Source organism: Rhodoplanes sp., from assembly GCF_013377085.1.
GTDB lineage: Bacteria > Pseudomonadota > Alphaproteobacteria > Rhizobiales > Xanthobacteraceae > Rhodoplanes.
In genome coordinates, this window is sequence record NZ_JACAAX010000001.1 from 396,897 (window position 1) to 440,827 (window position 43,931).

The following is a 43,931-nucleotide window of genomic DNA, read 5'->3' on the forward strand; positions in this document are numbered from 1 at the left end:
CGTGATGGGAATTTCCGACTCCATCGTGGTGCTCGACGCCGGCGTGCCGATCGCCACCGGCAAGCCGTCTGACATCCGCCGCGACCCCAAGGTCATCAAGGCCTATCTGGGCGGCGAGGCGCGTGTCGCGCGCGGTCGCGCCGTGCCCTGGGATGGGCCGGCCGATGCGGTCCTCACCGTCATCCGGCTCACCGCCGGCTACGGCGCCGCGCCCGTTCTGGACAATGTCGATCTCGACGTGCGGCCGGGCGAGACCGTGGCGCTGATCGGCGCCAACGGGGCCGGCAAGTCGACCACCATGCGGGCGCTCGCCGGGCTGCTGCGGCCGGTCGACGGCGAGGTCGTGTTCGACGACGCCCGCATCGAGCATCTCGACGCCCACAGCATCGCCGCCGCCGGCCTGGTGCTGGTGCCCGAGGGCCGCCAGGTCTTCCCCGACCTCTCGGTGCGCGACAATGTCATGCTCGGCGCCTATACGCGCCGCGACGGCGACCTCGAGGCCGAAGCCGAGCGCCTGCTCGACCGCTTCCCGCGCCTGCGCGAGCGCATCGACGGCCCGGCCGGGCTGTTGTCGGGCGGCGAGCAGCAGATGCTGGCGATCGTCCGCGGCCTGATGGCGCGACCCCGTACCTTGCTGCTCGACGAGCCCTCGCTCGGGCTGGCGCCGGCCGTCATCGACGGGCTGTTCGACGTGCTGGCCGGCCTGCGCGACGACGGCGTCACCATCCTGCTGGTCGACCAGATGGCGCAGCTCGCCCTCGACGTCGCGGACCGCGCCTATGTGCTCGAGTCCGGCCGCGTGGTGCGCGCCGACACCGCCGCGGCGCTGCGCGGCGACCCCGCCATCGAGGCCGCCTATCTGGGCCGCGCGGCGGAGTGATGCTGATGCACCTGCTGCACGGCCTCTCCCGGCCTCATGGTGAGGAGCGCTCGAAGAGCGCGTCTCGAACCATGGGGCCGCCCCGGGGCCGCCCACGCCCTTCGAGACGCGGCCTTCGGCCGCTCCTCAGGACGAGGGCGGATCAGCGGCCGTTCGGCGCGCAAATCTAACTCAACGGAATTCTAAATGTCCCTCGATCTCGTGTTCCGTGACGTGCGCCTGGTCGGCCGCGACGACCCGTGCGACATCGGCGTCGCCGGCGGCCGTATCGTCGCCCTCGCGCCGCGCCTCGACGTCGGTGTGCCGGTGGAGGATCTCGGCGGCCGGCTGGCGGTGCCGGGCTTCGTCGAGACCCACATCCATCTCGACAAGTCGTGCATCCTCGACCGCTGCACCAGCCAGCACGGCACCTTGCAGGAGGCGATCGCCCAGGTCGCCGCCGCCAAGAGGGTGTTCACCCAGCAGGACGTCCATGTCCGCGCCGCCCGCACGCTGGAGAAGGCGATCGGGCAGGGCACGACCCGCATGCGCACCCATGTGGAGGTCGACCCCCGCATCGCGTTGCGCAGCTTCGAGGCGATCCGCCGGCTGAAGCGCGACTACGCCTTCGCGATCGATCTCGACATCTGCGTCTTCCCGCAGGAGGGGCTGTTGAACGACCCCGGCGCCGAGGAGCTTCTGGTCGCCGCCTGCGAGGCCGGGGCCGACGCGGTCGGCGGCTGCCCCTACACCGACACGGACCCGCACGGCCAGATCGCCCGCATCTTCGCCATCGCCCAAAAATTCGACCTCGACGTCGACTTCCATCTCGACTTCGACCTCGACCCGTCCTGGACCCATCTCGACGAGGTGTGCCGGGCGACCGACCGGGCCGGCTGGGGCGGCCGCGTCGCCATCGGCCATGTGACGAAGCTCTCGGCCATGCCGGAGCAGGCGCGCGCGGCGGCGACCCGCCGGCTCGCCGATGCGGGCGTGGCGCTGACCGTGCTGCCGGCGACCGATCTGTTTCTGATGGGCCGCGGCCACGATCACGATGTTCCGCGCGGCGTCACCCCGGCACATCGGCTCGCCGCCGCCGGCGTGACCTGCTCGATCGCCACCAACAATGTCCTCAACCCGTTCACGCCGTTCGGCGATTGCTCGCTGGTGCGGATCGCCAATCTGTACGCCAACGTGGCCCAGCTCGGCCGCCCGGCCGACCTGTTGGGCTGCCTCGACATGGTCACAGCGTCGCCGGCGAAGCTGCTGAACCTGAAGGATTACGGCATCGCGATCGGCAACCCCGCCGATCTGGTTGTGCTGGATGCTTGCGATCCCGCTTCAGCAATCGCCGAAATCGCCGTGCCGCTCGCCGGTTGGAAGCGGGGCCGCAAGACGTTTTCGCGCTCCCCCGTGGTGATCCATCGCGAGGCGGTGGCGGCGTCGGGTTGAACCGCCTCTCCCGGCTTGCATCGCCGCGGGCGAACGCCGATACCTTGATGCTCCTGCCGGGTCGAAGGTCGCGCGACTTCATCATGCTGGCTCTCGGATTCCTGCTGTTCGTCGCGGCCAGCCTCGCCGTAATGGCGGCGGTGACCTGGGTGTTCGCGCGGGTCGTCGAGGCCAAAAACCCGCCCGTCAGCCCGCCCGTCGGCCGCTTCGTCGATGTCGGGCCGACTCGCCTCCATCTGGTCGATCTGGCGCCGCAGACGCCGCCGATCGGCGAGGCTCCGGCCGTGCTGCTGCTGCACGGCGCCAATGTCCAGCTCGCCGACATGCGCCTGTCGCTCGGCGACCGGCTGGCGCGGCGGCTGCGCGTCATCGTGCCGGACCGGCCCGGCCAGGGTTTTTCGGGCGAGGGCGGGCCGGTGGTCTCCGATCCGGGTCATCAGGTGGCGCTGATCCGCACCGCCGTCGAGGCGCTGGGCGCCAAGAAGCTGATCGTGGTCGGCCATTCGCTCGGCGGGCTGATCGCGCTGCGCTACGTGCTCGACGAGCTGCCGTCGGTCGCCGGCCTGGTGCTGATCAACCCGACCACCCACCCCCGGCCGGGCGGCCTGCCGTGGTACCAGAAGGCCGCCGAGGTGGTGTTCGGGCCGCTGATGATCTGGACCGTGCTGCTGCCGGCCTCGCTGCCGATGCTCGACCGTCTGTCGGCTCGGCTGTTCCGCCCCGAGACGCCGCCGCCCGGCTGGGCCGCCCGCACCGGCCTGGCGCTCGGCCTGACGCCGCGACGCTTCCATGCCAGCATGCGCGAGTACTCGGATCTGCGCGACCACCTCACCGCTATCGCGCCGCGCTATCCCGACATCACGGTGCCGACCGTGATCGTGCTGGGCGAGGCCGATCCGGTGGTGCCGCCCGCCATTCACGGCGAGGTTTTGGCCAAGGTGCTGCCGCACGGCCGGGTGGTGCGTCTCCCCGGCGCCGGCCACATGGCCCACCACCTCCACGGCGAGGCGATCGCGGCCGAGATCGAGCGGCTCGCCGGCCTGGGCCCCGCCTGACCGGCTCGACCAGACCGGCCCCGTCTGGGCCGGATTCCGCTTCTGTGCCGGCGATCCCGGTCGCCCTTGCAAAGCCGGTGGCGATCATGCATTTAGGGGCCGTGGCGCTCGGGTATCGGGCGGCCGCACCCGCTTCCCGGAGGAGTGTAGCTCAATTGGTTAGAGCACCGGTCTCCAAAACCGGGGGTTGGGGGTTCGAGTCCCTCCACTCCTGCCAGTCGTGAGCGCGGCTCCGCTGGCTCTTCGGCGCGGGTGGGTGGTTGTCGAGGCTGCTGACGGGCTCGTCTCGAGCCGTCGGGCTGCGCTTCGCTCCCTGATCTCCCGCACTCGGATCGTCTGATCTCGGGTCTTTCGATCTCCCACCGACGCACGTTTCGACCGACTCCACCCTCGTGGTGAGGAGCGCTCCGCCGCGCGCTCGCGCGCGAGGGGCGCGTCTCGAACAGTCAGATCGACTCGGTCGATCTGACTCCGAAAATGTCGGCGCCGAGCAGGCTCGTCGTCGGAGGCCGTCCGCGCCCCGAGGGTGGAGTCGTGCCGACAGCGGAGGTCTCCGACCGCTCCCTCCGTCGTGGCCCCCGGGCCGGTGCGCGAGCAATTCGGTGTGGCGCGACCGTCGCCTTCCGTGTTCGTCGTGTTTCGATCAATATTCGATGACATTGAACGATGTCTTCGTTGGTCGGAATTCAGTCATGAATAGCAACACGGCGTCAAATGTTTCTGATGTTAAAGAATTGTTTCTGTCTGCGCTTGAATATTTCGATCGGAAACAATACGAGAATGCAGAAATATTACTTCGTGAGGCAGACCGGATTTGTCCCGGCAACACATCGATCCTGACCAATCTCGCCATCACGCTGTTCCAGCGTGGCAATCGGACCGACGCCGTGGCGGTCGCGACCGCCGCCGCGCGGGCCGACGCCGTCAACCGGGATGCCCTGGCGCTGATCCATCGCTGCCGGCTCGACGCTAAGGAGTTCGACGCCGCTGCCGCGGCCGCCGCGGCGCTGGTGGCGCTCGCGCCGGCCTCGGCCGAGGCGCATGTGCTTCACGGGCAGGCGCTCGCCGGAGCGGGCCGTCTGGCCGAGGCGCTGGCGAGCTTCGACGCCGCGATCGTGCACGACGCGCGCTACGCCGGGGCCTGGATCGGCCGCGGCGCCGTCCTGTGCCGGACCGGGCGACCGGCCGACGGCCTGCAGGCGTTCGATCGGGCGCTCGCGGTGGCGCCCGGCGCGTCCGCCGCGCTGGTCGGGCGCGGCAATGCCCTGGTCGATCTGGACCGTCCCGCCGAGGCCCTGGCAGCGTTCGACCGGGTGCTCCGTGCCGACCCGGCCGACGGCTCGGCTCTGGTCGGGCGCGCCAATGCCCTGGCCGGGCTCGGGCGTCGCGGCGAGGCTCTGGCGACCTACGAGCGGGCGCTCGCGGCCGCACCGGATCTCGTCGACGCCCTGATCGGCCAGGGCCTGGTGCTGCGCGACCTCGACCGCCCCGACGATGCCGAGGTCGGCTTGGCGCAGGCGCTCGCCCGCGATCCGGGCCGGATCGACGCGTGGCTCGGGCGTGCGCTCGCCCTCTGCGACCTGCACCGGCAGGCCGAGGCAGTGACCTGCCTCGAGCGGGCCGTCGCCATCGATCCCGGCCGCGCCGATGCGCAGTTCGTCCTGGCGGTCGTCCGCCTGCAGCGCGGGGACCTCGCCGCCGGCTGGGCCGGCTACGAGTGGCGCTGGTCGTTCGGGCAGGCGCGCCGCGACGGGGTCACGCCGATCCCGCCGCCGACCGTCCGGGACCCGGCCGCGCTCCGCGGCCGGAGCGTGCTTCTCGTGGCCGAGCAGGGGCTGGGCGACACGCTGCAGTTCTTCCGCTACGCCCCGCTGCTGGCCGCTGCCGGCGCGCACGTCACCGTGGCCGTCCACCCGCCACTGGCGCCGCTGCTCGCGGCCGCCGACCCGTCCGTCACGGTGACGGCGCAGGGGCCGGCCCTGCCGCCTGCGGACCACCGGCTGGCGCTGCTCAGCCTGCCGCTCGTCTTCGGCACCACGCTCGACCGGGTTCCAGCCGCCGTGCCTTATGTGCGCAGCGACCCGTCCCGGGTCGCGGCCTGGCGGGCCCGGCTCGGCCCGCCGGACCGGCTGCGGGTGGCCGTCGCCTGGAGCGGCAATCCGGCCAACGCCGACGACCGGCGCCGCAGCATCCCGTTGCATGACCTCGCGCCGCTGCTCGACCGCGACGTCGCCTGGCTCGCGGTCCAGAAGGACCTCCGCCCGGCCGATGCGGAGGTCGCGGCGGCCCGTCCCGGGCTCCGCCTGCTCGGCCCGGAGCTGCGCGACTTCGCCGACACGGCGGCCGTCCTCGACCTGGTCGATCTGGTCGTCGCGGTGGACACCGGCGTCGTCCACCTGGCCGGGGCGATGGGGCGGCCCGTGTGGGTCCTGCTGCCGTTCAACCCGGACTGGCGCTGGCTTCTCGATCGTGCCGACTCGCCCTGGTATCCGACCGCCCGTCTGTTCCGCCAGTCGGCGCGGGGCGACTGGACCGGCGTGATCCGCGACGTCGGCGCCGCGCTGGACCGGCTCGCCACGGCCCGGCGCGCAGCGCGGTTCGGCCCTTGCTTGGAGCCGCAAACAAAACTAGAAGGTTGATCATCGAGTTGGGCCGGCTCGGTCCACGCCGGGGTTGTCGGCGCGTCGGCTCGATCTTAAGTGTCTGAACGGTTTTTGGTTCGGGCAAGTTTCCACACCGCCGCGGCGGCGCGGCCAATGGCGCGCCACGGGTGCGGGACGGGAGCGGCTCGCCCCTGCGAGACCGCGATGGCGAGGACCGACGGCGGCGCTCCGGCCGTCGCTCGCGCGGCTGATTTCACGAATTCGGAACGATCGGAAGAAGCGATGGCGAAGGTAAGCCCGTTCAAGTTCTTGCAGGAGGTTCGCTCGGAGACCGAGAAGGTCACCTGGCCGAGCCGGCGCGAGACCGCGATCACCACCGTGATGGTGTTCGTGATGTCGGCCGTCGCTGCCGTGTTCTTCCTGCTGGCCGACCAGCTCATCCGCTTCGGAGTGACGCTCGTGCTCGGGATCGGACGCTAGAGGGCGCGGATCGGATGACGGACATGAGCAAGCGCTGGTACATCGTTCACGCCTACTCGAATTTCGAGAACAAGGTCGCCGAATCGATTCGCGAGCAGGCGCGGCAGCGACACCTCGAGCACCTGTTCGACGAGATCCTGGTGCCCAAGGAAAAGGTCACCGAGGTGCGGCGCGGCCGCAAGGTCGACTCCGAGCGCAAGTTCTTCCCCGGCTACGTGCTGGTGAAGATGGAGCTCACCGACGAGGCCTTCCACCTCATCAAGAACACCCCGAAGGTCACCGGCTTCCTCGGCACCGACAACAAGCCGATGCCGATCTCCGAGGCCGAGGCGGGCCGCATCCTGCATCAGGTGCAGGAGGGCATCGACCGGCCGAAGGCGACCGTCTCGTTCGAGATCGGCGAGCAGGTGCGGGTCTCCGACGGCCCCTTCGCCTCGTTCAACGGCACCGTGGAAGAGGTCGACGACGCCCGCTCGCGCATCAAGGTGGCGGTGTCGATCTTCGGCCGCGCCACCCCGGTCGAGCTGGAGTTCACCCAGGTCGAGAAGACCTGAGGGCTAGGGTTTTCGACCTAATCGCTTTTTCGTAATGGCCGGGCTTGCCCGGCCATTGTCGTATGGAGTCGCCGGGCCGCCTCCGGTTCGTCCGTTGGGCAGAGCATTCGCACACGCCTCGGCGTCATCGCCGGGCTTGACCCGACGATCCATCATCTTCGAAACAATAGGCTTTTTCGAAGTGGATGGATGCGCGGGTCGAGCCCGCGCATGACGCGTGCATGCGTGGCGGGTGATGTGTTCGTGCCATCGGGGTCCGCGGAGCATCCGGCGGCTCCCCTCAGTCTTCCGCCCCCGGTCCTCGCCCCTTGCCTCCCGCCCCCTCCTGCTATACGTAGCCGCAATGTCGTCGTCGGCCGTAGCCGACGGCGGTGTCCATACGTGGGAGGAGGGACGGTTCGCCGACCGCCCTTGATCCGCACCACGAACCCTGCGAGCCGGCGGCGCCGGCGCGAAGGACTTTGCCATGGCGAAGAAAATCACAGGATACCTGAAGCTTCAGGTGCCGGCGGGAGCGGCCAATCCGTCTCCGCCGATCGGGCCCGCGCTCGGTCAGCGCGGCCTCAATATCATGGAGTTCTGCAAGGCGTTCAACGCCCAGAGCCAGCAGCTCGAGAAGGGATCGCCGATCCCGGTCGTCATCACCATCTATGCCGACCGCTCCTTCACGTTCGAGATGCGCACTCCGCCGGTGTCCTACTTCCTCAAGAAGGCGGCCGGCATCCAGAGCGGCGCCAAGGCCACGGGCCGCGACCATGTCGGGGTCGTCACCCAGGCCCAGGTGCGCGAGATCGCCGAGAAGAAGCTGAAAGACTTCAACACCGACAACATCGAGTCGGCGATGCGCATGGTCGAGGGTTCCGCCCGCTCCATGGGCCTGGACGTGAAGGGTTGATCGTCATGGCTGATCATGGAAAGCGCGTGCTGGCCTCTCGCGAAGGCATCGACCGCAACAAGCTCTACACGCTTCCCGAGGCCGTGAAGCTGATCAAGGAGCGGGCCAAGGCGAAGTTCGACGAGACCATCGAGATCGCGATGAATCTCGGCGTCGACCCGCGGCACGCCGACCAGATGGTGCGCGGCGTCGTCACGCTGCCGAACGGAACCGGCCGCACCCAGCGCGTCGCCGTGTTCGCCCGCGGCGCCAAGGCCGACGAGGCGAGGGCGGCGGGTGCCGACGTCGTCGGGGCCGAGGATCTGGTCGAGCAGGTGCAGGGCGGCAACATCGACTTCGACCGCTGCATCGCGACGCCCGACCTGATGCCGCTGGTCGGCCGTCTCGGCAAGGTGCTGGGCCCGCGCGGCATGATGCCGAACCCGAAGGTCGGCACCGTCACCATGGACGTCACGGCGGCCGTCAACGGCGCCAAGGGCGGCTCGGTGGAGTTCCGCGTCGAGAAGGCCGGCATCGTCCATGCCGGCGTCGGCAAGGCGTCGTTCGAGGCCGACAAGCTGGTCGAGAACATCAAGGCCTTCGCCGATGCGGTGTCGCGGGCGAAGCCGGCCGGCGCCAAGGGCACCTTCATCAACCGGATCGCCATCTCGTCGACGATGGGCCCGGGCGTGAAGGTGGAGCCCGGCACCGTGCTGTCGGCGGCCCAGTCCGCCCAGCATTGATCTACGTGTGACGTGACATCGAACGGCCGGGGCCTGCGCCCCGGCCGTTCTGATTCGAGGGGCGTTCAACGAATCGTGTTGCGCTGCCGCGGCGCAACGTCGTGGACGGCAGGGCGGCCGGCCGCCGAGAGCATTGGCCGACGGCCGAGAACCGGCTACAAATCGCGTGACATGACCGAACTCGTTCACCGGAAACGCGCGCCGACGCCAGGGTCGGACCGTCCGGAGACGCGGAGGTGCTCGGCGTGACCGCGAGCCGACTGCTCAAGCTGCTTCTGGTTCTCCTGCTGCTTCCGCTCTCTGCCGCGGCGAGCGCGCAGGAGCGCATCACCAAGGGCTTCATCCTGCGCGTCCCGATGCCGCCGCCGGGCCCGTTTCCGGGCCAGGATGGAGCGGTGCGGCCGGCCCTGATCGAGCAGGGCCTGTCGATCACCCGACAGGGCGGCCCGATGGACAAGCCAGGCCGGGCCGGCCTGCTGCTGGAATGCCGCAAGGGCGCGCTCGAGCTGCTCGCCCTCGATCTCGACTGGCCGCCCGACTCCAAGCCGATGGGCGAGGTCGACGTCACGGTCCAGCTCGATCAGGTGACGAGCCCGGAGCGCTGGCGCATTCTCGGCAACGCCTATGCGCCGCCCGATCCGGCGGCGCTGCTCGCGCGGTTCCTGTCGGCCCGCACCTTCGCGCTGCAGGTCCAGACTCCGGCCGGCGAGCGCGAGCTGAGCTTCGACCTGCACGGTTTCGCCGAAGCGGCCGGCAGCATCCGGGCCGCCTGTCAGTTCTGAGGAATGCCGATCACCCTGCGAAGGCGGTGCGCAGCGCGCGGCTGAGCGCGAAGGCGTAGTTGTGGAGATTGACGTCGGTCAGCGCCGGGATCTCCGACAGCATCTCCGTGCAGGTCTCGAGCCTGATGGCGTCGGGCATGGGCGGGCGCTCGCGGATCTCCTCCGACACCGCGCCGAGCACCACGGGCGGGCATGTCAGGCCGCCGAGCACGACCCGGCTGACGCCGCGCTCCGGATCATGCACCACGGCCGCGATGGCGTCGGCGGATTCGCTGACCGTCCTGGTGACCTTGTAATAGCCCCAGCGGGCCTGCTTCGAGGATCGCGGGATCTCGATCGCGGTGGCGATCTCGGCCGGCTGCAGCGCGGTCGTGAAGGCGTCGGGATAGAAGCGGGTCATCGGGATGCGCCGCTCGCCCTCGGGCGACAGGCACGTGATGATCGCGTCGAGCGCGATCAGCGCGGTCGGCCAGTCGGCGCAGGGGTCGGCCCAGCAGGCGCTGCCGCCCAGCGTGCCGCGGTTGCGGACGCCGCGATGGGCTATGCCGTGCGCCACATAAGGCAGCATGCCGACGACGGGATCGGGCACCAGCCCGTCCTCGATCATCGCATGGGTGACCATGGCGCCGATCGTGACACGGTCTCGCCGCGCCTCGATGGCGCGCAGATCGATGGCCTGACCGAGATCGACCAGAACGTGCGGCTGCGACGTGCGCAGGCTCATCTGCGGAATCAGCGACTGGCCGCCGGCCAGCACCACGCCGCGCTCGCCGCACTGGGCCAGCACGTTGACGGCTTCCTCGGCGTAGAGCACGCGGACATAGTCGAACTGGGCGGTGTCCATGCGGAAATCCGGCGACAGCTCGTTCATCGGGGAGCCCGGTCACGTCCGCGGCCGAGGCGCGCCGCCGCCTGTCGACGTCGGCCGGGGTCCGGCCGCACGCGGCGGTGCGATCCGGCAGGATCAGCCCGCATCCCCGGATAACGGTTGTGACGACCCGGCGCATCGACCCGCGGCTGTGCCGCGGGCGTCGGGCGGACCGAAACACGGGTCAAAACGATCAAGCGGTCGAACACGATCCCTAACCGTCGTCGTCGTCGTTGCAACCGGCACCGCGTCCCGACCACGCGCTGCCCTCCACGGCAGGTCTCATAGGCCGCAGCTTTTGTCAATTTGGCAGAACACTTTCATCGTGCGGAAAGGTGGACACGCCGCCTGGGGCGGAGGATCGACCCCGGGCGAATTGGTCGATGGCCGAGCGGAACGCCGCTCGGCACGACCTGAGGCTGCTCCGCCACACGCCGGCGTTTGCGGACTACTTCTCGGGGTCGTCGTTGGTCGACGGGCCGGTGCCGACGAAATACAGGATCGTGCCCTCGCCCTTGGTGATGCCGAAGTGGCGCAGCCGCGCCGGCTCGGTGAAGAAGCTGCCGGCCGGCCGCTCCTCCAGCTTGCTCTCGTCGAACTTGTCGCCGTAGCCATGATAGAACACGCCCTGCAGCACGATCGCGTAGCGGTCGTCCGGGTGCGAGTGCGCCTTGTTGATCGAGTTGGGCGGCCAGCGCACGAGCTGAATATACGTTCCTGGCTTGCTGCGGTCGCCGATCATGGTGGCGAACTCGCGGCCGCTGCCGTCAGGCGCCTTCTTCCACTCCATCTTGTCCAGCGCGATGCCGTAAGGGAGCATCGGCTTTTGCGGCGCTGCCGGCTCCTGCGCCCGCGCCGAGGGCGCCAGCAGGGGCGGGGCGAGCAGCGACGACGCCAGCACGGTCGAGGTGACGAGCAGCCCGAGGGCGAGCACGCGTGTGGTCAAGGCATCCTCCCAAGAATTTCGATTTTTTAGTGAGAGGCAGCGTCTCGTTCCGTCGGGCGGAAGTCAAGGCGGGAAAGGCGGATGGCGCCGGCTCTGTGCCGAACGGGCACGGTCCGAAAAATAATCCCCGGTCTGGAATACAGTCCTATACCGGGTCCGTCTCGCTTGTCGAGGGACGTCGACCGGTGACGTCGGGCGGCGGAGCGAGCCGGTTTTTCCGCACGACGCCGTCGCGCGGAAAGAACCGGTCGCCGGAACTCCCGGGAAATCCGGCCGGCGGATGCGGCGCCTGCGGGTCCGGCCTCGTCAGTCGGACCCCTGGGGGCTTTTGGGGCTCCGCCCTCCGGGCAAGACGACCCGGGCGCGAGGAGCATCGCAGGAGAGATCCGTCACCCCGGTCGGGCCGGACCCCAAGCGCGGCCCGAATGCCCAAAATCGCCGCGGCGGAGCGCCGGGAGGCGGGCGTATCGACGCTTCGATGCGCCCTGCGCTCCCGAAGCGCAGATGTTCAGGTGTGGCGCCTCCCGGCGCTCCGCCTCCCTCGGTCTTTCTTCGGAAAGGCCAGGGCTCAGGTGATGGGCACACCCCGGGCGCGAAAAGCGCGTCGCGGGACGGTGAGGGGTTTTGTCGTGAACGATCGTTCCATTCGCGGCGTCACGCGCGGGCTCGACCCGCGCGTCCATCCTCTTCGCAAGATCGCTTTTCACGAGATGGATGGCCGGGTCGCGGCGCTGCGCGCCGGCCCGGCCATGACGTGGGGCGTCACGCCGCGCCCGGGACGCGAGGTCGTGTCCGGCTAAGGCGGCGGCCCCCGGCCGAACATGTCGCTGGCCTCCGGCTTGCCGAACCGGGCCCGGATCGCCTTCTCGATCGGGCCGCCGGCCAGCAGCACGAAGAACAAGAGCGGCAGCGCGATAGCGATGACGGTCCAGGCGGCGACCGCGCAGACGATGCCGAGGCTGGCGGTGAGCCAGGTGCAGGCCGCCGTGGTGAGCCCGCGCACCCGCGCCTCGCCGGAGCCGCGCACGATCACGCCGGCGCCCAGAAAGCCGATGCCGGTCAGGATGCCCTGGACGACGCGGCTGACCGCGTTGAGGGCGTCGCTCGGCGCGATGGTGGGGTCGAGCACGGCCGTCACGGCGAGCGACGAGCCGAGCCCGACCAGGCCGAGCGTGCGCATGCCGGTCGGCTTGCCGTGCAGGTCGCGGTTGAGCCCGAGCGCCATGCCGATGACCGTGGCCGTGCTCAGCCGGATCGCGATGTCGGTCCAGTCCATCATGGCGGCGGTATCCTGGCAAAACACGGCATTGCTTGTGTGGCCACCCTCCCCTGGGTATCGCGGCTTTGCCGCGACGGGAGGGTCGGGCGTCCGCGTAGCGGACGACCGGGGTGGGGTGAAGCCCCAAAGATCGGCTTCGCCGATCACCCCCTCCCGGCGAGCTTCGCTCGCCGACCTCCCCCCTCCAGGGGGAGGTGAAGAGGTGAGCCGCCGTATTGCATCACTCTCACCCCGCGATGTGCCCGCGAAGATCGAGATGGCGCAGCGCGCGGTCGATCCACTGCTTGGTCAGCTTCTCCTGGGTGCCGTTCTGCGACAGGCGGCTGCGCAGATTGGCGAAGTCGACATGGTCGAGCTCCTGGTCCTGGTTGGCGCAGGAGAACACGATGGTCTCGGTGCCGGTCGTCGGGTCCTTGTGGACCTGCAGGCACTGGGCACAGATCTCCTTCATCATGCATTGCATCGGCGAGTTGATCGAGCCGATCGCCTTGTGACCGGGCTTGAGATGGGCGGCCAGCATGCCGTGGCGGGCACGGGCGACGGCGGACATCATGCCGTCGGATCCGATGGCGATGACGCGGTCGACCTCCTTGAGGTCGATCGGCCGATCGCCGAGCGCGCCGGTGGCATAGGCTTCGAGCGCCGCCACCATGTTGCCGACATAGGCCTTGTCCTGCGGCCGCTCGGGCGCAAAGCCCGGCGCCTCGTCGCAGCACCACACGATGGCGTCGGCGGCACGCTCGATCTCGGCGACCTTGTAGCGGTCGCGCCGCTGCTTGTAGCCGGCAAAGTACAGGACCTTGCCGCCGCGCTCGCGCGCCGCCTCGCCGATCGAGAACAGCACGGCGTTGCCCAGCCCGCCGCCGATCAGGAGCACGGTCTCGCCCGGCTCGATCTCGGTCGGCGCGCCGGTCGGTCCCATCAGGATCACGGGCTCGCCGGGCCGCAGCGTGGCGCACAGATCGGACGAGCCGCCCATCTCCAGCACGATGGTGGCGAGCAGGCCCTGCTCGCGGTCGACCCAGGCGCCGGTCAGCGCCAAGCCTTCCATGGCGAGGCAGGTGCCGTCCACATGCGTCGCGTAGCTCTCGTAGTTCTGCAGGCGGTAGAACTGGCCGGGCTGGAAGGCGCTCGCCGCCATCGGGGCGCGCACCACCACCTCGACGATGGTCGGGGTGAGGCGGTTGACCTGATGGATCACGGGCCGAAGCTCCTGGTCGAGCTTGTCGAACAGATAGGCGCGGCGCATCGGCGCCGTGTCGACCTTGGAGAGCAGCCGGCTGACCACCGGATAGCCCTGCTTGGCGCTCGCCATCGCCTTCACCACATTGCCGGCGAAGGAGGGATGCAGGTCGCCGAAGAAGCTGACGGCGCGGCCGTCGGCCCGCACGCTGGTCAGCACATGGGCGGTCGCCGGCTTGGCGATGCGCTCCGGCGTCACCGTCTCGCCGTCCTCGCTCTTCGCCCGGTAGTACTTGCCGTCGAGCACCATGGCGGGGTCCTCGCGGGCCAGCGTGGTGTTCGGCTGGGTGCCGGCCGCCACCACGATGGTGCGGGCCGGCAGCGTCACCTCGGCCGCGCCGGGCCCCTCGCCCTGGCGGGCGAGCTTGAGCGCCTTGGCCATGCCGTAGCTGTCCAACACGACCTCGGTCGGGGAAAGCCTCTCGGCGAACCGGATGCCTTCCTCCATCGCCTTGGCGATCTCCTCGTGGTTGAGCGTGTAGCTCGGCGCCTCGACCATACGGCGGCGATACGCCACCGTGACGCCGCCCCAGCGCTTCACCAGAGCGGCGAGGTTCGGCGGCCGGCCTTCGCGGGCCGCGGCCTCGCGCTCGGCGCGGATTTGCCGCGCATGGTCGATGAACTCGTCGGCGGTCGCCGCCTCGGCCTCGCTCCACAGGGCACGCACCTGCGCGGCGCTGCGCTCGACCGCCAGCGCCTCGTAGCGGGCCAGGAACTTCTCCACCTGCAGCGGATAGTAGGCGAGCGCCTCGGTCGCGGTGTCGATCGCCGTCAGGCCGCCGCCGATGACGATCACGGGCAGGCGGATCTGCAGGTTGGCGATGCTGTCGGGCTTGGCCGCGCCGGTGAGCTGCAGCGCCATCAGGAAGTCGGAGGCCTGGCGCACGCCGGTGGCGAGCCCGTTGAGCATCGGCACCACGGTCGGCTTGCCGGCGCCGGTGCACAGCGCGACGTGATCGAAGCCGAGATGGAAGGCGTCCTCGAGCCCGAGCGTGCCGCCGAAGCGCACGCCGCCATACATCTTGAACTGGCTTCGCCGCTCCAGCAGCAGCCGGATGAGCTTCAAGTAGTTCTTGTTCCAGCGCACCGTGATGCCGTACTCGGCGACGCCGCCGAAGCCGGCCATCACGCGGGTGCCGAGATTCTCCTCCAGCTCCGCGATGTCGCGGATCGGCCGGAAGGGCACGCGGGCGCCGTTCGCATCGACGCCGGACAGCTCGGGCGCCAGCGGCTCGACCTTCAAGCCGTCGACCGCGACGATGCCGTGGCCGTCGTTCATCAGGTGATGCGCGAGCGTGAAGCCGGCGGGCCCGAGGCCGACCACCAGCACGGTGCGGCCGGAGTCGGGACGGGGCAGGGGACGGCGCAGGTTCAGCGGGTTCCAGCGGGTCAGCAGCGAGTAGATCTCGAAGCCCCAGGGCAGATCCAGCACGTCCTTGAGGGTGCGGGTCTCGATCTGCGGGATGTCGACCGGGTCCTGCTTCTGATAGATGCACGACTTCATGCAGTCGTTGCAGATACGGTGGCCGGTCGCGGCGCACATCGGGTTGTCGATGGTGGCGATCGCCAGCGCACCGACCGTGTGGCCGCCCGCCTTGACGAGATTCATCTCGGAGATTTTTTCCTCGAGCGGGCAGCCGGCCAGCGCCACGCCGAACTCGTTGCGGCGGAAGCTGCCGGTCTTCTCCTTGAGGCCGCGGGCGCAACTGTCCTTGCCCTGGTTGTGGCACCAGATGCAGTAGTTGGCGTGATCGAGCGCGCCGGTCAGATCGGTGCCGCAGTCGGTGAGGGCGAAGCCCTCGCGGAAGCGGCGATGATGGTCCGGCAGCTTGTACATGGTGACGCCGTCGACCACCTCGGTCTCGACCGGCACCAGTCGCATCGGGTCTATCTTGCCGGGTGCCTTGAACAGCACACCGTCATGGTGACGGTGCTGGCCCGCCTCCGTATGGATCGCCCAGGCGGCGTAGCGGGCGGCGAGATCCAGGACCTCGGCATGCTCGGCTTCGGTCTCGAAGATCGGCGCGATGAAGGTGGCGAAGCGCAGCTCGTCGAACGGACCGCCCAGCACCTCCTCGAGGGCGCGGCGCAGTGCGTCGCCGTCGAACGCCGCGGCGGCGGCCGCACCGAATTTCTTGGCGGCGCGGCGCTGCACGAACAGGCGCTTGACCGTGTAGAGCGGGGCGAGCGCGTCGTGGCGCGCCTGCAGGGCACGCATTTCGGTGCCGATCCCGAACAGCGCGGCGACGACATCCTCGAGATGCGGCGCGAGCGCGATCAGGAGCTCGGACTCGTCCTTCGGCGCGACGGCGTCGGGCGTCGTGCGCGCCGTCACCAGGCGGTCGTGCAGGGCGACGTCGGTCTCGGCCAGATGGGCCACGAAGGCGGCATCGAGCCGGGCGAGCCCGTCGCGGCCATACAGGTCCGCGAAGTCGAGGTCGTAGGCGAGGCGAAGCGGCGCGTCGGCGGGGGGCGCAACAGGATCGGTCAACGAAGCCATGTCGGAATGCTGTCCTCGGGGCCGCCCGGCGCGGCCATGTCGGGTCTGGAGGTTTCGGGCTGGGCGCCTATAGCACGAATCGGCGCCGTGGGCGTGCGGCGATGCGGGCCCTGCGTTGGCTCGTTCGGCGCCTCCGACGGTGCCGGACCGGGCCTTCGGCCGGCGGGAGCACGGTTTTTTACTACCCCCGTGATAGGACTAATGGCGTCGCGGGAGAATTAGGTGTCTAAAGTTCGCACCGAGCGGGCGCAACGACGCGCCTGCATCTGGTCCCGGCCGCGGCGCCTGCCGCCGTTTCGGCGCTTCCGAGGACGTGTCCGGGTGATGTATGCGATGAGGACCGTGTGCGGCCGGAGGCCAGCGCCGGAACATGCCTTGCATGTCCCGGGTGGGCCGACGTGTCGCCCGGCCGGGCCAAATCAGGTCGTCCCATGAGCGAATCCGAATTATCCTTCGATGTGCCGGCGCTGGTCTCGCTATCGCGCCAGATCGAGCAGCATCTCGAGCGCCTGATCGTGCAGGGCACGCTCAAGAGCGGGCAGAAGCTGTCGGAGCCCGACATCGCCAAGCGGTTCCGGACCAGCCGGTCGCCGGTCCGCGAGGCGCTGCGGCGGCTCGAGCAGCTCGGGCTGGTGGTCATCGAGCCGCGGCGTGGCGCCTCGGTGAAGGCGCCGAACGAGCGCGACATCGCCGACATGCTGGCGATCCGCGAGGCGCTGGAAGGCATGGCGGCGCGGTTGGCGGCCGAGCGTGCCGACGACGAGGACATCACGCGGCTGCGGGCCTGCGCGGTCGATCCGGGGAACGAGGACGACGAGGACGATCCCGATCTGGCGCTGGTGGATTTCCACGAGGCCGTGATCCTGGCGGCCAGGAACCCCGCCCTGCAGGCGATGCTGCGCGGTTCGCTCAATCTGTTCCGCATGGTGCGGTCGATCCCGGCCGACCATCACGCCCGCAAGGCGCTCGCCGCCGGCGAGCACATGGCGATCCTCGAGGCGATCGCGGCGCGCGATCCCGATGCCGCCGAGGCGGCGGCCCGCAAGCACATCCGCACCATGCGGGACCAGCTTCTGGGGGCCGACGGGATCGCGCTGGCGATCACGCCACCGCCGGCCGGCGCACGGCCGGCTGCTGCGATGGAGGGCGAGGAGCTGCTGCGCCGCAGCCCCACAGCCCGGCGGGTCTTGCAACAGATCTCCGCCGCCGAGATCGGCCGCGACGATTGAGGCGGTCGTCAGGACCGCCGACGTGTGATCACCGAGACTGATCGAGACCGGCGTCAGCCACTGGCCAGACGATCCTCGATGTCGTTGGCGACCTCCTCGCACACGGCGGCGAGCTCGATCAGCTCCTTCTTGACGAAGTCGTCGGCCGCCTTATCGGCGAGCTCGCGATATTTCACCGCCTGATCGCGGAGGTAGTCCTCGATCACGTCCATGCGACGCTCTCCGTCCGGTCGGACCACGGAACGGCGGTCTTCGGTCGATCCGGTCTCACCTCGGCCGAAAACCGCTGGTTCGCGGTCCGAGCACGCCCGTCCGCGCACCACGATGGTATCATCCGAAGTGTGAGCCGCGCTTGATGCCTGTCAAGGCACCGCGGTGCAGGATTGCGCCGCACCCGTCCCGGCGACGCTTTGCGCCGGCCTCGCCGGGACTCCCGGCGACGCCGCTGCGGCTCAGCGCCGGGTGAGATCGACGAGCGTCTGGCCGAGGCGCTCGCGCACCGCCTCGGCCTCCTCGGGCGTCCAGCGGCGAAAGCCTTCGCCCGTCTTCATGCCGAGCTTGCCCTCGGCGACCTTCTGCCGGAGGAGCTCGTTCACCTCGGGGGCGCGGTCGAGATGGGGCACCAGGGTCTCCTGGATGTCGAGCGTCAGATCGAGCCCGACCAGGTCGCTCTGCTCGAGCGGCCCGAGCACGGCGAGCCGCGCCCCGAAACCGTCCTTGACCACCGTGTCGATCGTCTCGGCGTCGGCGACGCCGGCGGCGAGCAGCGCGATCGCCTCGCGCTTGAGGGCGTGCTGCAGGCGATTGCCGATGAAACCCGGAATGTCGCGCCGGACATGCACGGGCCGCTTCCCGGCGCGACGCAGCACCTCCATGGTGCGGGTGACCGTCTCGGCGCTGGTCCATTCGGTCTGGACCACCTCGACGAGCGGCACCAGATGCGGCGGATTCCAGAAATGGGTGCCGATCACCCGGTCCCGGTGCAGGAGATGGCGGCCGATCTCGGTGCTCGGGATCGCCGACGAGTTGCTGGCCAGGATGGTGTCGGGCCGCACGATCGCCTCGAGCTCGGCGAACAGCTTGCGCTTGAGCGCGAGCTTTTCCGGCGCGGCCTCGACGACCAGGTCGCTGCCGGCCGCGGCCGTTTCGAGCTGGTCGTGGACCGCGATGCGCTCGATCACGCCGCTGTCGTGCTCGAGCAGGTCGGCGATCAGGCCGAGCCGCATCGGCAGCGAGCGGCGGATCGCCTCGTCCGGGTCGAACACGCGAACCGGGTGCCCGGCGGCGGCGAACAGATAGGCGATGCCGTGGCCCATCAGGCCGCCGCCCACGACTGCGATGGTGGAAGTGGTCACGTCGACTCCATGCCTTGTCGGCCGTCGCCGGCGCATGGCGTCTGGCGCGGCGGAGCGGTCACGCGGGCGGCTGGTTCGCCGCTGGTTCTGACATGCTGGCGCACCACGGTGCGCGGCCCGTCACGGCGCCCCTGCGCGTCACCGCGCGCGGCGGGGCGGCTTGCAGAACGACCGGTGCAGGGCGGCGATGATCTCGCGCACCTCCGGCCGGGCCAGGGAATAGTAGACGTTCTTGCCGTCGCGGCGCGTCTCGACGAGGTCGTCGGCGCGCAGGCGGGCGAGCTGCTGCGACACGGCCGGCTGGCGAAGCTTGACGGTCTGCTCGATCTCGCTGACCGACTTCTCGCCCTCGGTCAGCATGCACAGGATGACGAGCCGGGCTTCGTGCGACAGCGCCTTCAGGAATTCGCTCGCCTCTCGCGCATTGGCGCGCATGGTGCCGAAATCGACACCGGTGCTCGATGAGGATGCGCGCGGCCGGCGGGCGACGGGGGTCTGAAGGTTCATGCGTGGTCCTGTCTCGGGTAACGTGCCGGGCCGCCGGTCGAAGTCGTCCGGCCGAAACCGTCCGGCCGAAGTCATCCGCCCGAAGCGTCCCGCGCGCCGAAGCGGCGGTCGCCGCGGTTTTGCAGCGCAACAGTCGAGTCAGATAACACGACGAGCCGCATTTGTCAGCGCACGCCGATCTGGTGCGGGCCGGACATGCGAACGACGGCGCGGCCGCACGACGCTTTTGGCGAATTGCGCCCCGCGCAGCACATGGCGCTCGGCGATTCGAAGCCTCCGCGGTCAGTCGTTCCGGCCGCCCGGCGGCGCCACCTTGTCATGCCGCCCGATCTGTCGCGACCGTCGATGCGGCTCTGTCCAAAGCTCCGCCGTGCCCTGCTTGCCGCCGGTGTCGCGGTTCTTGGGATCGTCCTTCGGATCGTTGGTCACGACCCCATCCCTGCGAGCTGGCCCTGCGAGCCGGCTTGTCTCGCCGAACGAAATGGCTTTGCTCGGCGCCCCGCACAGGGGCGCCGAGGACCGGATGTGGGGCGGCGCTATTCGGGCGTTTTCACCCGCACCTTGGTGGCGACCGGACCCGTGTCGCCGACGCCCTCGACATAGTAGAGCTCGTCACCGCGGCCGAGCGCATCGAAATCGCCGGCCAGCACGCTGTTGCGGTGGAAGTAGAGCAGGCTGCCCTCGGACGTGACCAGATAGCCGAAGTCCTGCTCGGGCTGCACCTCGGCGACCTGACCGAGCCGCTGGTTCTGAATATCGCTGTAGATGGCCTTGGTCTTGCCCTGGCGCTGCTCCTTGAGGCCGACGAGCTGCCGCTCGGCGATGCGGAAGGCCTCGTTGATGGCCTTCTGCAGGTCGGGCCGCTGATACTTGCGTTGCAGGTGCTCGGGCTCGTGGCTGACCACCAGATCGGCACGTCCCGGAATTCCGATCTCGATGCGCACCACGGGCGGGATCGAGGTCCCGTTCGATTTGGCACGCTGGTCGACCCGCACCCGGCACGAGGTGATGCGATCGAACAGCCGCTCGAGCTCCGAGACACGGCCGCGGATCACGGTCTCCGCCCAATCCGAGGAGTCGATGTTGTGGAAAGCGATCTCGACAGGAACTTGCATTTGTCACCTGACGACCGGTGAGAATGAACGGGAGGGCGAGTCACAATGCTCCTATGTAGGTATGCCGGAGCGGGATTTCCAGGACGGGAGGCCCGTCGAGACGGTGCCGCGCCGCCCGGGAGGTGACGCGTCCAGATCCATGGTGACGCGAGTGGACTTGATTTTCCACTAAGAACGACAATCCAGTCGCGTCCGATACCAGAATCCCTTGCCGTCCTTCTCGATCGTGCCGCACCCGACACCGCTGCGGTGGGCGAGCCGCCGCGGCGACCGTCTGATCAGACGGAAGGGGTCGACGCTCGCGGCTGCCGACAGTCGCGCCGACGATCTGCCGCAAGAGCGACGTCGACGAGGCCGTGGTGGCGGCCTTCGAGACCGGCGTGCGGGGCGTGCTCCCGGCCGCCGTGAAGACCTGCCGCTCGTCCGCGCGGCGCGAGCAGGTCGCCGTCCAGGTGCCGGCGAATGTCGCGGTGTGACGCCGGCGGCAGGCGCGGCCAACCGGCGCGGTCACCGTGAAGCGGTGGCACACGACGCCTCGCCCGCAAACCGGGAGGGGATCGCTGGTCGTCCATGGGTGCAGGGTCGCTGCCTTGCAGCGGCCGCTCGAAAGGACAGGCTATTGGTCAGGCTTGCGCGCGGTCGGCGATGATGCTGATGCGCTCGGCCGGGATCAGCCCGAACAGCTTCCTGGCAATCGCGCCCTTGACGCGATGAACCGGCAGCGTGCCGTCTGTGCGCCAGACCGTGACCTTGGGTGTGAGGCGGCCATCGCGGCCGTTCCAGCTCACCAGATACTCGGAAATGAGACCCTTCTTCTTGATCGTCTCGAGAAAGCGGACGATCTCGTCGTGTCCGTGTAGCTGATGCTCTCGTACGAACATGGAGGTCTCGCTCGCCATCGGGGCTTTTCAACTTGAGCACACCACAGTTTCGCAGGCGCGGAAAGTCATTTTCGCATTCGCGAAGTTTTTCCAAAAGTCGCCAGAGCTGCACTGCCGACGATCGAAGCGAGGCGTCGGCAATGGCTGGCAGCCGGGGCTTTCGACGCGTCCGAGATCGACGCCCGATCGCCCGCGCGGTTCGATTGCAGCGCAACAAAGTCGGGTCGCCGGGTGCATCCCGGCGCCCCGACGCGTGAAACGGGAACGCAACTGCAAAGAGCCCCGGTGCGTCAGACCACGGTCCGTTCGGACCATGGAGTCGCTTCGGGTGCGGCATGGCTCTCGCCGTGCTCATGGTCGTGCTCGTGCTCCGTCTCGGCGGTCGCCGATGCCGGGAGTTGCAGGACCGTCGCCACCTGGCCCTCGCACAGACGGGTCAGCAGGACGACCTGTCCGCTCGGGAGCTCGAGGGCATCATGATGCTCGTAGGGGTTGTCCATGTTGATCTGGCGGAAGCGGGCGACCCGCTCGCGCAGCTTGCGGCTGGGGAAGAAGCCGAGGGCGTGATCGCATTCGACGTCCTGCTCGAAGGCGAGCTCGGTCCCGGGCAGGATGCACACCGCCACGTTCGGCACGCCCACCTCGGCGAATCCGCGGGTGATCGAGTTGTTGAACTTGGTGGTCACCAACTGATCGCCCACCTTGGCGGCACGCGTCGCGACGTGTTGCAGGCTGTAGTCGCACATCGATGAGCACTCCTTGTCGAGAGTGGGGCGGGGCGGCTCAGCGGTGCGCACCCCGCATTGTCGGGCGTGGCGGACGCTCGGCGTCGATGGTCGCCGTCGACCGGCGCGGCCGGCTGGCTCGCCGGTGGTCCGGCAGAGCCTTCTGCAAACGAAAGTGCGGGTATCGGGCGGCGTTCCCAGCGGAAAAAAATATCGCTGGCTTGCCGTGGGTTAATGAAGGTGGGTTTTATTATCTTCTACAACGTGCTCCGGCTGCGGCTCTCGTTTTCGTGATGTCCCGTGATCGTCTCGTGCGGCCTTTGTCTTCAATTCACCGAGCCATCTCGCGGTTCCACCATACCGCAACTTATTGGGTCGAGGACTGACCTTCGGCATCTCTTCGGCCTCGCGACGAATTCATGTCTCGACATCGAGCGCGCCTTGATTTGCCCGCGATGAGCCGAAATGCTCGGTCGGGTCGGAGGCGCGTCGCCGCGCCGGCCCAGGGCTGCCGCCGGGATCGCCCCGGAACGGTCCCTCCGGCCCGCTCGGTGCCTCCGCTGTCCGTGGGTAAGGCACGACCGCGATGTCCCCTGGCGCCGGCGCCCCGCGCATGGTCGACCGCAAGCCGCATGACCTGCTCTGGCGGCGGTTGTCGAGCTTTGCGCCGCTGTCCGACCAGGAGCGCTCGATCGTCCGCCAGACCTGTGCGGCGCCCGGCGAGGTGCGGGCCGGCACCGAGCTCTATGTCGAGGGTGAGCGGCTGGCGAAGCCCGGCGCCCTGCTGGCCGGCTGGGCCTGCCGGCTGCGCCTGCTGGCCGATGGCCGCCGCCAGATCTTCGACTTCCTGCTGCCCGGCGATCTGTTCGGCCATCCGACCGGGGCGGAGCCGCTCGCCACCACGTCGGCCGTGACCTTGACGGCGGTGTCGATCGCCTCGACCGGCTGCCTGTTCGAGATGGTGCGCGAGCCGGATCGGTTTCCCGGTCTCGCCCGCGCCTGGGCGGCCGCACAGGCCCGCCAGGAAGCCTGCCTGCTCAATCATGTGGTTCGGCTCGGCCGCCAGACCGCCTATGAGCGCATCGCCCATCTCCTGGTCGAGCTCGGCCACCGGCTCGACGAGATCGGCTTTTCGCTCGGCTCCTTCGTGCCGATGCCGCTCACCCAGGAGGTGATGGCCGACGCGCTGGGACTGAGCGTCGTCCACGTCAACCGCACCCTCCAGCAGCTCCGGCGCGAGCGCCTGATCGAGATGAAGGCCGCCTCGCTGCGGCTGATCGAGCCGGATGTCCTCGCCGCGGTCGCGGATTTTCGCCTGCCCCGGGGCGCCCCCTCGGCCGGTTGAGGCGGCAAGTCATGCACGCGGGTCGCGCCCCCGCCGCCCGGGCGGCTTGTCTGGACCTCGCTCGCCACCGGCCAAGATGCGCTTGCCCGCTCGCGGCGAGGCCCCTACGATCCGCGCCAAATTTCAACGGGCTGATAAATTTCCAAGGAGGATAGTGCCCATGCGTTCCGACAACCATTTCCGGCCGAGCCGGCGTCATGTCCTGGGCGGTGCTGCGGCCGCCGGGGCGATGCTGGCGGCCCCCGCCGTGGTGCGGGCCCAGGCCAAGGCCCTGAAGGTCGCCGTCGTGCTGCCGCGCTCGGGCCTGTTCGCGGCCGCCGGGCAGTCCTGCTACCGCGGCGCCGTGGTGACCCCGAAGGTGCTGGCCGATCTCGGTTATTCTGTCGAGCTGGTCCATGTCGACTTCGAATCCAATGTCGACGTGGCGCGGACCCAGACCGAGCGGGCGATCGCCGAAGGGGCGCAATGCGTGGTCGGCGCCTTCGAGTCGGGCGCGACGCTGGCGATGGCGCAAGTCTGCGAGCAGCGCCAGGTGCCGCTGATCATCAACATCGCCTCGGTGCCCCAGCTCACCGAGCAGGGCTACAAGTACCTGGTCCGCAACTTCCTGACCAATGCCCAGCTCGTCGGCAACGGGCTGCGGCTGGTGAAGGACCTGATGGCCGCGACCAGCGTTCCGTTCAAGAACGCCGTGTTCGTGCACGCCAACGACACTTTCGGCACGGCGCAGCGCGCCGCCATGGACCGGCTGTTCCCGGCCGCCGAGATGCCGTTTCCGCTGCTCGAATCGATCGCCTACGATCCCAAGGCCCAGGACCTCGCCGTCGAGGTCACCAAGATCCGCGCGCTGGCGCCCGAGCTGGTGCTGGTCACCACCCGCTCGTCCGACGCCATCAAGCTGGTGCGCGACATGGTGCGGCAACGCTTCGAGCCGAAGGCGATCATCTCGCCCGGCTCGCCCGGCCTCTACGACGAGGAGTTCTACCAGGCGCTCGGCCCGCTCGCCGACTTCCACCTCTACAACCTGCCCTGGGCGAATGCGAAGTCGCCGGTGACCCAGGCGCTCGCCGCGGCCTACAAGACGGCGCACCCGACCAACCGGTTCGAGGTCGACTGCTTCAATGCCGGCTTCACGTTCGAGGCCATCATGGTCGGGGCCGACGCCTTCAAGCGCGCCGGCACGGCGGACGGGCCCACGCTGATGGCGGCCGTGAAGACGACCAACATCGCCGAGCACGTGTTGACGGGCGGCCCGATCAAGTTCGACGAGAAGGGCCAGAACAACAACATCCAGGCCGCCGTGGTGCAGAACCGCAACCGCACCCCGACCGTCGTGCTGCCGCCGGACGTCGCCGTCGCCGCCCCGGTGCTGCCGATGCCGCCCTGGCAAGGACGGTCCTGACCGCGCGGTCCTGCCTCGGCCGGCTCGCCCGCGCTCCGGAGCGGGTGCGGGCGCCGCGCCCGCGGCTCGCCTCTCCCCTCGCGGAGAGGTGGAGGGCTCCCGGGACGTGTTCCGCGCGTTCCGCGCAGCCACGCCGGCCGCGAACGGAGGTTGCGTGGGGTCGCCGTCCTGGGGTAACTCCGTCGCAACCCGGCACCTGCCCATGGCGGCGGCCTCCGGCCGCCCGCCGAGGGAAGGTGCGTTCACATGTTCACCCCGATGCTGTCGATCTGGCTCAACGTCGTCGTCCAGGGCGTGCTGACCGGCCTTCTCTACGGCCTGATGGCGCTCGGCCTGTCGGCCATTTTCGGGGTGGTGCGGCTGGTCAACTTCGCCCATGGCGAGTTCGCCGTGGTGGCCATGTATGCCGCCTTCGTGCTGTTCCGCGCCTTTGGGCTCGACCCGCTGATCGCGATGGTGCCGATCGCCGCGGTGTTCTTCGTGGTCGGCTTTGCGCTCCAGCGCATGCTCATCAACTCCTTCGTCGGCCGTCCCGACCATGAGCAGTTCATCCTGCTGGTCGGGCTCGCGATCGTGCTGGTCAACGCCGTGCTGATCGTGTTCGGGCCGGACGCCCAGCCGGCCAATCTGCCCTATGCGTTCGACAGCTACGAGGTCGGCCCGCTGATCATCGACAAGGTGCGGGTGTTCGCCGCCGTGGCGGCGCTGGCGGTCTGCGCCGTGCTGTTCGGCTTCTTTCGCTTCACCAGCACCGGCACGGCGATCCGGGCCTGCGCCGACAACCTGATCGGCGCCGCCGTGGTCGGGCTCGACGTCCGTCGGCTCTACGCCGTCACGTTCGGCATCGGGCTGGCCTGCGTCGGCGCCGCCGGCTCCCTGATGGTGACGATCGCCGACGCGGTGCCGAGCCTCGGGCCGGCCTACACGCTGCTCGCCTTCACGATCGTGATCATCGGCGGCCTCGGCTCGATGGCGGGGGCCCTGGTCGCGGGCCTCTTGATCGGCGTCTCCGAGGCGCTCGCCGGCTTCCTCATCGCACCGTCGATGAAGAGCATGTTCTCGTTCGCCCTGCTGGTCGCCGTGCTGGTGCTGCGGCCGCAGGGCCTGCTCGGAAAGAAGCCGGCATGATCTCGCTGTGGGGCGACATGAACCGGCGCGGGCAGGTCGTGGTGGCGCTCGCCTTGCTGCTGCTGCTGGTCGCGCCGCTGGGGGCGACCCGCTACGTGCTCTCGGTCCTCACCCTGATCCTCTACTTCGTCTATGTCGGGCAGGCCTGGAACCTGATGATGGGCTATGCCGGGCAGCTCTCGCTCGGCCACGCCCTCTATGTCGGCCTCGGCGGCTACGTGTCGGCGGCCCTGTGGGTGCATTTCGGCATCGGCCCGTGGCTCGGCGTCTTCCCGGCCGTGGCGGTCGCGGCCGCCTTCGGCGCGGCGATCGGCTGGCTCGGCTTCCGGTTCGGCATCGAGGGCGTCTATTTCGCGCTGCTGACCATCGCGTTCGCCGAGTTCACCCGCATCGGCTTCGACCATATCGGTTTCGTCGGCGGCGCCGGCGGCCTGTTCATCCCCTACGAAGAGCAGCGGCTCGGCCAGTGGTGGAATCTGCGCGGCAGCCAGCTCTTCTTCTACTATCTCGCCTTCGCGCTCGCTGCCGCCGCCGTGCTGCTCACGGCGTTGCTGGCGCGCTCGCGGCTCGGCTATCAGTGGATAGCGATCCGCGAGGACGAGACCGCGGCGCGGGCGCTCGGCATCGACGTGTTTCGCGCCAAGCTGAAGGCCGTGTTGATCTCCTCGTCGATGACGGCGATCGGCGGCGTGTTCTACGCCTTCTATTACAACAGTCTGTTCCCGGCGCAGCTCTTCGACATGGGACGCTCGATCGAGCTGATCCTCGGTCCGATCGTCGGTGGCACCGGCACCGTGTTCGGGCCGGTGGTCGGCGCCTTCATCCTCACGCCGCTTGGCGAGATCCTGATCTCGGTGACCGAGCATCTCGGCATCAACGCGCCCGGCGCCAAGGCGGTGTTCTTCGGCCTCACGCTGATGACCATCATCTATCTGGTGCCGACCGGGGTGTGGCCCTGGCTGTCGCGCAAGCTCGGCCTCGCGAGGCGTCGCCCGTGAGCCCGCTCCTCGCGGTCGCCGATGTCGGCAAGCGGTTCCGCGGCCTGGTCGCGGTCGACCGGGTGTCGTTCACGGTCGAGGCCGGCGACATCTTCGCCGTGATCGGCCCGAACGGCGCCGGCAAGACCACGCTGTTCAACATGATCGCCGGCGTGCTGGCGCCCAACGACGGCACCATCACGTTCCGCGGCGAGCGCATCGAGGGCCGCACGCCCGACGCCGTCTGCCGGCTCGGCGTCGCCCGCACGTTCCAGATCGTGCGGCCGTTTCCGGGCCTGACCGTCGAGGACAATGTGGTGATCGGCGCGCTCCTGCACCGCACCGACATGGCGGTGGCGCGCCGCTACGCCCGCGACATCCTCGCCACCCTCGATCTGTTCGAGAAGCGCGATTTTCGCGCCTCCGCGCTCACCCTGCCGGATCGGAAGCGGCTGGAACTCGCCCGAGCGCTGGCCACGGATCCGAAACTCCTGCTGCTCGACGAGGTGATGGCGGGGCTGCGGCCGACCGAGACCGATCGGATGGTCGACATCCTGCGCGGCGTCAACCGCGACATGGGCGTGACGATCCTCCTGATCGAGCACGTGATGCGGGCCGTGATGGCGCTCGCCGGCCACATGCTGGTGCTGCATCACGGCGCCCCGATCGCGCAGGGGCGCCCCGAGGAGGTGGTCCGCGACGCCAAGGTGATCACCTCGTATCTCGGCGCGGAGGCCACGTTCTGATGCTGGCGGTGCGCGACCTCGACGTGTTCTACGGCGACGCCCAGGCGCTCGACCGCGTCTCCTTCGACGTCGACGAGGGCAGCATCGTCGCCATCGTCGGCGCCAACGGGGCCGGCAAGACCTCGCTGATCCGCACCATCGCCGGCATGATCCGCCCCGCGCACGGCGGCATCACCTTCCGGGGCGCCGAGATCGCCGGCTGGCCGAGCCACCGGGTCTGCAATCTCGGCATCGGCCAGGTCGCCGAGGGCCGCCAGATTTTTCCGAGCCTGACGGTCGGCGAGAACCTGGAGATGGGAGCCTTGCTGCCGCGGGCCCGCGAAAAACGCCAGCAGCAGCTCGACCGCGTCTTCGCGATGTTCCCGATTCTGGAGGAGCGGCTGAAGCAGACGGCCGGCACGCTGTCGGGCGGCGAGCAGCAGATGCTGGCGATCGGCCGCTGCCTGATGGGCGTGCCCGACCTCGTGATGTTCGACGAGCCCTCGCTCGGCCTTGCGCCCGCCATCGTGCAGGAGGTGCTGCGCACCATCCGCGAGCTCAACCGCGAGGGGCTGACCTGCGTGCTGGTCGAGCAGAATGTCGCCATGTCGCTGAAGCTCGCCAATCGCGCCTATGTGCTGGAGAACGGCCGCATCACCCTGTCGGGCACCGGCGAGGAGCTTTTGGCCGACGACCGGGTGCGGCAGGCCTATCTGGGGATGTGAGCCGACGGCCGTCACCGACGGGACGGCGCGTCTGAAGGCCGACTAGTCGATCCGGAGTCCGGCCGCCTTGATCCTGACGGACAGGCGGTCCGTCTCGTCCTTCAGGAACCGCTTGAACTCGTCGGGTGTGCTGGCGATCACCTCGGCACCTGTTTCGGCCAGCCTGGACCGCACGATCGGCTCGTCGAGAGTCTCGATCGCGGCCGCGTGAAGCCTCTTCAGGATCGACGGGTCGGTGCCGGCGGGAGCGAGAAGGCCGAACCACGTACCGCTCAGGTAGTCGATGCCGAACTCACGAAACGTCGGCACGTCGGGCAGAAGGCTCAGGCGGTGATCGGCCGCGACGGCGATCGGACGCAAGGCCCGGTCGCGGATCATCGCCAGCACCGGCATGGGGCCGGAAAAGAACATCTGGACCTGGTTCGTGAGCACCGCGACGGCGGCTTCGCCACCGCCCTTGTAGGGGACGTGGACGAGGCTGGTTCCGGTGGCCGCCTGGAACAGCTCGGCGGACAAATGAGGGCCGCTGCCGATCCCGTACGCCGCGTAGTTGACCTGGTTCGGCCGGGCTTTCAGATAGCTGATCAGCTCGGGAACGTCGTGGACCGGAAGCGACGGGTGGACGACCACCACGGCCGAGGAATTGGCGATCAGCGTGATGGGCACCAGATCACGTTGCGGGTCGTAAGACAGCTTGCGATAGAGCGATGGATTGGCAGCCAGCCCCATGCTCGCCATCAACAGGCTGTAGCCATCCGGTTTCGAACGGACGACCGCCTGGGTTCCGATATTGGTGTTGGCGCCCGGCCGATTGATGGCCACGAAGGTGTTGCCCAGGCGCCTCGTCAGGCCGTCGCACAGAAGACGTGCGATCAGATCGGTTCCGCCGCCGGCGGCGAACGGGACGGTCACTTCCACGGGTCGAGACGGATAGGCATCTTGAGCAGCCGCGGCGGCCATGGGCAGCACAAACGACCCGAGCGTGCCGAACGCGATGACGCGTCTTGTGAAGCCGTCACCTGTCATTGCCGTCGTCCTGTCGGGGAGGCGCATTTTGGCGCGGGGGGCGGGACCGCTCCCTATCAATACAGGCAAAAGACTAGGTTTATGCCCTAACATGCCCGAGGCGTGGTGTCGAGCGTCTCCCGTTGATTCCGCCGACGGGCCGAGCGGGAGAGCACATCGGCCGACCGCCGTCGGTGGCGGTTCCCTCGGCCTCCGGTCTGCCACAGACTGACGCCCATTCCGCCCAGATTATCGCTCATCGTTCCCCGGTCGCAGGCGGCGACGCCGCTCGCGGCGCGACATGACGGGGGACGTGATGGCGGTAACGTGGCGTAGGGGCGCGGCGGTTGTCGCGCTCGCCCTGGGGGCATTGGGGTTCGGGCTGGTGGCGGTGCGGCCGGGAACGGCCCAGCCGGGATTGCCGGAGCGCGGCATCATCGAGATGACGGTCCTGTTTCCGGCCGGGTCGTCGGCCGACGTCACCGCGCGGCTGCTCGCCGACGGCATGTCCAGGCGGCTCGGCAACAAGGTCATCGTGGTGAACCGCCCGGGCGCCGGCGGCGCCATCGGCTATCGCTGGGTCGCCGCGCAGAAGGCGGACGGCTCCGCGATCGTGTGGAACTCGAACTCGATCTCGACGGCGCATCACTCGGGCGCGCTCGCGGTCGACTACACGGCGTTCGAGCCGGTCGCCCGGGTGCTGGTCGAGACGCCGGTTCTGGCGGTGCGCGCCGACGCGCCGTGGAAGACCTTGCCCGAGTTCGTCGCCGCCATGAAGGCGCGGCCGGGTCAGATCACGATCGGTCATTCGGGGGTGGGCAGCCACACCCACATGTCGCTGGTCGCGCTGCTGCGCGCCGGCGGGGTCGAGGCCGTCGAGGTGCCGTTCGGCGCCGCCCAGGTGGTGCCGAGCCTGCTCGGCGCCCAAGTCGATGCGGTGCTGCAGCTTCCCGGCGCGTTGACGAGCTACGTGACCGGGGGGCAGCTCCGGCTGCTCGCGGCGCTCACGGCGGCCCGCGATCCGAACTTCCCGGACGTGCCGACCGCCCGCGAGCAGGGTTTCGACCTGAATCTCGAGGCGTGGCGTGGGATCGCGGTTCCGAAGGGCACGTCGCCGGTCACCATCAATGCGCTCGAGGCCGCCATCAAGGCGACCGTGGCGAGTCCGGACTTCATCGAGGCGTCCGTGCGGCTGGGGGTGAAGCCGGCCTTTCTGCCGGCTGCCGAGTTTGCCCGGGTGATCGCCAAGGAGGACGACGAGGTGCGGGCCTTCATGGCCCAGGTCGGCCTCCTGAAGCAGGCCGAGCAGGGGATCCGGTAGTTGGAAACACGGCCGGGCCGGCGCATCGCGTCGGCCCGGTTCGGTGTTTGCTGCAACCCGTGGCTCAGGCCAGCGGCTTGCCGATCGTCACCGTCAGGGTGCCGACGCCCTCGACGGCGCAGTCGAGCTTGTCGCCCGCCACCGTCGCGGCGACGCCGGCCGGCGTGCCCGTCATGATGATGTCGCCGGCCTCGAGCGCCACCATCTCGGACAGCTTCTCGATGATCTCCGGCACCTTCCAGATCATCTGGTCGAGGTCGCCATCCTGGCGCAGCGTGCCGTTGCAGGCGAGCGTGATGCGGCCCTTGCTCGGGTGGCCGATCTCAGCGGCGGGCTTCAGCGCGCCGCACGGGGCGGAGGCATCGAACGCCTTGCCGATCTCCCACGGCCGCTGGATTTTCCGCGACGCGATCTGCAGGTCGCGGCGGGTCAGGTCGATACCGACGCCGTAGCCCCAGACGAGGTCCAGCGCCTTGGCGGCCTTGATGTTGCGGCCGCCGGCCTCGAGCGCCACGACCATCTCGACCTCGTGATGCATGTCCTTGGTCAGCGGCGGGTAGGGGACCACGCCGCCGTCCGGCACGACCGCGTCGGCCGGCTTGGCGAAGAAGAACGGAGGCTCGCGCTCGTCGTTCCCCATCTCGCGGATGTGCTCGATATAGTTGCGGCCGACGCACCAGATGCGTCGCACCGGGAAGAGCTGGTCCGAGCCGGCGATCGCCAGCGTGGCCTGAGGGGGAGGATCGATCACATAGCGCGCGGTCATGCGGGGATCTCGGTGCGAGGTGGCGGGGGCGCCCGGCCGTCGCGACGGCCGGACGAAAGATTTTCGCCCCATATCACATGCACGGCGCGCGTCAACGTGCCGCGCCGGCGGCCGTCTCCTCCGCGGACGGCTGCTGCAGGCGCCAGGCGAGGAATTCCTGGAACAGCACGTCGCGCTCCGATGCCGTCAGCGGGCGCGCCGGGCGCTCGGCCGACGCCGGGGCAAGCGGCGTGGCGGGTGCCGGGGCGGTTTCGGCTGTCTCGCCGGTAGCCGGCCGGGGCTCGTCGGCCTCGCGGAGGTACCAGCATTTGCGGCTGGTGCCGCGGTCGAGCCGGTAGAACCAGCGGCGCCCGGCCGTCGGCGTGGTGTCGGGTGCCGCGAGGCAGTCGGGCGCGGCGGCGACAGGAGAGGCGGGGAGGCAGGGCAACCCGAGGAAGGACGTCGTTGCCAGCACGAGGGCGCGGACGAAGGGGGCGGGGCCGAACGGTCGTTGCATGGGGAACTCCGGAACGCGCACCGCTGCCGCGACAGTCCCGCGGCGGCGATGCGGGCCGACAGTCCCACGGCGGGGGCGCGGATATGCGGCCCAAATGAGCAATCATCTCGGCGACCGGGGCCGATACTGCCTCATATGAGGCAGGGCAGGAGGTCGGTGATCAGGCTTCGCTGTCGGTCTCGTTCGGGACGAGCCTGTCGAGCCGCCGCAGCAGCTTGCGCAGGCCGGGCTCCTGCACGGCCTTGGCGGCGTCGCGCAGCGTGAACCAGCGCAGCTTGCGCTGTCCCTGTTCGCGCCAGCGCTTGCGCTGCGCCGTCACCTCGAGCGGGAACACCTCGACCTTGCAGCGGGTATCGAGCCCGTTCTTCATCCGCTTGTCGTAGCGGTAGGTGCCGATCGCCTCGATAGTGGTGCGGCCGATCAGGCCGGCTTCCTCCAGCGCCTCGCGCGCCGCCGAGGCATGCGGCTTGGCGCCGCGGATCGGCCAGCCCTTCGGGATCACCCAGCGCCGGGTTTCCCGCGATGTCAGCAGCATCACCTCGGTCTCGCCGTCCTCGTTACGCCGATAGGGAACTGCCGCGTATTGCAGCAGGCGTTTCGAGGGGAGGCGGGCGCGTCCACCGGACAATTCAGATCCTCATGTGAAAAGGCCGCAAAGCATATAGAAGGCGGCGCCGATCAGTCCAGCCGCCGGCATGGTGACGATCCATGCAATAACAATGCTACCCGCGATATTCCAGCGCACCGCCGAGACCCGCCGCGCCGCCCCGACTCCGACGATCGCTCCCGTAATCGTGTGGGTGGTCGAGACCGGGATGCCGAGACCGGTGGCCATGAACAGCGTGATGGCGCCGCCCGTCTCGGCGCAGAAGCCCTGCAGCGGCGTCAGCCGGGTGATCCGCGACCCCATGGTCCGCACGATCCGCCAGCCGCCGAACAGGGTGCCGAGCCCCATCGCGATCTGGCACGTGATCACGACCCAGAACGGGATGTGGAAACCGCCCTCCAGATGCCCCTGCGAGTACAGCAGCACGGCGATGATGCCCATGGTCTTCTGCGCGTCGTTGCCGCCATGCCCGAGCGAGTAGAGCGACGCCGAGACGAACTGGAGCGACCGGAAGGCATGGTCGACCGCGAACGGCGTCTGGCGGAGCAGCGCCCAGGATACGATCAGCACCAGCAGCAGCGCCAGCGAGAAGCCGACCAGCGGCGAGAGGAAGATCGCGGCGGTCGTCTTGCCGAGCCCGGCCCACACGATGGAGCCGACGCCGGCCTTGGTGACGCCGGCGCCGACCAGCCCGCCGATCAGGGCGTGCGAGCTCGACGACGGGATGCCGAACACCCAGGTGATCACGTTCCAGGCGATCGCCCCCATCAGGGCGCCGAACACCACCCGGGCGTCCACCACGGTGGCGTCGATGATCCCGGTGCCGATCGTCTGGGCGACATGCAGGCCGAAGAACAGGAAGGCGATGAAGTTGAAGAACGCCGCCCAGAGGACCGCATATTGCGGCCTCAGCACCCGGGTCGACACGATGGTGGCGATCGAGTTGGCGGCGTCGTGCAGGCCGTTGAGGAAATCGAACAGCAGCGCCACCGCGATCAGGCCGATCAGCAGCGGCAGCGCGAGGGTCGCATCCATGCCGGCGCCTCACACCTGCTCGACGACGATGTCGCTGATCTTGTTGGCGACGTCCTCGAAGCGGTCGACCACCTTCTCGAGGTGGCTGTAGATCTCGGCGCCGACGATGAACTCCATCGTGTCGCCGCTGCGATGAGACAGGAAGAGCTGCTTGCGGCCGAGGTCGTGCAACTGGTCGGCGCGCTCCTCGATGCGGGTGATCTCCTCCGTGAGGGCGCTGATCCGGGTGACGTTCTTGCCGATCGAGCGGAGCAGGGGCACCACCTTTCGGACCGCCTCGGCGGACTGCAGGATGGTGTCGCCCATCTCGGCCATGCTGGGCTCGAAGCGGTTCACCTCGAACAGGGTGATCACCTTGGCGGTCTTGTGCATCTGGTCGATCGAGTCGTCCATCGAGGAGATCAGGCCCTGGATGTCGCCGCGATCGAACGGCGTGATGAAGCTTCGCCGCACCGCCAGCAGCACCGAGCGGGTGATCTCGTCGGCCTCGGCCTCGCGTTCGAAGATCAGCTTGCAGTAATGCGGCACCTGGTCGCCGCCGTGCAGCAGTCCACGCATCGCCTCGGCGCCCGCCACGACGATTTCGGCGTGCCGGACGAACAGATCGAAGAAGCGCTCTTCCTTCGGCATGAGCGCCTGGAACCAGCCGAGCATTCCGATCCTCGCAGCGGTTGTCCGGCCTGGCCTCGAGGCCGGACTCGTCCGGACCCGATTCGGGGGTGCCGGACCATATCGTGCTCCGTCCAGGGCGGACGGCGGGCGGACAGACGATTCGCCGGACGGACCGGCGCGACCCGGACCGTATGGACCCGATCGCCCGGCGAGTCAGCATCCGGAGGCGGCTTCGCACACAGGGTAGCGCTTCGCCGCCGCCGGGAATCGACACGTCGCCTGACCTTGGCATTAAGCTTATAGGTCATAAGAATTAGTAATTGGTCGGGTCTCCGGCTTGCTCTCACGCCAGGCTCGGCTCACAGGTCGAGCTTGTCGCGGATGGCCTCGATGCCGGTCTTGGCGCAGGTGTCGTCAGCCTCCCCGCTCGGCGCCCCCGAGACCCCGATGGCGCCGACCACGGCGCCGCCGGCTTCGACCAGGACCCCGCCGCCGAGAACGACGGTGCCGGGCAGGCCGCGGACGCCCGCCTGCGACGAGCCGGGCTGGGTCGCCGTCACCAGCTCGCTGGTGCTGGTGCGGAACGTCACGGCCGTCCACGCCTTGCCGGTGGCCGTCTGCGGCGTGTGCGGCCCGGCAAACCGGTCGCGCAGCATCACCTGGGACACGCCGGAGCGATCGACGACGGCGACCGCGACCTGATAGCCGCGCTGCCGGCACTCGGCCAGCGCCGCGCGGGCGAGATCGAGGGCCGTCTCCGGGCTCATCGCCCGATAGGTGACGAGCGCGTCCTGGGCGGACGCCGTGCCGGCGGCGAGAGCCGCGGCGATCAGGGCCATCGAAAGTGGTCTTGTGATCATGGCTCACCGACAGGTTGGAGGACGTTTCCGCACCCATCGTAGGCGTCTCGATCGGCCGACGCCAACCGGGAGACCGGCCCCGGCGGCACGATCATGCCTGGGATCCAGGGCGCGTCGTCCTGGTTTCGTCGTCATGACTCTCGGGCGTCGTCCGTGACGGTGGCCTGTTTTGCTCAGACGCCGCGTGCGTATTCGCCTATTCGACGCGGCCTCGGCCTCGGCTTCGCCTCGGTTTCTCGTCTTTCGATCCGGAAAGACTGTTCGACGTCAGGACATCGCAAATGGGTATGGTGCGCCAGATATTCACCGGCGAGCCATTGATCGCGCTCTTCGTGACGATCTCGCTCGGGTATCTCGTCGGAAAAATCAAGATCGGCGGTTTCGTCCTCGGCGGCATCGCGGGCACGCTGCTGGTCGGCGTCGTCATCGGCCAACTCGGCATCGATCTCGACGTCGGCATCAAGACGATCTTCTTCGCGATGTTCATATACGCGGTCGGGTTCCAGGGCGGACCGCAATTCTTCCACGCGCTGAACCGGCGTTCGCTGAACCAGTTGGCCTCCGCATTCGTCATGTGTTTCACGGGCTTGCTGTGCGTCCTGCTGGCGGCCTGGATGTTCGACCTGGACCGGGGTATGGCGGCCGGGCTCGCCGCCGGCGGGCTCACCCAGTCGGCGATCATCGGCACGGCCGGAGATGCGATCGGGAAGCTGGGGCTGTCTGCTGAATCGATCAAGACGATGCAGACCAACGTCGCCGTCGGTTATGCCGTCTGTTACATCTTCGGCTCGCTCGGCCCGATCATCATGGTCAGTTGGTTTCTGCCCATGGTGATGAGATGGAACATTCGGGCCGAAGCCGTGAAGCTGGCAGCGCAGTTGTCCGGCGGGCACGCCGAACTCGATCCCGGCCAGTTCGATGCGATGCGCACGACCGATACGCGCGTCTACGCGGTCGCGCCGAACAGCCGGGCGGCCGGCCTGACGGCTCTGGCGATCGACAAGGCATTGTCGGACGCGTCGGTCGAGGCCATTTTCCGCGACGGCAAGCCGCTCGCCGTCACCGACGGGGCGATCGTTCAGGCGGACGACCGCATTGCCGTCACGGGAACGGTTTCCGTCATGGAGAGCGCCGTCGACTTCTTCGGTCGGGAAACGACCGCTCCGTCGGGAATGTCGCTGGTCCAGGAAAGCCGCGAAATCATTCTGACCAATCGCGCTCTCAGCGGCCGCGACGTCGGCGATATCCACGATCACGTCAATGTCGAAACGCGGCACGGCGTGTTCTTGACCGCGGCCAAGCGCATGGGGCGGGATCTGCCGCTTCTGCGCAAGCTCGTGCTGAAGAGTGGCGACGAGCTGCACTTCATCGGCAGCCCTGTCGACCTCGATCGCGTGCAATCGAAGATCGGCTACAAGATCACGGCTGCTGCCGTCACCGATTTCATTTTCTTCGGCATCGGCATGCTCGTCGGCATGCTGATCGGCATGATCCAGTTCAAGCTGTGGGGTATTCCGATCGCGATCGGCAGCGGCGGCGGTTGTCTGTTGTCGGGCTTGATGTTCGGCTGGTTGCGCAGCGTTCACCCGAGATTCGCGGCGCTGCCGCTCGGCGCCTCGAACTTTCTCCGCGACTTCGGACTGGCCGTGTTCGTCGGCATCGTCGGAATCGCAGCCGGCCCTCAGGCGCTGGTCGCCATCCAAAAATACGGCTCGACCCTGTTCTTCCTCGGGGTCGGGGTGACGCTGATTCCCCAGGTCGTCACCTTCTTCTTCTCCTACTTCGTGCTGCGCATCCGGAACCCCATCGAGGCCTTGGCCTGTGTCGCGGGTGGCCGCAGCGCCAACCCGGCCTTTGCCGCTCTGCTGACGAAGGCGGGCAATGCCACGCCGGTGGTGTCGTTCACCGTCACCTATGCGGTCGCCAATGTCTTCCTGACCCTTTGGGGCCCCGTGATCGTCGGCATCGTCGCCAAAAACGCAGCCCCATAATTCAATATCGAGGTGTGGCCATGACGGAACGCGATTTCAGCCAATATGCGAAGCTGAGCCCCTTCGAGCTCAAGGACCAACTGATGGCGATCGCCTCGTCGAACGCCCAGAGGCTGATGTTGAACGCGGGGCGAGGCAATCCGAACTTCATGGCGACGTTGCCACGGTGGGCCTTTCTGAGTCTCGGCGATTTCGCGTTGCGTGAGGCCGAGCGGTCATACTCCTACCTGGACAGCGGCTTCGGCGGGCTTCCGGAGCACGACGGCATTGTTCAGCGGTTCGATGCCTACGCCAACCACCACCGGGAGGCCGACGGCGTCCGCTTTTTGCGATCGGCGATTTCCTACGTCAAAGATCAACTCGGTCTCGATCGGGACGCGTTTCTGTTCGAGATGGTGAGCGCATTTCTGGGTTGTAATTATCCGACTCCGCCGAGAATGCTTTTGCACACGGAGGAGATCGTCAAGGCTTACCTTGCGCAGGAGATGTATGGATCGCTGCCGCGCAACGGCGACTTCTCGGTGTTCGCCACCGAGGGCGGCACGGCGGCGATGACCTATATCTTTCAGACCCTGCGGGCGAACGGCCTGATCGAGCCCGGTCAGAAGATCGCCATCGGAACGCCGATCTTCTCGCCGTATCTGGAAATCCCGGTCTTGCGCGAATACCAGTTGAACGTCGTCGATATCCGAATGGATCAACACGCCGACTGGCAGTTTCCGGAGTCCGAGCTGAACAAGCTGCTCGATCCGGCGATCAAGATATTCTGCCTCGTCAACCCGAGCAATCCGCCGTCGACGAAGATGTCGGATGCGGTTCTGGACCAGTTGACGGCGCTGGTGACGAGCCGGCGGCCGGACCTGTTCATCGTCACCGACGACGTCTACGGCACCTTCGCCGACAGCTTCGTCTCGCTCTTCGCCAAATGCCCGCGCAACACGTTGTGCGTCTACTCGTTCTCGAAATTCTACGGTGCGACCGGCTGGCGTCTCGGCGCCATCGCGTTGCACGACGACAATGCGTTCGACGCGGCGCTGGCCGCGCTTCCGGAGCAGCAGAAGAAGCTCCTGGATGCGCGCTACGCGTCGTTGACGACGACGCCGCGAGAGCTGCGCTTCATCGATCGCCTGGTCGCCGACAGTCGGGCCGTGGCCCTGAACCACACGGCCGGCCTGTCGGTGCCGCAGCAGTTGCAGATGGCCCTGTTCGCGCTGAACGGCTTGATGGACCGCGAGCACCGTTACAAGGATGCCGCGAAGGAGCTGATCCGGCGGAGATATCAGACGCTCTACAGGAACATGGGCATCGCGGTCGTGCGTGAGCCGAACGACGTCGACTACTATTCCCTGATCGACCTGCAGGAGATCGCCGGAGCGCTCTACGGACCTGAATTCATGGCTTGGTTCGTCAAGAGCGACCTGGGAATCAGCATTCTGTTCCGCCTGGCGAAGGAAACCGGCGTCGTGCTGCTGCCCGGCAACGGGTTCGAGGTCGTCGACACGTCGGCGCGGGTGTCGCTCGCGAACCTCACGGACAACGAATACGCCGCGATCGGGAGGTTCACGCGGCAGGTGCTCGACGAATGCCATCGGGATTTCGAGAGCACCACCAAGGCGCACTGAAGCTCGGCCCGAGGCGCAAACCGTCGGCCGTGTACAAAGGCGAGCACGATCCGCGCGTGCGCTTCGACGCCTTCATTGCCCTGCACGATATCGCGACGGCGTGACGGCGGGGTTCGGCGTCCACAGGCTGCTCGCAGACGCCGGCTAGGCGGCTCCGATGGCAGACAGCTTGCGCTGCCAGGCGAGCGCGTGCTCGACGATCACGCCGAGGTCGTCGTAGCGCGGCTGCCAGCCCAGTCGCTCGCGGATGCGGTCGGACGCCGCGACGATCTCGGCCGGATCGCCGGGCCGGCGCGGCGCCAGGTCGACGCGGAAATCGACCCCGGCGACCCGCTTCACCGTGTCGATCACCTCGAGCACCGAGAAGCCGCGGCCGTAGCCGCAGTTGAAGGTCGCCGGCGCGCCGCCGCCGCGCAGATGGCGCAGCGCGTCGGCATGGGCCGCGACCAGGTCGGTCACATGGATGTAGTCGCGCACGCAGGTGCCGTCGCGGGTCGGGTAGTCGGTGCCGAAGACGTCGATCTTGGTGCGTTGCCCGAGCGCGGTCTCGACCGCCACCTTGATCAGGTGGGTGGCGTCGCGGGTCGACTGGCCGGTGCGCAGCAGCGGGTCGGCGCCGGCGACGTTGAAGTAGCGCAGGATGACGTGGCCGAGCCCGTGCGCCACGCCGGCGTCGCGCAGCATGGTCTCGGTCATCAGCTTGGACGAGCCGTAGGGCGACATCGGCGCCGGCGTGTCGTCCTCGCCGACCGGCACGCGCGCCGGGTTGCCGTAGACGGCGGCCGTGGACGAGAAGATGAAATGCTTCACGCCGCCCGTGACGGCGCATTCGATCATGCTGCGCGAGTTGGCGGTGTTGTTGCGGTAGTATTTCAACGGCTGCGCCACCGACTCCGGCACCACGATCGAGGCGGCGAAGTGGATGATCGCCTCGACGCCGTGCTCGGCGATCAGCCGGGAGACCAGGGCCTGGTCGCCGGTGTCGCCGACCACCAGCGTGGCCCCGTCCGCCACCGCCCGGCGGAACCCGGTCGAGAGATTGTCGAGCACCACCACGCGCTCGCCGGCGTCCACCAGGGCGTGCACCATGTGGCTGCCGATGTAGCCGGCCCCGCCCGTCACCAGAATGCTCATCGAACCGTCCTTGTGTTGCCGCGCCCGTATAGCCCGCCGTGGGTGCCGGCGGCCAGGGGCAGGGCCGATTCAGGGCGAGGGCACGGGGGGCCGACGGCGCAGTGAAAGTCGCCCGGGTGACAATCCGCCCCGCCCTGTATATGAGAACCGCGCCCGCCGGAGCGGCTGTCAGAGGTCCATGGTCGACGTTTTGTTCATCAAGACCTCGTCGCTCGGCGATGTGGTTCACAACATGCCCGCCGTCACGGACGCCCGCCGGCATTTGCCGGCGGCGCGGCTGGTCTGGGTGGTCGAGGAGGCGTTCGCGCCGCTCGCCCGGCTGCATCCCGGCGTCGACGAGGTCGTGCCGGTCGCCTGGCGGCGCTGGCGGCGGGCGCTGACGCGCCCCGACACCTGGCGGGAGCTCCGGGCCTTCGTCGCCCGGCTGCGGGAGCGCCCCTACGACGTCGTCATCGACACCCAGGGCCTGCTGCGCACGGCCGTCATCACCCGCCTGGCGCGCGGACCGCGCCACGGCTACGACCGCAAGAGCGCCCGCGAGGCGCTGGCGGCGGCGAGCTACGACGTCCACCATGTGGTCGGGCGCGAGTTGCACGCCGTCACCCGCAACCGCCTGCTGACCGGGGCGGCGCTCGGCTATGCGCCGGAGGGGCCGATCGACTACGGGCTCGACCGGGCCGCCCTGGCGCCGGCCGCGCACGCGCCCTACGCCGTGCTGCTGCACGCCACCGCCCGGCCCGAGAAGGAATGGCCGGAGGAGAGCTGGATCGCCCTCGGCCGGGCCCTGATGGCGCAAGGTCTCGCGATCGTGCTGCCCTGGGGCACGCCGGCCGAGGAGACGCGCGCGCGCCGGCTCGCCGCGGCGCTGCCCGGCGCCCGCGTGCCGGAGCGCCGGCCGCTCGACGAGGTGGCGCGGCTGATCGCCGGGGCGAGCCTGGTGGTCGGGGTCGACACCGGGCTCCTGCATCTCGCCGCCGCCCTCGGCGTGCCGCTGGTGTCGATCTTCGTCGGCAGCGAGCCGTCGCTGACCGGCCCGATCGGCTCCGGGCCGATCGAGACGCTGGGCGGCGACGGCGAGCCCTGCCGCCTCGACGCGGTGGCGGCCGCGGTCGCGCGGGTGCTCCCCGGCTGACTGGCTCTGGTGCAGCCGGTGCGCTATCCGCCCGTCACGCTGATGCGGTGACCGGCTCCGTCCGGATGGGCGGGTTGGCGCGGAAATAAGCCGCATCCTCCGCCGACTGGACGAAGGCCGCGTTGTCGCGCCAGTCGAAATGGCGGGCCGCCATGTCGCGCCCGTAGCGCACCCGGAACAGCACCGTGCGGGCCGGCCCGTTGGCGTATTCGTGCAGCTCGCCGGGCGGATGCACGACGAGGCCGCCCGGTACGATCGGGATTGTCGTCTCGGGCGTGCGCATGGTGCCGCCGCCGGACAGGCAGAGATACATCTCGGTGGCGTCGGGATGGCTGTGATACGGGCTGATCTGCCCGGGCTCCCAGCAGGCGATCGTCACGTCGCCGCCGCCGAGCTTGCCGAGAATCTTTTCGACGTGATGATGCGGGTTCCACTCCTGCTCGGTGGTCATGTCGAAGACGAGCATGCTCTCAACTCCGGTGGTCTTGACGGTGTCGCTCGCGGGACGCGGCGGCACGGGTCGGTGGCGGGGTGGGCGGCCGTCAGTTCTGGAGATCGAGCTTGATATCCTGGATCGTCTTCCGCCAGTTCTCCATGTCCTCGGCGAGCCAGGCGCGCGTTTCGGCGAGCGAGCTGGTCGGCATCATGGTGAAGCCCTGCGTCTCCAGCGCCTGCACCACGGCGGGCGTCTTCAGCGCCTGCGCGGTCGCCTCCTGCATTCGCTCCAGCGCCTCCTTGGGCGCCTTCGCGGAAGCGAACAGCGCCTGCCAGGCGATGGTGCCGACGCCCGGATAGCCGGCCTCGGCCAAGGTCGGCACCTCCGGGAAGGCGGGCAGGCGCTTGTGGTTGACCACAGCCAATGCCTTCAGGGTGCCACCCTGCACGTTGCCGGCCGCGGTCGCCGCATTGACGAAGGAGAGCTGCACGGTGCCGACCAGGAGGTCGTTGACCATGGCCGAGGCGCCGCCCTTGTTGGGGATCGCGGCGAGCTGCAGGTTGCCGGCCCGTCGCGCCAGCACGGCCATGTCGTAGTGCGGATAGCTGCCGGCGCCGGTGATGCCGTAATTGACCCGTCCCGGCAGCCGGCGGGCGTAGTCGACGAACTCGGCCACGGTGTTGGGCGGGAAGTTCTTGGTGGTCGCCACCAAAAAGGCCGGCACGTCGACCAGGCGCATCACCGGGACCACCTCGCGCTCGTAGTCGAACGTCATCTTGCCGGCGAACAGGATCGGCGTGATGGCGTTGGTCGTCACGTTGCCGAGCATGAAGGTGTGGCCGTCGGCGCCGGAGCGGACGAGCTCCTGCAGGGCGACGATGCCGTCGGCACCGGTACGGCTCTCCACCACCACGGACTGGCCGAGCCGCACGGAGAGATCCTGCGCGAGCGCGCGGGCGACCGTGTCGGTGGTGCCGCCGGGTCCGAACGGCACCACGATGCGCACCGTGTGGTTCGGGAATTTTTCCGGCGACTGCGCGCCGGCCGGGCCGGCGACGGCGAGGCAGGCCGCGGCCAAGAGAATCGAGATCGACGTCTTCATGAGCGCTCCCCTGACGTTGTCCTTGGCCAGCGACCGGTCGGCGACAGGTCGCAGCACCCTGTCGGTTGGTCCGACTTGCAGGTGCAGCAAGGGTCGCGAGATGATGTTGCAGTGCGAAGACCTCGGCGCTGCGACGCCCGGCGACGTGATCAGGTTGACAGCGGCAGCGGGTGTCCTCAACTATCCGGTTTTCCCGCCTCGATGAATTTCGGTTATCGGCGTCGGCATCCGCTCGGGCGACAGTATCGGCATGGAGCTGCGCGACATCGAATACTTCGCCGTGGCGGCCGAGCACGGGCATCTCGGGCGTGCCGCGGAGGCGCTCGGCCTCAGCCAGCCGGCGCTGAGCAAGAGCCTGCGCCGGCTCGAGGCGGCCCTGAAGGTCAAGCTGGTCAAGCGCACGGCGCGCGGTGTCGAGCCGACCGCCGAGGGTGCCGCGCTGCTGTCGCGGGTGCTCAAGCTGCGCCTGATGGTGCGCAATGTCGCGCGCGAGGTCGCCGAGGTGAGCGAGGGCCGCACCGGCCAGCTCCGCATCGGGCTGAGCATGGCGGTCTCGGAGACCTTCCTGTCCAAGACCTTCGCGGCCGTTATGCGCGACGCGCCGAGCATCCGCCTGAAGGTCAGCATCTCTGACAACGACCTGATGATCCCGGCGCTGCTCGACGGCGAGCTCGATGTGATCGTCAACTACGGCCGCCCGCACGACACGCTGGTCAGCGAGCTCTTGTACGACGACGCCTTCGTGGTCTGCGCCTCGACGCGCCATCGCCTCGCCGGGCGCGAGACCGTGACGCTCGCCGAGCTGGCGCAGGAGCGCTGGGCCTTGTCCGAGCCGACGCTGATCTCGCAGCGCTGGCTCCTCGACCGCTTCCGCGAGGCCGGCGTGCCGCCGCTGCGGGTCAGCTTCGAGTCGCGTTCGGTGGCGTTCCGGCTGCGCACCGTGGCGTGCTCCGACCTGCTCACCTTCGCGTCGCGCAGCCTGATCCGCGAGAGCGCCGCGGGCGCCGACCTGGCGATCCTGCCCGCGGCGGGCCTGTCCTGGCCGTTCCCGGTCTCGGCGACCTACCGGCGCGAGCCCTACGTGCCGCCGGCCCTGCGCCGCTTCATCGCCGTCATCAAGGAGACCGCGCAGGCGATGGCGCCGGGGGCGTGAGGCGGACCTCGAATCCCGTCAGACGCCGGGGCGGCGGCCGGGGCGACGTGTTCGACGAGCAGATCGGAAAAGGATGGTGGGCGCTGTAGGGATTGAACCTACGACCTCTCCCGTGTGAAGGGAACGCTCTCCCGCTGAGCTAAGCGCCCGCACCGATGCGGCGGAGTAAAGGGCGGGACCGGGCCTGTCAAGCGCGCCGGGAGGCCGGCGCGGCGGTGGCCCGGGGTCGGATGGTCGCCCGAGGTGCTGCCGCTACTGCGGCGGCAGCGGGGTGGCCGGCGCGACGGTCGCGGGGGCCGGGGCGGGCG

43 protein-coding genes and 2 tRNA genes (1 of these 45 only partly in view) are annotated in these 43,931 nt (G+C 69.0%); 23 read left to right on the forward strand and 22 right to left on the reverse strand.

Features of this window, described 5'->3' with window-relative positions; all coding sequences use genetic code 11:
* The 10 genes from HXX10_RS01715 to HXX10_RS01760 all read left to right on the forward strand — a co-directional run.
* On the forward strand, nt 1–880 hold the 3' end of the coding sequence (locus HXX10_RS01715) for a branched-chain amino acid ABC transporter ATP-binding protein/permease (RefSeq protein ID WP_296519703.1). The gene continues 1,577 nt to the left of window position 1, outside the view; only the last 880 of its 2,457 coding nucleotides appear in the window; its start codon lies beyond the left edge, outside the window; its stop codon occupies nt 878–880.
* 186 nt (nt 881–1,066) lie between these two features.
* A complete protein-coding gene (locus HXX10_RS01720) occupies nt 1,067–2,311 on the forward strand; it encodes an amidohydrolase family protein (RefSeq protein ID WP_296519619.1) in 1,245 nt (414 codons plus the stop codon).
* Between the two features lie 83 nt (nt 2,312–2,394).
* Nucleotides 2,395–3,366 (forward strand): alpha/beta hydrolase, encoded by a 972-nt coding sequence (locus tag HXX10_RS01725; protein ID WP_296519624.1) that lies wholly within the window; start codon nt 2,395–2,397, stop codon nt 3,364–3,366.
* 140 nt (nt 3,367–3,506) lie between these two features.
* A tRNA-Trp gene (locus tag HXX10_RS01730) sits at nt 3,507–3,583 on the forward strand.
* Nucleotides 3,584–4,253: 670 nt separating this feature from the next.
* The gene (locus HXX10_RS01735) at nt 4,254–6,005 is read left to right on the forward strand and encodes a tetratricopeptide repeat protein (protein WP_296519627.1); all 1,752 of its coding nucleotides are present in this window, start codon (nt 4,254–4,256) and stop codon (nt 6,003–6,005) included.
* A 246-nt stretch (nt 6,006–6,251) separates the two neighbouring features.
* The gene (secE, locus tag HXX10_RS01740) at nt 6,252–6,449 is read left to right on the forward strand and encodes a preprotein translocase subunit SecE (protein WP_296519628.1); all 198 of its coding nucleotides are present in this window, start codon (nt 6,252–6,254) and stop codon (nt 6,447–6,449) included.
* A gap of 23 nt (nt 6,450–6,472) precedes the next feature.
* Nucleotides 6,473–7,003 carry a transcription termination/antitermination protein NusG gene (gene nusG, locus HXX10_RS01745; protein WP_296519629.1) on the forward strand — a complete coding sequence of 177 codons (531 nt, stop codon included), beginning with the start codon at nt 6,473–6,475 and terminating at the stop codon, nt 7,001–7,003.
* Nucleotides 7,004–7,469: 466 nt separating this feature from the next.
* The gene (gene rplK / locus HXX10_RS01750; RefSeq protein ID WP_296519631.1) at nt 7,470–7,898 is read left to right on the forward strand and encodes a 50S ribosomal protein L11; all 429 of its coding nucleotides are present in this window, start codon (nt 7,470–7,472) and stop codon (nt 7,896–7,898) included.
* Nucleotides 7,899–7,903: 5 nt separating this feature from the next.
* The gene (rplA, locus tag HXX10_RS01755) at nt 7,904–8,620 is read left to right on the forward strand and encodes a 50S ribosomal protein L1 (protein ID WP_296519633.1); all 717 of its coding nucleotides are present in this window, start codon (nt 7,904–7,906) and stop codon (nt 8,618–8,620) included.
* A gap of 245 nt (nt 8,621–8,865) precedes the next feature.
* Entirely contained in the window at nt 8,866–9,402 is a 537-nt protein-coding gene (locus tag HXX10_RS01760; protein ID WP_296519634.1) for a hypothetical protein, read from the forward strand.
* A gap of 10 nt (nt 9,403–9,412) precedes the next feature.
* On the opposite strand, the gene HXX10_RS01765 is transcribed toward HXX10_RS01760, so the two are convergent.
* A complete protein-coding gene (locus HXX10_RS01765; RefSeq protein ID WP_296519635.1) occupies nt 9,413–10,273 on the reverse strand; it encodes a xanthine dehydrogenase family protein subunit M in 861 nt (286 codons plus the stop codon).
* 445 nt (nt 10,274–10,718) lie between these two features.
* Nucleotides 10,719–11,216 carry a cupin domain-containing protein gene (locus HXX10_RS01770; protein WP_296519636.1) on the reverse strand — a complete coding sequence of 166 codons (498 nt, stop codon included), beginning with the start codon at nt 11,214–11,216 and terminating at the stop codon, nt 10,719–10,721.
* A 629-nt stretch (nt 11,217–11,845) separates the two neighbouring features.
* Between HXX10_RS01770 and HXX10_RS01775 the strand changes: the two genes are divergently transcribed.
* Nucleotides 11,846–12,016 (forward strand): hypothetical protein, encoded by a 171-nt coding sequence (locus tag HXX10_RS01775; protein WP_296519637.1) that lies wholly within the window; start codon nt 11,846–11,848, stop codon nt 12,014–12,016.
* On the opposite strand, the gene HXX10_RS01780 is transcribed toward HXX10_RS01775, so the two are convergent.
* Nucleotides 12,013–12,495, reverse strand: a complete 483-nt coding sequence (locus HXX10_RS01780; protein WP_296519638.1) for an MgtC/SapB family protein — start codon at nt 12,493–12,495, stop codon at nt 12,013–12,015. The two genes, HXX10_RS01775 and HXX10_RS01780, sit on opposite strands and share 4 nt — an antisense overlap.
* Nucleotides 12,496–12,721: 226 nt before the next feature.
* Nucleotides 12,722–16,237: an FAD-dependent oxidoreductase gene (locus HXX10_RS01785; RefSeq protein ID WP_296519639.1), complete on the reverse strand. Its 3,516-nt coding sequence runs from the start codon at nt 16,235–16,237 to the stop codon at nt 12,722–12,724.
* A gap of 431 nt (nt 16,238–16,668) precedes the next feature.
* Between HXX10_RS01785 and HXX10_RS01790 the strand changes: the two genes are divergently transcribed.
* Complete coding sequence (locus HXX10_RS01790; protein WP_296519640.1) at nt 16,669–17,466, forward strand: GntR family transcriptional regulator; 798 nt, start codon at nt 16,669–16,671, stop codon at nt 17,464–17,466.
* A gap of 53 nt (nt 17,467–17,519) precedes the next feature.
* Here HXX10_RS01790 and HXX10_RS01795 read toward each other — a convergent pair whose 3' ends face one another.
* From HXX10_RS01795 to HXX10_RS01825, 7 genes are all read right to left on the reverse strand, one after another.
* Nucleotides 17,520–17,678 carry a hypothetical protein gene (locus HXX10_RS01795; RefSeq protein ID WP_296519641.1) on the reverse strand — a complete coding sequence of 53 codons (159 nt, stop codon included), beginning with the start codon at nt 17,676–17,678 and terminating at the stop codon, nt 17,520–17,522.
* 240 nt (nt 17,679–17,918) lie between these two features.
* Nucleotides 17,919–18,821, reverse strand: a complete 903-nt coding sequence (locus tag HXX10_RS01800; RefSeq protein ID WP_296519642.1) for a 3-hydroxyacyl-CoA dehydrogenase NAD-binding domain-containing protein — start codon at nt 18,819–18,821, stop codon at nt 17,919–17,921.
* A gap of 138 nt (nt 18,822–18,959) precedes the next feature.
* Complete coding sequence (locus tag HXX10_RS01805; RefSeq protein WP_296519704.1) at nt 18,960–19,256, reverse strand: helix-turn-helix transcriptional regulator; 297 nt, start codon at nt 19,254–19,256, stop codon at nt 18,960–18,962.
* Between the two features lie 354 nt (nt 19,257–19,610).
* On the reverse strand, nt 19,611–19,757 hold the full coding sequence (locus HXX10_RS01810) for a hypothetical protein (protein WP_296519643.1): 147 nt from the start codon (nt 19,755–19,757) through the stop codon (nt 19,611–19,613).
* A 107-nt stretch (nt 19,758–19,864) separates the two neighbouring features.
* Nucleotides 19,865–20,443, reverse strand: a complete 579-nt coding sequence (locus HXX10_RS01815; protein WP_296519644.1) for an HPF/RaiA family ribosome-associated protein — start codon at nt 20,441–20,443, stop codon at nt 19,865–19,867.
* Nucleotides 20,444–21,066: 623 nt separating this feature from the next.
* Nucleotides 21,067–21,342, reverse strand: a complete 276-nt coding sequence (locus HXX10_RS01820; RefSeq protein WP_296519645.1) for a hypothetical protein — start codon at nt 21,340–21,342, stop codon at nt 21,067–21,069.
* A gap of 272 nt (nt 21,343–21,614) precedes the next feature.
* Nucleotides 21,615–22,070 (reverse strand): hypothetical protein, encoded by a 456-nt coding sequence (locus HXX10_RS01825; RefSeq protein ID WP_296519646.1) that lies wholly within the window; start codon nt 22,068–22,070, stop codon nt 21,615–21,617.
* A 565-nt stretch (nt 22,071–22,635) separates the two neighbouring features.
* On the opposite strand from HXX10_RS01825, the gene HXX10_RS01830 reads away from it, so the two are divergent.
* The 6 genes from HXX10_RS01830 (at nt 22,636) to HXX10_RS01855 (ending at nt 28,351) form a co-directional block, all read left to right on the forward strand.
* Complete coding sequence (locus HXX10_RS01830) at nt 22,636–23,394, forward strand: Crp/Fnr family transcriptional regulator (RefSeq protein ID WP_296519647.1); 759 nt, start codon at nt 22,636–22,638, stop codon at nt 23,392–23,394.
* 160 nt (nt 23,395–23,554) lie between these two features.
* The gene (locus tag HXX10_RS01835) at nt 23,555–24,796 is read left to right on the forward strand and encodes an ABC transporter substrate-binding protein (RefSeq protein WP_296519648.1); all 1,242 of its coding nucleotides are present in this window, start codon (nt 23,555–23,557) and stop codon (nt 24,794–24,796) included.
* Between the two features lie 246 nt (nt 24,797–25,042).
* A complete protein-coding gene (locus HXX10_RS01840; protein ID WP_296519649.1) occupies nt 25,043–25,924 on the forward strand; it encodes a branched-chain amino acid ABC transporter permease in 882 nt (293 codons plus the stop codon).
* On the forward strand, nt 25,921–26,922 hold the full coding sequence (locus HXX10_RS01845; RefSeq protein WP_296519650.1) for a branched-chain amino acid ABC transporter permease: 1,002 nt from the start codon (nt 25,921–25,923) through the stop codon (nt 26,920–26,922). The genes HXX10_RS01840 and HXX10_RS01845 overlap by 4 nt, the downstream gene beginning before the upstream one ends.
* Nucleotides 26,919–27,647: an ABC transporter ATP-binding protein gene (locus HXX10_RS01850; RefSeq protein ID WP_296519651.1), complete on the forward strand. Its 729-nt coding sequence runs from the start codon at nt 26,919–26,921 to the stop codon at nt 27,645–27,647. The genes HXX10_RS01845 and HXX10_RS01850 overlap by 4 nt, the downstream gene beginning before the upstream one ends.
* Complete coding sequence (locus HXX10_RS01855) at nt 27,647–28,351, forward strand: ABC transporter ATP-binding protein (protein ID WP_296519652.1); 705 nt, start codon at nt 27,647–27,649, stop codon at nt 28,349–28,351. Before HXX10_RS01850 ends, HXX10_RS01855 begins: the two co-directional genes overlap by 1 nt.
* A gap of 42 nt (nt 28,352–28,393) precedes the next feature.
* Here the strand turns inward: HXX10_RS01855 and HXX10_RS01860 are convergent, their stop codons facing one another.
* A complete protein-coding gene (locus tag HXX10_RS01860) occupies nt 28,394–29,404 on the reverse strand; it encodes a tripartite tricarboxylate transporter substrate binding protein (protein WP_296519653.1) in 1,011 nt (336 codons plus the stop codon).
* Nucleotides 29,405–29,672: 268 nt separating this feature from the next.
* Here HXX10_RS01860 and HXX10_RS01865 point away from each other — a divergent pair, with 268 nt between their 5' ends.
* A complete protein-coding gene (locus HXX10_RS01865) occupies nt 29,673–30,677 on the forward strand; it encodes a tripartite tricarboxylate transporter substrate binding protein (protein ID WP_296519706.1) in 1,005 nt (334 codons plus the stop codon).
* A gap of 64 nt (nt 30,678–30,741) precedes the next feature.
* Here HXX10_RS01865 and HXX10_RS01870 read toward each other — a convergent pair whose 3' ends face one another.
* The 6 genes from HXX10_RS01870 to HXX10_RS01895 form a co-directional block, all read right to left on the reverse strand.
* On the reverse strand, nt 30,742–31,443 hold the full coding sequence (locus HXX10_RS01870; protein ID WP_296519655.1) for a fumarylacetoacetate hydrolase family protein: 702 nt from the start codon (nt 31,441–31,443) through the stop codon (nt 30,742–30,744).
* Between the two features lie 91 nt (nt 31,444–31,534).
* A complete protein-coding gene (locus HXX10_RS01875; RefSeq protein WP_296519656.1) occupies nt 31,535–31,939 on the reverse strand; it encodes a hypothetical protein in 405 nt (134 codons plus the stop codon).
* A 160-nt stretch (nt 31,940–32,099) separates the two neighbouring features.
* The gene (locus HXX10_RS01880) at nt 32,100–32,567 is read right to left on the reverse strand and encodes an NUDIX hydrolase (RefSeq protein WP_296519658.1); all 468 of its coding nucleotides are present in this window, start codon (nt 32,565–32,567) and stop codon (nt 32,100–32,102) included.
* Between the two features lie 9 nt (nt 32,568–32,576).
* Nucleotides 32,577–33,581, reverse strand: a complete 1,005-nt coding sequence (locus HXX10_RS01885; RefSeq protein WP_296519661.1) for an inorganic phosphate transporter — start codon at nt 33,579–33,581, stop codon at nt 32,577–32,579.
* 9 nt (nt 33,582–33,590) lie between these two features.
* Nucleotides 33,591–34,235 (reverse strand): DUF47 domain-containing protein, encoded by a 645-nt coding sequence (locus tag HXX10_RS01890; protein ID WP_296519664.1) that lies wholly within the window; start codon nt 34,233–34,235, stop codon nt 33,591–33,593.
* Nucleotides 34,236–34,552: 317 nt separating this feature from the next.
* A complete protein-coding gene (locus HXX10_RS01895; protein WP_296519666.1) occupies nt 34,553–35,032 on the reverse strand; it encodes a heme-binding protein in 480 nt (159 codons plus the stop codon).
* A gap of 302 nt (nt 35,033–35,334) precedes the next feature.
* Between HXX10_RS01895 and aspT the strand changes: the two genes are divergently transcribed.
* Both aspT and HXX10_RS01905 read left to right on the forward strand, forming a co-directional pair.
* Nucleotides 35,335–37,044, forward strand: a complete 1,710-nt coding sequence (gene aspT / locus HXX10_RS01900; protein ID WP_296519668.1) for an aspartate-alanine antiporter — start codon at nt 35,335–35,337, stop codon at nt 37,042–37,044.
* A gap of 20 nt (nt 37,045–37,064) precedes the next feature.
* The gene (locus tag HXX10_RS01905) at nt 37,065–38,666 is read left to right on the forward strand and encodes a bifunctional aspartate transaminase/aspartate 4-decarboxylase (RefSeq protein WP_296519708.1); all 1,602 of its coding nucleotides are present in this window, start codon (nt 37,065–37,067) and stop codon (nt 38,664–38,666) included.
* A 144-nt stretch (nt 38,667–38,810) separates the two neighbouring features.
* Here the strand turns inward: HXX10_RS01905 and galE are convergent, their stop codons facing one another.
* Entirely contained in the window at nt 38,811–39,800 is a 990-nt protein-coding gene (gene galE, locus HXX10_RS01910) for a UDP-glucose 4-epimerase GalE (RefSeq protein ID WP_296519670.1), read from the reverse strand.
* A gap of 178 nt (nt 39,801–39,978) precedes the next feature.
* Here galE and waaC point away from each other — a divergent pair, with 178 nt between their 5' ends.
* Nucleotides 39,979–40,932 (forward strand): lipopolysaccharide heptosyltransferase I, encoded by a 954-nt coding sequence (gene waaC, locus HXX10_RS01915; RefSeq protein ID WP_296519671.1) that lies wholly within the window; start codon nt 39,979–39,981, stop codon nt 40,930–40,932.
* A 34-nt stretch (nt 40,933–40,966) separates the two neighbouring features.
* On the opposite strand, the gene HXX10_RS01920 is transcribed toward waaC, so the two are convergent.
* A complete protein-coding gene (locus HXX10_RS01920) occupies nt 40,967–41,398 on the reverse strand; it encodes a cupin domain-containing protein (RefSeq protein WP_296519672.1) in 432 nt (143 codons plus the stop codon).
* 76 nt (nt 41,399–41,474) lie between these two features.
* On the reverse strand, nt 41,475–42,470 hold the full coding sequence (locus tag HXX10_RS01925) for a tripartite tricarboxylate transporter substrate binding protein (RefSeq protein WP_296519673.1): 996 nt from the start codon (nt 42,468–42,470) through the stop codon (nt 41,475–41,477).
* A gap of 250 nt (nt 42,471–42,720) precedes the next feature.
* Between HXX10_RS01925 and HXX10_RS01930 the strand changes: the two genes are divergently transcribed.
* Complete coding sequence (locus HXX10_RS01930; protein ID WP_296519674.1) at nt 42,721–43,623, forward strand: LysR family transcriptional regulator; 903 nt, start codon at nt 42,721–42,723, stop codon at nt 43,621–43,623.
* Between the two features lie 74 nt (nt 43,624–43,697).
* Here HXX10_RS01930 and HXX10_RS01935 read toward each other — a convergent pair.
* Nucleotides 43,698–43,772: transfer RNA gene (locus tag HXX10_RS01935), tRNA-Val, on the reverse strand.
* Between the last annotated feature and the right edge of the window lie 159 nt (nt 43,773–43,931).

Coding starts and splice junctions, on each gene's coding strand:
- HXX10_RS01720 (WP_296519619.1), top strand. CDS start 1,067: ATGTCCCTCGATCTCGTGTTCCGTGACGTGCGCCTGGTCGGCCGCGAC.
- HXX10_RS01725 (WP_296519624.1), top strand. CDS start 2,395: ATGCTGGCTCTCGGATTCCTGCTGTTCGTCGCGGCCAGCCTCGCCGTA.
- secE (WP_296519628.1), top strand. CDS start 6,252: ATGGCGAAGGTAAGCCCGTTCAAGTTCTTGCAGGAGGTTCGCTCGGAG.
- nusG (WP_296519629.1), top strand. CDS start 6,473: ATGAGCAAGCGCTGGTACATCGTTCACGCCTACTCGAATTTCGAGAAC.
- rplK (WP_296519631.1), top strand. CDS start 7,470: ATGGCGAAGAAAATCACAGGATACCTGAAGCTTCAGGTGCCGGCGGGA.
- rplA (WP_296519633.1), top strand. CDS start 7,904: ATGGCTGATCATGGAAAGCGCGTGCTGGCCTCTCGCGAAGGCATCGAC.
- HXX10_RS01765 (WP_296519635.1), bottom strand. CDS start 10,273: ATGAACGAGCTGTCGCCGGATTTCCGCATGGACACCGCCCAGTTCGAC.
- HXX10_RS01780 (WP_296519638.1), bottom strand. CDS start 12,495: ATGATGGACTGGACCGACATCGCGATCCGGCTGAGCACGGCCACGGTC.
- HXX10_RS01785 (WP_296519639.1), bottom strand. CDS start 16,237: ATGGCTTCGTTGACCGATCCTGTTGCGCCCCCCGCCGACGCGCCGCTT.
- HXX10_RS01790 (WP_296519640.1), top strand. CDS start 16,669: ATGAGCGAATCCGAATTATCCTTCGATGTGCCGGCGCTGGTCTCGCTA.
- HXX10_RS01795 (WP_296519641.1), bottom strand. CDS start 17,678: ATGGACGTGATCGAGGACTACCTCCGCGATCAGGCGGTGAAATATCGC.
- HXX10_RS01805 (WP_296519704.1), bottom strand. CDS start 19,256: ATGCGCGCCAATGCGCGAGAGGCGAGCGAATTCCTGAAGGCGCTGTCG.
- HXX10_RS01815 (WP_296519644.1), bottom strand. CDS start 20,443: ATGCAAGTTCCTGTCGAGATCGCTTTCCACAACATCGACTCCTCGGAT.
- HXX10_RS01820 (WP_296519645.1), bottom strand. CDS start 21,342: ATGGCGAGCGAGACCTCCATGTTCGTACGAGAGCATCAGCTACACGGA.
- HXX10_RS01825 (WP_296519646.1), bottom strand. CDS start 22,070: ATGTGCGACTACAGCCTGCAACACGTCGCGACGCGTGCCGCCAAGGTG.
- HXX10_RS01830 (WP_296519647.1), top strand. CDS start 22,636: ATGTCCCCTGGCGCCGGCGCCCCGCGCATGGTCGACCGCAAGCCGCAT.
- HXX10_RS01835 (WP_296519648.1), top strand. CDS start 23,555: ATGCGTTCCGACAACCATTTCCGGCCGAGCCGGCGTCATGTCCTGGGC.
- HXX10_RS01840 (WP_296519649.1), top strand. CDS start 25,043: ATGTTCACCCCGATGCTGTCGATCTGGCTCAACGTCGTCGTCCAGGGC.
- HXX10_RS01845 (WP_296519650.1), top strand. CDS start 25,921: ATGATCTCGCTGTGGGGCGACATGAACCGGCGCGGGCAGGTCGTGGTG.
- HXX10_RS01855 (WP_296519652.1), top strand. CDS start 27,647: ATGCTGGCGGTGCGCGACCTCGACGTGTTCTACGGCGACGCCCAGGCG.
- HXX10_RS01860 (WP_296519653.1), bottom strand. CDS start 29,404: ATGCGCCTCCCCGACAGGACGACGGCAATGACAGGTGACGGCTTCACA.
- HXX10_RS01865 (WP_296519706.1), top strand. CDS start 29,673: ATGGCGGTAACGTGGCGTAGGGGCGCGGCGGTTGTCGCGCTCGCCCTG.
- HXX10_RS01870 (WP_296519655.1), bottom strand. CDS start 31,443: ATGACCGCGCGCTATGTGATCGATCCTCCCCCTCAGGCCACGCTGGCG.
- HXX10_RS01875 (WP_296519656.1), bottom strand. CDS start 31,939: ATGCAACGACCGTTCGGCCCCGCCCCCTTCGTCCGCGCCCTCGTGCTG.
- HXX10_RS01885 (WP_296519661.1), bottom strand. CDS start 33,581: ATGGATGCGACCCTCGCGCTGCCGCTGCTGATCGGCCTGATCGCGGTG.
- HXX10_RS01890 (WP_296519664.1), bottom strand. CDS start 34,235: ATGCTCGGCTGGTTCCAGGCGCTCATGCCGAAGGAAGAGCGCTTCTTC.
- HXX10_RS01895 (WP_296519666.1), bottom strand. CDS start 35,032: ATGGCCCTGATCGCCGCGGCTCTCGCCGCCGGCACGGCGTCCGCCCAG.
- aspT (WP_296519668.1), top strand. CDS start 35,335: ATGGGTATGGTGCGCCAGATATTCACCGGCGAGCCATTGATCGCGCTC.
- HXX10_RS01905 (WP_296519708.1), top strand. CDS start 37,065: ATGACGGAACGCGATTTCAGCCAATATGCGAAGCTGAGCCCCTTCGAG.
- galE (WP_296519670.1), bottom strand. CDS start 39,800: ATGAGCATTCTGGTGACGGGCGGGGCCGGCTACATCGGCAGCCACATG.
- waaC (WP_296519671.1), top strand. CDS start 39,979: ATGGTCGACGTTTTGTTCATCAAGACCTCGTCGCTCGGCGATGTGGTT.
- HXX10_RS01920 (WP_296519672.1), bottom strand. CDS start 41,398: ATGCTCGTCTTCGACATGACCACCGAGCAGGAGTGGAACCCGCATCAT.
- HXX10_RS01925 (WP_296519673.1), bottom strand. CDS start 42,470: ATGAAGACGTCGATCTCGATTCTCTTGGCCGCGGCCTGCCTCGCCGTC.
- HXX10_RS01930 (WP_296519674.1), top strand. CDS start 42,721: ATGGAGCTGCGCGACATCGAATACTTCGCCGTGGCGGCCGAGCACGGG.